Source organism: Sinorhizobium sp. P24N7, assembly GCF_042436655.1.
In the GTDB taxonomy this organism is placed as follows: domain Bacteria; phylum Pseudomonadota; class Alphaproteobacteria; order Rhizobiales; family Rhizobiaceae; genus Sinorhizobium; species Sinorhizobium meliloti_A.
Window position 1 is genome coordinate 112,281 of sequence record NZ_JBHMIW010000009.1, and the last position, 56,352, is coordinate 168,632.

Here is a 56,352-nt window from a genome sequence, read left to right on the forward strand (position 1 = left end):
CGTCGAGGGAGGCCACCTTGGCTACCGCCTCTTCCGCATGGGCCGATACGGCGCCAACCAGCGGCGTCAGTGCGCCTGCGATCGCGGCGCCGGCCAGCATGCTGCGACGTGTCATCTGGGATTGCTCAGACATGGAACCTCTCCTAGAGAAGACGGAGCGAATATCGCCCGGTCATGCTCATTCTAGGGTGGTGGCGGGCAGGCTCTTTGAGGTGGAGCAAACAGGCAAATTGCCCTGGTGCGACATTTTGGCCAGCAGCGCGACAACTCCGTACGGGGTTTCCGCCGGTACCCAGCTGCCATGTCTTTGCCAATTGTCAAAGAAGACATTGCTCAACTCCGGTAGTCAGAGGCGACCCAGACATTAGGAGTTAAATCATGAATGGATCAAAGGTGGCCAAGCGGGAAGGCTACGTGCCGCGGGGCCTCGCCCGCACGGGCCCGGTGCTCTTTTCATACGGATTCAGACCCTTCTTTCTCGGCGCCGCTGTTTGGGCGGTCGTCGCCATGACCCTCTGGGTTGCGGCCCTCGCGGGTCATCTCGAAGTCGCCGGCAGCTATGGGGCTCATGCCTGGCATGCGCACGAGATGCTGTTTGGCTTCGCCCCGGCTGTCCTTGCCGGATTCTTGCTGACCGCGGTACCGAACTGGACGGGCCGCCTCCCCGTCTCCGGCTGGCCGCTCGCCGGACTGTTCGCGCTTTGGCTGGCGGGACGCGCTGCGCTGCTTTCCCCGGATATGATCGGCATCCCGCCCGCCGCGGCTATAGACGGCCTCTTCCTCCCGGCGCTGCTCTTGATCTGCGCCCGCGAGGTAATCGCCGGCCGCAAGTGGAAGGATTTGAAGGTGTTGGGGGGTCTTCTCGCACTGTCGCTCGCCAACGCCTGCTTTCATTTCGCCGTGGTCACGGGAGACCATGTCCATATCGCGATGCGCCTCGGCATTTCCGCCTATGTGGTACTCGTCACCATCATCGGCGGTCGGATCTTGCCGAGTTTCACCCGCAACTGGCTGAATCGTGCCGGCCGGACCAAATTTCCGGTTCCCTATAACCACTTCGACACAGTCGCCATTCTCGCGGGCATCGCGGCGCTTGGCGCATGGACGCTTGTTCCCGACCATTCGTTCACGGCGGTGGCGGCTTTTGCCGGCGCACTGCTGCACACCGTCCGGCTCGCCCGCTGGCGCGGTTGGTGCACCTGGCCGGAAATGCTGCTCGTCATACTGCACGTCGCCTATGCCTTCGTTCCCCTGGGCTTCGCCGCGATCGGCATCGGCGCGCTCGGCTTCGTCGAAGAACGTTCGGTCATGCATTTGCTCACGGTGGGCGCCATCGCAGCAATGATGCTAGCAGTCATGACCCGTGCGAGCCGCGGCCACACGGGCTATCCGCTTACCGCATCGCGATTGACGACCGCCTCCTACGCCGCGGTCGTGACGTCGGCACTGTTGCGCCCGCTGGCGGAAATACTTCCCGTCGTTGCAGCGAGCCTCTATGCCGTCTCCGGAAGCGCGTGGATCCTGGCCTTTGCGCTGTTCTGCGTTGAGTATGGCCCGATCCTGGTGCGCAAGCGCCGGGTAGTGCAGTAGAGCGTTGGTTTCCAACCGCATCACAAAAGCGCCAGCTAGCCAGCGGGCGCTTTTGGAAGCGACCTCAGACCAAGCAGCGCGTCGATAAGCAAAGACCACCGAGAGCGGGGCACGGATCTGGGAACAGAGATTTCAGCCGAACTTCCGGGAATGCCGCTGACGTGGATCTCGCTCGTGGCAACCGTTGCGTGTGAGCCGTTATCGTGCTTCGTTCGGAAAGCGCCAACAACCGAAGTTTGCGGGGGTCACGTCCGCACTCGACATACGGCCGCCATCTCCAGTGAACGCGAAGAACGTCTCGGCGTCTATTGCAGACGGTCGCCTCAACGCAACAAAAGCATAGGCTAGGATCGACCACCTTTGCACGCCCGAGTGACCGCGGCCTCCCCACGCGAACGCTGCGGGATCCTGCTTCGCCTGCAACGCGGCAATCCCCTCCAACGTGTGCCAGACTAGCGACAAAACTCCGGACTGGCGGGGATCGCGCCTGTGATAGCCCGCCGGCACTCCGCTGCACAGCCGCGGCTGCCGTGTAGCGACCAGCGCCCTAGTCGCTCACCCACAGCTCATAAGCAAGAGCTAAATCTCGTCACCGGTAGCCGAATAAGGTATTCTCATTCGCCGAGGCGGCTGTGCCGCTGTCGTCGTCAACGCACGGCTGGAGACCGTACTGAATCGATCGCTTGGGGAGCACTGCTGGGGAGGTACCGTGAAGCAGTCGAGCCGCAGTATCAGACGTCAAGTGAAACTGCTCCGACGTGAGCTTGCCGAGGCGATCGAACAGCAGACGGCGACCGGCGAAATCCTGCGTGTCATCTCGCTCTCTCCCAACGACGTGCAGCCGGTATTCCAAGCGATAGCTCAAAACGCTGCGCGGCTTTGTGCGGCAGAATTCTGCTTCGTGTTTCGGTTCGACGGAGAACAGCTACACCCGGTAGCCTATCACGGAATTTCACAAGAAGGCATCGAAGCGGTACGAGCCAATTTTCCGCAACGACCCAGTAGTGGCAATGTCACTGGGCGAGCATTTCTCAGCGGCGCGATCGAGCAAATTCCCGACGTCTTCGCCGACCCTGATTACAAGATGCAAGCGCTCGCGAAAATAGTGGCCTACCAGAGCGCCATCGGCGTGCCCCTGATGTTGAACCGGCGTCCGCTCGGATCAATCGCCGTCACTCGACGGGCGGCCGGATGGTTCCCGGAACGCTATGTCGAGCTCCTGCGAACATTCGCCGATCAGGCGGTGATCGCCATCGAGAACGCCCGCCTCTTCGAAGAGGCGCAGGCGCGCCACCGAGAAACTACACAAGCACTGGAGCAGCAGACGGCTACAAGTGACATCCTGCGCGTCATTTCGACCTCGCCGACCAACGTGCAGCCCGTGTTCGACACCATTGCTCTAAGTGCTGCCAAACTTTGCGACGCGCAGTTCTGTCATGTGTTTCGCTATGATGGTGAGCTCCTGTATTTCGTGGCATACCACCGCCTGGAGGCCGAAGGCGTTGAAGCGGTGCGAGCAATGTTCCCAGCGCCACCGGATCGAGGCAGTGCCGCCGGCCGATCGATACTCAGCCGATCGGTGGAGCAGATAGAGGATCGGACTCTCGATCCGGAGTATCGAGCCCACAGAACCCTGAGCGTCCAAAGTGCGACCTACCGAAGCCTGGTGGCGGTGCCGATCATGCGCGAAGGGAAACCTATCGGAAGCATTGTTGTGGCACGGACGCAGCCAGGGATGTTTCCTGATCGTCAGGTCGAACTTCTCAAAACCTTCGCCGAGCAGGCCGCGATAGCGATCGAGAACGTTCGGCTGTTCACCAATCTGGAGAAGCGAAATCTAGAGCTGAAAGAGTCTCTGCAGCAGCAGACTGCGACAGCGGATGTCCTCAAGGTAATCAGCCGCTCTGCCTTCGATCTTCAGGCCGTGCTCGACACCCTGGTCGGATCTGCCGTGCGGCTTTGCGAGGCTTATGACGCGGCCATATTCCTGAAAGATGGAAATATGCTCCGTCTAAGGTCGCATCACGGACCAATCCCGATCGATTTCGGTTGCTGGCCAGTGTCTCCGACCTGGGTCACAGGGCGAGCCGTCCTGGACCGAAAGCCGATTCATGTTTCCGATCTGACCGCCGAGGCCGACGAGTTCCCGGACGGCCAAAATATGGCTGTTCGAATGGGACACCGCACCATCTTGGCAGCGCCTCTGCTGCGACAGCAGGAAGCAATCGGCGGGCTTATCATCCGAAGAACCGAGGTCAAGCCATTCACCGCAAGGCAGATTGGCCTTCTCCAGACCTTCGCCGACCAGGCGGTGATTGCGATCGAGAACGTGCGACTATTTGACGAAGTCAACGAGCGGACAGCCGAGCTCGCAGAGGCGCTGGAGCAGCAGACGGCGACGGCTGACGTCCTGAGGGTTATCAGCCGATCGGCATTCGACCTCCAAGTGGTGCTGGACACGCTTGTGGCGTCCGCCGCCCGTCTTTGCGAGGCTGACATGGCAACAATGACCCGACCGATGGGAGACGCGCATTATCCAGTGGCCAGTCATGGTTTATCGCACGAGTTCGAACAGTATCTTCGTGCTCTCCCGCTGGAGCCGGGGCGCGGCACGATCGTTGGGCGAACCCTGCTTGAGATGCGGCCTATTCAGGTAACCGACGTCCTTGATGATCCGGAATATGACCTGCACGAGGGGCAAAGGCTTGGTGGATTTCGTACGGTCCTCGGGGTGCCGCTCTTGCGCGACGGGAGCCCGATCGGCGTACTTGCATTGACTCGGTCGACGGTACGGCCATTCACCCGCAAGCAGGTCGAATTGGCGTCAATTTTCGCCGACCAGGCAGTAATAGCCATTGAGAACGTGCGGCTTTTTCAGGAGGTGCAGGAGAGTACCGAGGAGCTGTCACGCTCGCTCGATGAGCTGAGGACCGCGCAGGACAGGTTGGTCCAAACCGAAAAACTCGCCTCGCTTGGGCAACTGACCGCGGGCATCGCGCATGAAATTAAAAATCCTCTAAACTTCGTGAACAACTTTTCGGAGATCTCGATCGAACTGATCGAGGAGTTGAAACGGGCGCTTGAAGGTGCAGCCTTCGAGGGGAGCGCGCGGGCCGAGATCGATGAGCTCGCGGCCATGCTGAGGGGCAATCTCGGAAAGATCGTCGAACATGGCAAGCGTGCCGACTCAATCGTCAAGAATATGCTTCTGCACTCGCGCCAGGGAGTGGGAGAGCGGCGGGCAGTCAATGTAAATGCCCTCGTCGAGGAGAGCCTCAATCTCGCCTATCACGGCGCCCGTGCCGAGAAGCAGGGCTTCAACATAACGCTTGAGAAATCGCTCGATCCGGCGGCTGGTGAGGTCGATCTTTACCCACAAGAGATCACGCGCGTGCTTCTCAATCTGATAGCGAACGGCTTCTATGCGACGAGCCGCCGTGCAGCCTCCGATGCCGGCGAAGCGTATGAGCCCACGTTGGCCGCAACCACCAGGAACCGCGGCGATTGCGTGGAGATCATAATCCGTGACAACGGACCTGGGATCCCGGCCGGGGTACGGGAGCAAATGTTCAATCCCTTCTTCACGACCAAACCTGCTGGCGAGGGAACAGGGCTCGGCCTCTCCCTCAGCCACGACATTGTTGTCAAGCAGCACGGAGGCTCGATCGAAGTTGATACGGAACTCGGTCAATACACCGAGTTTCGCATCCGGTTGCCCCGAATAACTGCTCCGACTGGAAACCTGGAGGTCAAATCATGAGCCTTCTAATTCTGGTGGTAGATGACGAACCGGACATCGAGCCGCTTTTCCGACAGCAATTCCGCCGTGACCTGCGTGCTGGACGTTTCGCAATGGAATTTGCGCACTCGGCGGCGACTGCCCTCCAGCGGATTGCCGATGCCAGCGATGTCACGCTTATTCTCATCCTATCGGATATCAATATGCCGGGCATGAGCGGCTTCGAATTACTGCCGAAGGCGCGGAGCTTACGGCCTGATGTGCCGGTGATCATGATTACGGCCTATGGTGATCCTGAAACGAAGCGCAGAGCCCTTGAAGGTGGCGCCGAGGCGTTGTTTGCGAAGCCGATCGACTTCGTTGAACTCAGAGAAGAAATTGAGAACCGTTTAGGTAGCCTGCGATGAGCACCTGCATCCTCGTTGTCGACGATGAGCCGGATCTGGAGCTCCTTCTCGTCCAGAAGTTCCGCAAGCAGATCCGAGGCGGGACGCTGCGGTTTCTCTTCGCCCGCGACGGTATTGAGGCGTTGTCCGTACTGGCTGAACACCAGGACGTGGATTTGGTGCTGAGCGACATCAACATGCCGCGCATGGACGGGCTATCGCTACTGTCCAAGCTTCAGGAGAGGCGGGACGAACTCTCGACGATCGTTGTCTCAGCATACAGCGACATGGCCAACATCCGCACTGCTATGAACCGGGGTGCCTATGACTTTGTTACGAAGCCAATCGATTTTTGTGACCTCGAAGCGACGATTGCAAAGACGATTCACCACGTCGAGGCACTGCGCGAGGCTCAGCGCCGACAGGCGGCGGCCGAGCAGGCGCGCGCATCGCTGTCCCGCTACTTTTCTCCCAACTTGGCCGAACGCCTGGCCAGCGGTACGGACGCCGTCAGTCTCGGCGGCACGCGCCGGGAGGTCGCATCGCTTTTTACCGATTTGACCGGTTTTACTACCCTCGTGGAGACTATCGAACCGAAGCTGCTCGGCCAGCTTCTCAATGGCTACATCGCCGGTATGACCGATATTGTGTTCGCGCATGACGGCACGGTCGCCAAAATCATCGGTGATGCGCTCCACGTGCTGTTCGGGGCTCCGTCCGATCAGCCGGACCACGCCACGCGCGCAGTTGCCTGTTCACTCGAACTTGACTCCTTCGCCTGCTCGTTCTGCGAGCACTGGAGCGGAGAAGGAATAGCTCTCGGCCACACGCGGATTGGAGTGCATGCCGGCCCCGCCGTAGTGGGAAACTTCGGGGGAGGAAGGTTCTTCGACTACAGCGCGTATGGGGATACGATTAATGTTGCCGCGCGCCTGCAAGCAGCCAACAAGACGTTTGGTACCCGAGTGTGCGTGAGCGCGACCATTGCGGCCAACGCACAGGACTTCTGCGGGCGGCCTGTGGGCGATCTTGTGCTTCGGGGGCGAGCCGTGCCGATCCGCGCTTTCGAACCGCTCGAAGCCGAAAATTGTGGCGACGCAGATACACAGGCCTATCTGCACGCCTTCAAAAAGCTGGAGGCTGGTGATCCTGGTGCGGTCGCGTCGTTTGCAGCCCTCGTCGGCCGCAACGCGGAGGACCGGCTCGCGAGCTTTCACCTCAGGCGCCTGTTGAACGGCGAAATGAGCACGAGTATTACCGTTTAAACAGGTCAACTGCGATATAGCCGCGCCTATCACCGCGGATCTTACCGGGGCGTGATCTGGACCGGAAGGATCGACGCTGACGGGCGCCACCCCGCTTGACCTGGTCGCCGTGGCCGTGCGGCAGCGGAAAGTTCGCCATCGCCCTCGCCAAGGCTTCCGAGATCAGCGGAGAAGTCGAACAGACGCTGTGGGACGAGATGCACGATCTCACCTTCCTCTGCATCATTCAGTCGATGCCATCATCGACGTCGTCATTAGCACCCGCCTCTGCTTTCCAAACAGCAAGCCTATCGTCTCAGCCGGCCATCATATCCGGCGTCCAAGCCGGCTCGTAGGTCAGCCGAACTTCTGCATACTCAACACCCGGCACATACCAGACGCAGTTGCGCACTGCCTCCTTCAGATATTCGCTGGCCGGGCAGCCCTTCGTGGTTGTTGTCATCGTGACATGGGCGATGCCGCCATCCTCGACGAATACATCGTAGATAAGACCGAGATCGACTATATTGCGGCCAAGCTCAGGGTCGATGATCATTCGCAGCGCATCGCGGATCGAGTCGCAGATGGTGTCGTTCTTCGGTTCGCTCATCGCTTCAGCCCTTGTCACCGACTCGGATGAAGATGCGGAAGGTGGTTCGTGTTTCGTCGAAATTGCCCGCCCACTGGTGGCCCCGCTTGGAGAGCTCCGGGAAGAGGAAGATAGGCTCGCGGGAAAGTAGCGCAAACAACACCTCGCCCGACTGCAGCCGCTCTACAGCCGCGAGGATGCGGACCATAGGTTCCGGGGGATCGAGCTCGGTCAGGTCGAGGTTTTCTACGGGATCGGGCCAGGAGTCCGGGTTGTCAGCACCTGCAGACACCTCGACGGGGGCACCCGCTGCCTTCGGCGTGAACAAGACTTCCCAGTCACCGCCATGTATCTCCTGTGCCTCGTGGCTGAAGCCGCGGCCCTCCATCACTTTGAACAGCGGCTGCGGACGAAAGGGAGCAAGCAGCCGCAACGCCTGGCCCGGTCTCAACCCGTTCACCGCCTCCATGATCGCCTGGAACGGCTCGCCGCCGCTCTTCAATATAGGTCGGACGTCGAATTCTCTTGGTGCTGGGTTCTGGGTTACGATGGTCATCGGTCACTCCTGTGGTCGAGAGATTGGGAGAAAGAGATGCGGTCTCGGCGCGCCGGCGGGAAGGCGCAGGGGCGCTGCGACGGAGGAAAGCATGCGGGCGCGGACGAGCTCCACCATCAGGCCGACTGTCGCGCAGAGTTGCGCTAGCGTGGCGACGCGGAACGCCGCCGGACTTTCGGCAAAGAGCGAAAGAGTAGCCGCAATCACGGCCAAGTAATAGACGAAAAACCATAGGCTTGCGCGATTCTCCTCGACCAAGTCCTGAACACGCGGCACTGCGACCCGCCCGAGAACGGGGCCATAGCATTCGAGCCAGGTCAAAAACGGAACGATCTTGTAGAGCTGCGCGAGGCCGAGGCCGGTCAACCAGCCAAAGACGAAGAGATAGACGAGAGCCGCGGCGCCTTCGCCGGCCGCGGCCCGTGTGATTGGCAGGGCGAACATGATGACGGAAGCGAGAAGCGCAGCAAAGGCCGCATAGCTCGCACGGGTGTTGAGTTCCAGGACGTTGCGGCGGCGCTCGCGATAGAGGCGCAAGACGTCGGCGGAATAGAGGACGGCGGCGGAGACGGCCAGAAATGTTGCGACGCTCGTCGCCCCTTCCATCCCGTCGCTGTCGACAGCAATCAAGACGATGCTGGCTACGACGATCGCCAGGGCCGCGGCGCCCATCCACCAGACGGCCCTGCTTGTGGCCCGCGTGTCATCCGGCGAAAGCATGAACATCGACAGCAGCCGATAGCTGACGCCGATCGCGGTGAAGGTCAGCCAGCCTCCAAGGCCAAGCGCCGCGTGCAGCGGTACTCCCTTGAGGAGAAGCGCGATCGCCGCAGGACTCGTGACGGTGCCGCTTAACACGAGCGTGAAGGCGCCGCCGGCAAGGACCGCGGCGATCAGCGCGCCGAGACCCGTGGCGACGAAGCGGGCGGGAAGCGGCAGCGGTCGCGCCGCCAGGAGCGTAGCCGCAAGCATGATGATGACGAGACCGAAGCCCATTGCCAGTAGCAGCGCGCCCGACGGCAACATGACTGGCGATACTCCTTCCACACCGGCAAGTGCGGCAAAGCCGCCGACGAGCAGAAGAAGTCCGGGAATGAGCAGCGCCAAAGCCGGGAGTGCAAGCCGCCCGCCGCGAAGGGGCGCCGCAACCAGCACCGGCACGAACTGCAACAGCGCCCCCGCCATCAGCAGGCCGAGCCAGCCGATGGCGACGACGTGCACAACCGCCAAGGTGGCCGGGGCTTCGACGGCGGCGAACGGGTAGCCGTAGCCCGCGACCATCGCGCACTGGCCGACCACCAGAAAAACACAGGCGGCGGCGAAATAGGACATCGTCCATGGGGAAAGCGTAGCTCCTGGCATCTAAATCACCATGCGCGCTACCGGTCACTTTCGCCGCGGCCGGATCAATGATCCGACCCGCAGCAGCATTCGCAGCCGGAGCTGCTCTCGAGACGGGCGATCTCGACTCGCCAGACTTCAGGCCCCTCTTGCAGATAATCCCAGCCGAATTCGCCTGGGAAAGTCGTTTCTAACTGGTAGTGGAGCGGCCGGGGATCGTGGTCGCTGGTGATCAACATAGAGCTGCCTGCAGGAAGCGTTCCGAGCATTCCGAAGATGCGCGGGTGACGCTCGCGCGGCGGGACGGTGCGGACGTCAATGGATGGTTTCGGCTGTGTTTCCGTCATTGTCATGGAGTTCCCCTGTTAACCGCCCCTTGTGCATTCCGATGCGGCGGCGGCTGGAACCAGATCGGAACTTGCCGACCCTATCCCTGCGAGGGCAGTCACACTTTGACGGGGAGCAAACAGTCGGAGAATCGGTCTCGGACTGTCCTTGACCAGCCGCGACGGACGCCCCAATCGATGGACCGGTGATGCTTTCGATTGACGCGACCTTCCGGCGGGCTGCTAATGATTGAGGTCATGTTCACGCTGGAGGACGCCGTGCTGCTCAAAGGCGATCGCACGTTTATTGTGCGCGACATGGGAGGATTTGTCGTTCGCGTCAACATGCCGGGATGGCTGAAACCGAGGCCAACCGATCACGGTCACGGTCCGCTTGCAATGATCGTGGAATCGAGCCTTGATCCCGGAAGGCTCATCGCCATGCACGAGCACCGTAACGACGAAATCATTTCGTGGGTGCCTGACGGCGTCATGCGCCACGACGACAAGACAACCGGCCGTCTGGTAACGGACGGCAAGCATTTGATGGTGATGAACGCCGGACGCAGTTTCTGGCATTCTGAAGAGACGTTGTCATCCGATCCGCCCCTGCGCATGCTCCAGATCTTCGTCCGGCCGCGTGCAGTCGATCTCGATCCCAGGATACAACATGGGCCGATCCCCTCGCGGAGCCCAAACACCTGGCGACACCTGGTCGGCCCTGAAGGGGGCGACGCCCCATTCCACGTCCGTAATACAATCGACCTGTTTGACATCGCGCTCGAGCCAGGTGCGCGGCTAGTATTCCCGCAAATGCGAGGTCGCAACCTCTACTTCTATGTTTTCAGCGGCTTGCTGCTTGCGGAGGACCAGACGTTTGCCGAAGGCGAACAAGGTCTGCTGCTCTCCGATCGGGCGCTATTGCTAGAATCGAGGACCCGGAGCCTGGTCGTCGCATTCTTGATTGATCCTGACGCACCGATCACCCGGAAGGGGACGGTGGGCGACCACCGAAAAATACCACCAGCCATCCTCATCCGAGTGCTGAAGAAATGGAGACAACTGCGGGATTGGAGGCGGTCTTCGCAACTTGCCAGACTCGATACCGTTGGTTCTTCAATGCTGTATAGGCTCCGGCATACACACGAGAAAGAAGGGGCACGCTGAATTCGACCTCAGGTTTGCCTCGACCAACCCTTTCGTCAGGGCGCTGGTAAAGTGATTGAAAGAAGCCCGGATCCTAGCGATCCAGGCTTAATGATGTTCAAACTATATTTCTTGCAATAAGCACAAGCACGGCAATGCTTCTCCCTTGCCAAACAGCAGGCTCTATGGGCAATGCACTTGAGATTCTTCTGCGGCCGAGGTCAAACCTTAGTCTCTGAAGCCCCATCGACATCTTCTCCCCACTGGGACGTTTTCTACCTGCTCCCGACTTATTTGGCCGGGGAGCTTTGCCAGTTCCATGGAGTGATCGGCTTCCTAGCGTAGCTCGCCTGAAATCATCGGCGGCCGCGTCGACATGGTCGACACCACTAGGCCGTCGACATCCTTTGACTTTGCTCAAAGAGGAAGGTCCGGTTCGCGCCTAGAATGGCATCCGATCGCAATGCCAGCTCACCGGAAGGACTCTCCATGCAACCGGCTCTTGTCGCAAAATATGGCGAGGCACGCCTGCCCCGTTACACGAGTTATCCGACGGCGCCCCGCTTTTCGCCCGCTGTCGACGCCAGCACCTATGGCGACTGGCTCGCAGCCATTGCGCCGGGAAAGCCCACGTCGCTCTACCTGCACATTCCGTTCTGTCGATCGATGTGTTGGTACTGTGGCTGTCACACGACGATCACCCAGCGCGACCAGCCAATCCTGGATTATCTCGACATGCTTCGCGAGGAGGTCCGTCTAGTCTCGGCAAACACGTGTGCGCCGCTCAGCATCGACCACGTGCATTTCGGCGGGGGCACTCCGACAATCATGCAGCCGGAGGAGTTCCGGGCGCTTATATCGCTGCTGCGCAAGCATTTCGATTTCGCGAGCACCGCCGAGATCGCCGTGGAAATAGACCCGCGAACCCTTGAGCCGGAAATGGCGATGGCCCTCGGCGAAGCCGGTGTCCGTAGGGCGAGCCTCGGAGTGCAGAGCTTCGATCCGGTCGTGCAGAAGGCGATCAACCGGATCCAGAGCGAGGAGCAGACGATGGAGGCCGTTTCGCGCCTGCGTCAGTCCGGCGTCGATAGCATAAATTTCGATCTCATCTACGGCCTGCCGAACCAGACAATCGAATCTTGCATCGCGACCGCTGAGGCGGCGATCCGGATGGGACCCGAGCGCTTCGCCGTCTTCGGGTACGCTCATATCCCGTCGTTCAAGAAGCACCAGAAGCTGATCGACGAACAGGCGCTTGCTGATGCGGAAGGCCGCGTCGCTCAGGCCGAAGCCATAGCGGCGACGCTCGCCGCCGCCGGCTACCGCCGCATCGGTCTCGACCATTTCGCCCTTCCCGACGACGACCTAGCGATCGCGCAGGCAAGAGGTCAACTGCACCGCAATTTCCAGGGTTACACGACGGATTCCTGCGAAACGCTTATCGGCTTCGGCGCCTCGGCGATCGGGCGGATGAGGGACGGGTATGTGCAGAACGAGGTGCCGCCGGGACTTTACGCTCAGCGCATAGCCTCGGGTCGTCTTGCAACGGTGAAAGGCTACCGGATGACGCTGGAGGATCGGTTGCGGGCAAGCATCATAGAGCGGCTGATGTGCGACTTCGGCGTCGATGTTCCCGCCCTTGCCACTGCGCACGGCTTCGATCCGGAGTTGCTGCTCCACGGCAATAAGAGGCTCGCGATGCTGCAAAGCGACGGCATCCTTGATATCGCCGACGGCGTCATACGGCTGCGCGAGGGGGGACGCTTCCTTATCCGTGCCGCCGCTGCAGCCTTCGACGCCTATATCGATCAATCAGGACGGACGCATAGCAAGGCGGCGTGAAGGCCGCCTCAAGCTGAGAACAGAAAGGCCCGGCATGTACGCGCATGCCGGGCCTTCCGTCTCGCGGCCTGCCCCCGCCTATCTTACAAGGCCGCGATAAATCGCCGGCAGGGCCGCAGGCAGCCTGCCGATATTGCTGACGACGGCGTAGCCGTTCTGACCGAATATGACCGGCACATAGGATCTCGCCTCGCGATCCACTGTCACCCCGAACACGCTTATGCCCGAGCGGCGCGCTTCGCCGACGGCGCGGCGGCTGTCCTCGAGCGCGAAACGCCCCTCGTACTGGTCGACGTCGTTCGGCTTGCCGTCGGTCAGTACGATGAGGAGCTTGCGGCGGTTCGGCCGTTCGACAAGACGCGCTGCGGCGTGGCGGATGGCCGCGCCCATGCGGGTGTAGTAGCCGGGTTTCAGTGCCGCGATGCGCGCTTCGATCGTCGCGCTCATCGCCTCGTCGAAAGCCTTCACGGTCTCGATGCGCACCCAATCCCGCCGCCGGGACGTGAAGGTGAGGATTTCATGGGCGTCGCCACAGGCGGAAAGCCCATGCGCCAGGATCTGAAGCGCTTGCTTCTCGACATCGAGCACGCGAAGATCGTCGAACCAGGCGTCGGTCGAGAGCGACACGTCCACGAGGATCGTCACCGCAAGGTCGTGCGTCTGCGGACGGCTCATCATGTGGATGCGGTCGCTGCCCTGCCCCCCGGCCCTCAGGTCTGTGCGAGCCCGCACAACCGCGTCGAGGTCGAGATCTGCGCCATCGATCTGCGCCCTCAGCATCTCGTGACGCGGTCGCAACACCTCGAACTGACGTCGCACACGCCGGATCAGGTTCTTCGTCGTCGGATCCGCCTCTCCCGGCAGGTTTTCTGCCGAGGCGGGCACGGCAAGCACCCGGCAATGGTCCTTGAGGTAGCCGCCGCTGCGATAGTCCCATTCGGGATAGGTGAGTTCCGCCATAAGCGGCGTGCGGTCCAGCGCTTCCGGGGGCAGGTCGAGGTCGAAACGAAAGCGCGCGGCCGGGCGTCCCTTGCGTTCGCCGAGTGTCATGTCGTCGAGTTCGTCCGCGGCGCTAGCGTCGTGGTCATCGGTGTCGTCCGCCGGACGGTCGACATTGACCATTTCCGTCATGGCGAGGATCTTTTCGAAGCGGTTGAGGATGAACGGGCTCCGCTCGGACTGGCGCTGTGCCTCGCGTGTCGCCACATGGCGCGTCGTCTCCGGCCCTCCCGCTCTGTCGCCACCGCGAGCGGGCTCGTCTTCGCCGTTTCGCCTCTCCGTTTCTTCGCGCAGGATCGCGTCGGGCCAGAGCGGCACCGGAAGCATCGGCAGATAACCGGGTGGCGCGTGCTTGGGAATGATGAGCGGCGGCACGTCGTCGTCGAGGCCGGCACCGGCCCTGAGCATGTAGAGTATCCGGTTTTCGACGTGCTGCTCGACGGAAGGAAGCGAGCGCCGCTGCCGGACCTTGAGCACCGCCCTGCAGAGGCGACGATAGCGTTGCCGCATTGCGGGATAGGTGGCGAGCACCGACCTTACTGTCACACCGGCACGTGAAAGGAGTGCCAGATCGCGCGACAGCGGGTCTGCGGCGCCGACAGGCTTGAGCGGCATGGCGGCCATCATCGCCGCCAGCCAGAAATACAGGTCGCGGTTGAGACGCCGCGAGGGAAAGAGATCGACCTCGGCCGGCAGCATCAGCGTCGCATGGTCGCGCGCCGGCTGGACGAGCTTCTCCTCGCCAAGGCCTATGCGCTGGCGGAAACGCAGCCGGTGCGCGGAGGTCCGGCCGCGGGCTGGCGCGATCTGCACCGCCCGCTCGCCGCCAAGACCGCGGAAGTACACGGCGAGCACGGCCTGGACGTCCTCGAGCCGGACCGCCTCGTGCGGAAAGCGCGGCCAGGTGCGCGTGTTGCCGATCAAGCGATGCCAGGCGCGGCCGACCGTTTCTTCGAGTTCGAGGAAGTCCAGCATTTTCTTATCCTTGGCGGACCACCGCGTCTGCGATCTCGATCAGTGCGGCCTTGACGTCCGGCTCGTCGGTGAGCGGTTCGATCATCGTCGCCAGGACGGCGTCGCGCAGCGGCACTCCGTTGTCGACAAGACTGGCGCAATAGACGAGCAGGCGCGTCGAGACACCCTCCTCAAGATCATGCCCTTTTAGACTCCGTAGTCGATGCGCGAGATCGACAAGCGGCGCGACCCGGCTCTCGTCGAGCCCGCTCTCCTTGCAAACGACAGCAGTCTCGCTCGCCCTCGGCAGGAAGTCGAACTCGATGGCGACGAAGCGCTGGCGCGTGCTCGGCTTGAGGGTCTTGAGCAGGTTCTGGTAGCCCGGATTGTAGGAGACCACCAGCATGAAGCCGGGCGGAGCCTCCAGGAGCTCACCGGTGCGTTCGAGCGGCAGGATGCGCCGGTCGTCGGTGAGCGGATGCAGCACCACCGCGACATCCTTGCGGGCCTCGACGATCTCGTCGAGGTAGCAGATGCCGCCCTCGCGCACGGCCCTGGTCAGGGGACCATCTACCCAGACGGTGTCGCCTCCTTTGAGGAGATAGCGGCCGGTCAGGTCCGCGGCGGCGAGATCGTCATGGCACGAAACGGTCGAAAGCGGCAGGCCGAGCTTCGCCGCCATATGGGCTACGAAGCGTGTCTTTCCGCAACCGGTCGGGCCTTTCAGCAGAAGCGGAAGCTGGCGCGTCCAGGCGCTTTGGAAGAGCTCGCATTCCCGACCTGAAGGGGAATAGGCCGGGATGGCCGGATCCGGCATGGGCTGAGCCTTGAGGGCGATGTTCATGGTAATCTCCGAGTTTCGAACTTCAGGCGAGGCGGCCGGCCACGTGGGCCGGCCGCTTCCCTTCATTCCGCCGGTTGGACGGCTTGGTTGAGGGCCGGGCTAGCGCTCCTGCCGGGAACAAGGACTGCCCAGAAGAACATCAGCGCCGAGATGAGTACGACGACGCCCGAGCCGAGGCGGATCCAGTAGAAGAGAGCCAGTTGCTCCTGCACGGCCATGAAGCTCTCGCCGAGGACGCGCTGCAGGTGGACCTGGACGACACCGGCGAAGGTGAGCGCGAAGGTCATGACGGACATGGCGCTGCACATGGCCCAGAAGCTCGCAATCGACAGCCACTGGTTGTAGGGCGCCCGTCCCTTGATCTCCGGAATGGCATAGGCCATCACGGCGAGGTTGAGCATCACATAGGCGCCGAAGAAGGCGAGATGCCCGTGCGCAGCGGTGACTTGGGTGCCATGGGTGTAATAGTTGACCGACGAAAGCGTGTGCAGGAAGCCCCAGACGCCGGCGCCGAAGAAGGCCATCACCGAGCAGCCGATCGACCACAGGAGCGCGGCCTTGTTCGGATGCTTGCGGCCGGCCTTCCAGGTCATGACGAAGGTGAAGGCCACCATGGTGAAGAAAGGGGCGACCTCGAGCGTGGAGAAGAGCGAGCCGATCCACTGCCAGTAGCCCGGTGCGCCGATCCAGTAATAATGGTGGCCGGTACCGAGGATGCCGGAGAAGAGCGCCAGGCCGACGATGACATAGAGCCACTTTTCGACGACCTCGCGGTCGATGCCGTTGAGCTTGATCATCAGGAAGGCCAGAACCGAGGCCATGATCAGTTCCCAGACGCCTTCGACCCACAGATGGACGACGTACCACCAGTACATCTTGTCGAGCGCGAGATTGACCGGATTGTAGAAGGCGAAGAGGAAGAAGATCGCCACGCCCCAGAGGCCGAAGATCAGGATGTTCGTAACCGTGGTCTTGCGACCCTTCAGTACGGTGAGGGTGATGTTGAAGAGAAACATCAGGGCCACGACGACGATGCCGACCTTGATCGCGACGGGCTGCTCAAGAAATTCGCGGCCTTCGTGGATATGGAGGAGATACCCGACGACCGCAACGGCCGCGGCCACCAGGAAGATCCAGAACTGTGCGACCGCGATCTTGGGGCTATAGAGCTCCGTCTCCGCCTCTTCCGGGAGCAGGTAATAGGTGGCGCCCATGAACCCCATCAGCAGCCAGACGATCAGCGCGTTGGTGTGCACCATGCGGACGATGTTGAACGGCAGCAGTTCGGAGAGCGTGTTGGGAAGCACGTAGATGGTGCCGGCGAGCACACCGAAGAGGATCTGGGCGAGAAACAGGCCGAGCGCACCGTAGAAATACAGCATCGCGACCTTTTGGGTTTGATATTTCATGTCATTTCTCCTTGTCCCGTCGTCTCAGCCGGCCTCGTTCGGGGGCCACTTCTGCGTCTTGATGCGGCTCGTCCATTCGAGGAAATCGGCAAGGTCGTTCAGTTCCTGCTCGGTGAGATCGAACTGCGGCATCTGCCGCCGCCCCTCGGCGCCGGAGGGCTGCGCCGCCATCCAGGATTTGAGCGTCTCGCGCGCGCCTTCCGGGTCGGACTCGCCGCCCCACCTCTTCCAGACATTGCCGAGCTCCGGCGCGAAATAGGCGCCTTCGCCGAGGAGAGTGTGGCAGTTGATGCAGGAGTTCTTCTCCCAGACGTGCTTGCCGCGCGCCACGGAGTCGGTCAGCGTCGACTCGTCGGTGGATACGGTTCTCATGTAGTAGTGGCTGTGGGCCGTCAGGCCGACAAAGATCGCGAAGAAGAAGATGGAGCCGCCGTAGAAGACGTTGCGTGCCCCTGTCTTGGTAAGGCGTTCTGCCATCCCGTGGTCCTTTCAATTCCCGCAGGCCGCATTGCGCGGGCCGGCCTGAGCAATTCCCGCCGGTCGGCCGCGGATCCCCCCGCCCACCGGTAAACGTGATCTCTTCTAAGGTCTGCGCGCCGGCGTTCTTTGCGTTTCGGCAAACAAGTGACGAAGAGCCCTTCAACCGAAGGGCGAGACGGTCGCGATGAGCGCTTTTGCCGCAGCCGCGAGCGCAAAGAAGAACGGCCAGGCGATAAGGCCGACCTGCAAGACCCGCGGTCCCGAACGCAAGCCTAGAAAGTCCAGCACGACGAGACGGGCTTTCAACAACGCGAGCGTCAGCAAGGCGAGCGTGACCACCAGCGGAGCTGCGGGATCCTGGGCCTTGAGGGAGAGCAGCATGCCGGCGAGAACCATCAGGACAAGGACCATCCAGGTCCTCTGCAACTGTCGGGGGTCGTGGTCGGTCATGGTGCTCAAACCAGATAGAGAATGGGGAACATGACGATCCAGACGAGATCGATCACATGCCAGAGGGTGGTAACGAGGTCGACATTGGCGCGGCGCGGCTTCCAGGCGACGACGAGCAGCACGATGGCGACGAAGCCGACATGGACGAGATGAAAGCCGGTCAGGAGGAAATAGAGTTCAAAGAATGAGTGAAACGCGACCTCGCCAGCAAAACGGATCTCCGTGCCGTACTCGTAGATCTTTATGGCAACGAAGGCGAAGCCGAGAAGCGCCGCCAGCACAAGTGCCCGGCGCCGCCTGGCGACTGACGCGCCCTTTCCTGCCGCAACCGCCGCCTGCCAGCCGCTCGTCAGCAGGACGAGCGTGTTGAAGGCGGCTATAGCCGGTTTGAGGTGCAGCCGTGCGACGGCGAAATCGTCGGCAGCAATCAGCGAGGCGACCAGGAAGGCGGCGATAAGGATCCCGAAGGCGGCGAGTTCGCTCCAGATCAGGACCCAGAGGATGAACGTATCGGCTTCCTCTTCGTCGGCCGCGCCGGCCGTCATCGCGTTTTCCATGCCCCATCTCCGCATCGGTTGCCGAAGCGGAATAGGAGAAAGGAGCGTCCGGTTCTTTGCTCTCGATCAAAGACCGGTCCAGCCGACCCGCTATGTTCCGACGAAAAGGAGATCACCATGTCTGATGCGCAGATCGGCCTCTCGGTAGCCACCCCGATCATCATCATCTTCGCGCTCGTGCTCTATCGCATGGGTGTCCTGCAACGGACTGGAACGGCCGCCGCCGTGCTGGCGTCGCTCGCCTGCGCCGCCGTGCTGTTCATTGAACGCTGAATGCGGGAGAAACAACGTGGCTATCTCATCTCCGCTCCATCGTCTTGAGGCGAAGTATGGCGAGTTGCTCGCGCTTTGCGATGCGGTCGAGTCCATCATCGATTCGCTTGGGGGCCCCATGGACCGGGACCTCTGCATAGCGACCGCGGCAAAGATCCGATCATTGAGCCTTGGACAAACGTCCAATGAGCCGCAGCCTTCGCCGCTTGATGTACGTACGACCCGTGCGGGTCGAGCAGTCGCCCTAGACGATAGCCACGTCGCAGACACGCTCCGATCGGCCGCATCAGATCGATGCGCAGTTTCTTGGGAGACAGTCGCTTTGATGCTACACGCTTTCCTCGAGGGGCTCCGCCACCATGTTGCAGCGGAACAGGCAATCATCGCCGCGATAAAGCGGTCGAATACAGCGCACTGAGGAAGACGACTATGGCCGAGTTCCTTCTGGCACTGTTTGTCTTTCTCATCCTTCACTCGGTTCCGGCGATCCCCGCCATCCGCGAGCGGCTGTTGATCCTGCTCGGCAGGGCGGCCTATTTCTCGATCTATTCGCTCGCTTCCATACTCGCACTCGCTTGGGTGCTCTACGCAGCGCTTGATGTCGACTATATCCCGCTCTGGCAGCCTGCCGCCTGGCAGGCCTGGGTGACCTTGATTGCCGCTCCAGTCGGCGTGTTTCTCGTGCTTGCCGGTCTCTTCAGTATCAATCCGCTATCGGTCTCGATCCGCCAAGGACAGAGAGTGGGCTCAATCGTCTCGGTTACTCGCCATCCGGTTCTCTGGGGGTTCGCCATCTGGGCGATCGGCCATCTCGTCGCCAACGGCGACGTGCGCTCGCTGCTCCTCTTCGGCGGCTTTGCGCTTTTTGCTCTCGGCACCATACCTATGATCGAAAAGCGCGCCCGGCGCCGACTTGGAGATCAATGGCAGCACCAGTCTGCGAAGACCTCCATTCTTCCGTTCGCCGCCCTCTTCTCAGGGCGCACCCTTTTGTCCGGCGACACGCCAATCGCCATCGCCACCGCGGCAACGGCACTATTGACCCTGTGGCTGCTTGCCGGAGGCCATGCCGCCCTGTTCTATGCCGACCCTCTCCTCCTCGCGACGGCACAATAGTTAGCCATGCCTCAGTCCATCTCAGTGGCCTCCCGACCCGAACTTCGGACGTAGCAGATTCAACCGTCTTGCTTGGCTTCATGCCGCTCGCCACCAGCGGTAATGCGGCGCTTGCCCACCCGGAGCCCTATCTCGCCGCAGTGTGCTGACGGTGGGACTGCGGATCCCATTCGGTTGCAAGTGGCTCCCTCGGCAGGCCGACCAGATCGATCGCGCGCGCTGCAAGATGGTCGATGATCTCTTCGACGCTTTGCGGCCGTTGATAGAAGGCCGGCACCGGCGGCATCACGACCGCTCCCATTTCGGTAACTGCCATCATGTTGCGCAGGTGACCGAGATGCAGCGGCGTCTCGCGCGTCATCAGCACGAGCCTTCGCCGCTCCTTGAGGTGCACGTCCGCCGCTCGCACGATGAGATTGTCCGCAAGACCGGCAGCGATTGCCGCCAGAGTCCGCATCGAACAGGGAACGACAATCATACCGGCAGTCCTAAACGAGCCGCTAGCCGTTGCCGCTCCGATGTCCCGGATCTGATAGCTACGATCGGCGATCGTCAGCAATTGATGCAGCGCGTGCGGGCCGACCTCGTGGAGCAGCGTGCGCCTTGCGGAATCCGAGACGATCAGATGCGTCTCGACGGAAGGGATTTCCGCAAGGCGCTGGACGACCCGGAGCGCCAGCGCGGCACCCGATGCACCCGAGACGCCGACCACGACCCGTTTCTTACTCATGGCGTTGCTCCCAGGCCCAGTTCAGTCCAAACTTGATCGACCTTCCCGACAACTTCCGCCGGCATCTCAAGCACGCGTCCCCATTCGCGGGTTGTCTCCGGCTCGAGCTTGCGCGTCGCGTCGAGCCCGAGCTTGCCACCGAGCCCCGGCTTCGGAGACGCGAAATCGAGGTAGTCGATCGGCGTGTCGTGGAGGATGGTCACATCGCGGCTGGCGTCGAACCGGGTCGACAGCGCCCAGATGACGTCGCTCCAGTTCCTGACGTGGATATCGGGGTCGACCGCGACGATGAGCTTCGTATAGTTGAACTGCGGCAGCATCGACCAGAGCCCCATCATGATACGCTTCGCCTGACCGGGGTAGCGCTTGTCGATGGAGACGACCATCGCACGATACGAGCAGGCCTCCGGAGGCAGGTAAAGATCGACGATCTCCGGGAACTGCCGCTTCACCAGCGGCAGGAAAAGCTCCATCATAGCCTCGCCGAGCTTCGACGGCTCGTCGGGCGGGCGGCCGGTAAAGGTCGAGAGATAGAATGGCCTGCGGCGCATTGTGATCGCCGACAACGACATCACCGGAAAACGTTCGACGGAGTTGTAGTATCCGGTGTGATCGCCATAGGGACCCTCCTCGGCGGTGTCGTCTGCCGCGACGACCCCCTCGAGGACGATCTCGGCATTGGCCGGAACAGACAGCGGCACCGTGACCGCCGCCGCGACCGCTGGCCGCTCCGCCTTCAGCAGCCCGGCGAAGGCAAGCTCGCTCATGCCTTCCGGCAGCGGCATCACCGCGGCGAGGATCGTTGCCGGGTCGGCGCCGATGGCGACCGCCACCGGCATGGCTTCGCCGCGCTGTTGCCACATGCGATGGTGTCGAGCGCCGCCGCGATGCGCGAGCCAGCGCAGGATGAGCCGGTTCGGTCCGAGCACCTGCATGCGATAGATGCCGACATTGACGTCGCTCGGATCGTCCGGCGCACGGGTGATCACCAGTGGCCAGGTGACGAGCGGCGCCGGCTCTCCCGGCCAGCACCATTGGATCGGCAGCCGCGAAAGGTCGGCCTCCGCGCCGCGCCACACCGTTTCCTGCGCCGGCGGTCGCGCGACGCTTCGCGGCCGCATCGCAAACGCGGTCTTCAGCAGGGGCAGCTTTCCCCAGGCGTCCGACAGCGATCGCGGCGATCTCGGTTCCCGCAGTTCCGCCAGCATTTCCGCAAGGCCCGGAAGACTCCCTGCGGGCAGCCCGAAACCCCACTCTATCCGCTCGATCGTGCCGAACAGATTGGCGAGCAGCGGAATGTCGCAAATGCGGCCAGAAGCGTCGACCGGCTTCTCGAACAGCAGGGCTGGCCCGCCCGCGAGGAGGACGCGCCGGTGGATCTCGGTGACCTCATGCACGAGCGAAACGGGCCGCGCTATACGGCGCAAGCGGCCGCGCCGCTCGAGCATGGCGGCGAAGTCCTGGAGGTCGGAAAAGCGGCGGATGACTTGATCGCTGCGATACATGCGAGGTGTCTCGCCCGCGAAAACCCTTCTGTCTTTGCTCCAGCGCAAATTGCCCACTGAGGTTGCCGCTAGGTTCTCCGCAGAAGTAGCCGAGTCGTCATTTGCAAAGGCAAGAGATATGGAATTTCAACGCCCGCTGGCCGCACCACTTGCCGTCGTGCCTATCGCTTTGATCGACGGGGCCGTGAAGTTGATGTTCAAAAGCTTGCTCGAAAGGCATCCCGCGCTCTTCGACCGCCTCGGGGAGCACAGGGGGAAGCGCTATGCCTTTTGTCCGCTCGACGTGCCGCTCGTCTTTGTGGTGGAGCCGTCACGCGCGGCGGTGTCGGTAACGCGCAAGCCAACCGATTGCGCTGCAGACGCTGTCGTGGAGGGCCCCCTATTCCTGCTACTGGCGCTTCTGGAAGGCCGCTGCGACGCAGACGCCCTGTTCTTCTCGCGGGCGCTCACCGTCGGCGGAGACATGGAGGCGATGCTGGCCCTCCGCAACGCACTCGACGGCTGCGAGATCGACCTGCCGCGCGACCTTGGCGCTTCCGCCGGGCCGCTCGGACCGCTGGTCAGCCGCACCGCGGCAGCAATCCGCCGCCGCGCGCTTTCCGGGGAGAATGCCGCATGGAACTGATCTGCCCGGCGGGGACGCCCGCCGCTTTCCGCGAAGCCGTCGATGCCGGTGCTGAAGCCGTCTATTGCGGCTTCCGCGACGAAACCAATGCGCGGAATTTCCCCGGCCTCAACTTCTCGCGTGAGGAACTCGGCGAAACCATCGCTTATGCCCATCGGAGAGGCGCTCAGACCTTCGTCGCGCTCAACACCTTCATGCGCGCCGGACATGAAGGCTTGTGGTACCAGGCAGCGGCGGACGCGGTCCGGCTCGGCGCAGACGCGCTCATCCTTGCGGACTTCGGCCTAATGGCCCATGTCGCGGAGACCTATCCCAAGCAGCGGCTGCACGTGTCGGTGCAGGCATCCGCGTCCAATCCGGATGCGGTGAATTTCCTGGTGGGGGCCTTCGGCGCAAAGCGGGTCGTGCTCCCGCGCACGCTGACGATCTCCGACATCGCGCGGCTCGCCCGCCAGATCCGCTGCGAGATCGAGGTCTTCGTCTTCGGCGGGCTCTGCGTTATGGCGGAAGGTCGCTGCTCGCTGTCATCCTACGGCACCGGCAAGTCGCCCAACATGAACGGCGTGTGCTCCCCCGCAAGCCACGTGCGCTATCGGCAGGACCGGGGTGATCTCGTCTCCGAGCTTGGCGCCTACACCATCAACCGCTTTCCCCGTGACGAGGCGGCCGGCTATCCGACGCTCTGCAAGGGGAGGTTCGACATTGCGAATGCCCGCGGCTACGCCTTCGAGGATCCGGTCTCGCTCGACGTCATGGAACAGATCGACGCCCTGCGGGAGGCGGGCGTCAGTGCACTCAAGATCGAAGGGCGGCAGCGAGGCAAGGCCTATGTCGCCGAAGTCGTTGCAACCCTACGCAAGGCACTCGATGCTCGCCCGGAAGAGCGCCGTACGCTTCTGGCCCGCCTCAGGCTGTTGAGCGAGGGGCAGCGGACGACGTCCGGCGCCTACGAAAAACGCTGGAGGTAAACAGGCATGAATCCCGGCAAACCCACGCTGACGCTCGGTCCGGTCCTCTATCTCTGGGAGGGGGAAAAATGGCGGGACTTCTACTTTCGCATCGCAGACGAGGCTCCGGTGACCCACGTCGTCATCGGAGAGACCGTCTGCTCGAAGCGGCTGCACTTTACCGATCCCCATTTCCCGCCGGTGATCGAGCGGCTCCTGGCGGCGGGAAAACGCATCGTCTTTTCCACCCTCGCCCTCGTGACGCTCGAGCGCGAGAGCCAGTATGTGCGCAGTCTGGTTGCCGACAGCCCCTACCCCGTCGAGGCGAACGATCTCTCCGCTCTGGCCCTGCTCGAAGGCGAGCCGCACTGGATCGGGCCGCTTGTCAACGTCTACAACGCTGCGACGGCCCGTGTGCTTGCGAGGCGGGGCGCAAGGAGCATATGCCTGCCCCCCGAACTTCCGGCAAGTTCAATCGACGAGATCGTTTCGCAAACGCCCGGCGTCGCCTTCGAAGTGCTCGCCTTCGGCCGCATGCCACTTGCAATTTCGGCCCGCTGCGCTCATGCCCGCGCCAAGGGGCACATCAAGGACAACTGCCAGTTCGTCTGCAAGGACGATCCTGACGGACTGGCCGTGAACACGCTCGACGGGCAGTCCTTTCTGGCACTCAACGGCGTGCAGACGGTTTCCTTCACCTGTCAGGCGCTCCTAGCCGATCTGTCGGACCTCATCGGTTCCGGAGTGAGGCGCTTTCGCCTTTCGCCACAGGATTGCGACATGGTGGCGGTCGCCCGTCTCTACGACGAGGTCCTGCAGGGCCGCGTGGATGCTGAAGACGGTCTCGTCCGGCTGCGGCAGATCTATCCCGCCGCCCCGTTCTCCAACGGGTTTCACCACGGACAGGAAGGCGCCGCCTGGGTCGCCCGCGCACGCAACATTGCACACGGAGCAAACGCATGAAAGCGAACGATTCCGCATTGGAAATCGCCTCGACCTTCGCACAAGCAAACGAGGAGATCAGAAGCGCAGTCGGGCGCATGCGTGGCGCGGTCCTGAGCAGCGCCATCGATTGTGAATGCCGCGACCGAGTGGACGGGGCGCTGCGCGACCTGGAAAGACTTGAACGGAACCGAATCGCGCAGCGCCTGCTGGCCGCTGCCGATGAGCAACGGCGAAGGATCGAGGCGCTGCTCGTGCTGCTTGCTGATTTCGACTCGAACGAACCCGCGGCGCTGGACGACGGCATGATTGTTGAAGCCGGCCTGCTCTTCGGCGACATCGCCGCGACCGCAGAACTGGGTTCAAGTCTGTTGAGACAATCGCGCCAGCTTCGGTTTGTAAGCGACATGGTGAAGGAGGTTTCTGAAAGCGCCAGTTGCGCGTCTGCTGGCATCGATGAGTAAAGCCACTCAGTATAATGAAGGGATGGACTGTATGAACGCCTTGAAGCGAACCCCGTGGCGAGAAGCGGCACTGGACATCGTCATGTCTCAGACCATCGCTCTTGGGGAGATGAGTTCTCTTTTCGAAGCGCTCCAGGAGGAGCAAAAGCACGCCGGCGGTACAGATCGGCGTGTTCTTCGTGACACGTGCCGTCCTCTCCTTATCCGACCCTGACGGCCGGTAAGAAAATGACGCCGCGATAGCCGACTGTTGGGAGCGCAAGCTTTGATAATTGGTCTGCTCTTCGGGGAACTCGCTGAATCCAATAAATAAGCTTTGCGCCCTCCCCAGTTACATACATGGCGTGAGAGTGAATTAGATTGACATCGGCCTTCCCAGGCGCTCCCGCGCGACTCACCTCGCTGCCGCTTAGACCAAGAGTGAGACTACCGTCTGTCTACCGGATAGGTCGCCAGGCGGTAGTCTCGTCGACACCGCGGTCTGTAATCGAAGACTCAACCGTTCAGATCGAGAACGATACGGCCGTCTATCTTGCCTTCTTCCATCCGCTCGAAGATGGCGTTGATGTTCTCGATCTTGTCCCATGAGAAGTGGGCCGCGACCTTGCCCTCGCCGGCAAATTCTAATGCCTCCTCGAGATCCTGGCGGGTGCCGACGATCGAACCGCGCACCGTGATACGCTTCAGCACCGTGTCGAACACCGGCAGGCAGATCTGGCCGGGCGGCAGACCGACCAGTGCCATCGTACCTTTCGAACGCAGCATGCTGTAGGCCTGTTCCATGGCCTTAGGCGAGACTGCCGTGACCAGCGCGCCGTGCAGGCCGCCTGTTCGCCTCTGCACCTCTTTGACGACGTCGGGCTCCCGCGCGTCGACAACAAGATCGGCGCCAAGGTTCTCGGCAAGGGCGAGCTTGTCGGAGAATATGTCGGCTGCGGCGACATGCATGCCCATGGCCTTGGCGTACTGGACGGCCATGTGGCCGAGGCCGCCGATGCCGGAGATGAGAACCCATTCTCCGGGTCTGACCTCCGTCTCCTTTAGGCCTTTGTAGACTGTCACGCCGGCACAGAGCACCGGAGCGGCCGGTCCGAATTCCAAGGTCGTGGGCAGCTGCCCGACGTAATCGGGATCAGCTAGGCCATATTGGGCAAAAGTGCCGTCGACCGAGTAGCCGGTATTCTGCTGGCTGCCGCAGAGCGTCTCCCATCCGGTGCGGCACGGCGTGCAGCAGCCGCAGGCGGTGTGCAACCACGGCACGCCGACCCGGTCCCCTTCCTTCAGGCGCGTGACGCCGGCGCCGAGCTTGGCAACGTAGCCGACGCCCTCGTGACCGGGAATGAAAGGCGGACTGGGTCTCACCGGCCAGTCGCCCTTGGCGGCATGCAGGTCGGTGTGGCACACGCCCGTGGCCTCGTATTTGATCAGGACCTGTCCGGGTCCTGGCTGCGGAACCGGAACTTCCTCAATCACAAGCGGCTTGCCGAACTCTCGGACCACAGCGGCTGTCATCGTCATGTCGATATCCTCCAAAGCTCGATGTTGGCGCCGGCGGAGCCGGCATTGCGCACCTCCTTCGAGCAGCGCTAACGAGCAAGAGCTTAGCCGCTGGGCGAGCCGCCGTTCCTTGACGGGTATCAAAGAAGGGCATTTCCACGAGGAAGCTGTCTCAGAAGCGAGACGGTGGCCCGCACAAACCAGGGCCGCTCGACCTGGCTGGCAACCCTGACTTGGATGCGGTGGCAGAGGGACAGCACGGGCACATTCGCCTTAACGATTTTGGATGAACCTACTTTGCCAGCGGCGGGGTATCTGGAACGCTGCGGCAGTAAGCAACAGGGCAGCAAGCGACGGCACCCATAGAGCGAGATCCCCTGCTTCTCGCACCAGGACCGCGCCCATGATGGCTCCTGCAAACATGCCGAGCCACGGCACGATCTGAATGATCCACTGCGTGTTGCGGACGCCCATCGCCCACCGCCCGAGTCCACGGCCGAAGCGCGAGAGTGCCCCCGTGACGTACGTCAAACCAACCGGCAGACCTTCGATCTGCTCGACAGAGGCGTTGACCGCTCCCATGGCGAAAATGAGCAAAACGAAACGGAGTTCTGGTTGGCCTTCTTGCAACGCGGCGCATGCGAGGAGAACCGATACAAACAACAAGGCGGCTTGCGGTCTAAGCCGGATCGATACGATCACGCCCGCGGCGTTCCCGAATACGAAGCTGACCAGCCCTCCGATGAGAAGCAACCCTTGAGCGGCATCGCCTTGGACGAGGGCGACGGACGCACGAGTCGTGTTGCCGCTCATGAAGGACACGAAGTCTCCGATGGACATGAGTCCTATGGCGTCGGTCATGCCCGCCAGGAACGATATTGCAGCGACAAGCGCAAGACCAACAGAACTCCGCCGCCGTTTTATGATCCGCCTCCGCCGCTGCACCGTCATTGGTTTCTTCCCAAATTGAAACGCAGGAACGAAAGCAAACTGCGCCCTCTGTGGCAAGCACTCCAACTCCGCTGAAACCACTTCCCAGAGAATACGGAAGAGAGGTGCTTCTCAAGGCGTGGATTGCGCGACCGGCTATCGGCGCGCAACCTCACCAGGTCCCGCTTTATCATGACTCGGTGGCGAACGCGCGAGCATCGTTGCATTCAGGGAGTTGAGAACTCTTCGGCACGTGTGAAAAGGCAATCTACGGAATTCTTGGGGCGATGGGATTTGGTTTGGTGCCGGTTTCCGTCGGCAAAGGTTGCAACTGACCCTCTGCTCCCGCCTGTTCTATTAATGGCAACGACAGCATTCTGCAGGTGGCGATGGATAGCGGCTTCGGTTCGGCGAGCGCCTTCAACAAGGCTTTCCGGCAGATCGCCGGCATGCCGCTTTCGGATTTCCGGCGCGACGTTCGCGCCGCGGCTAGGTGAGCGTCACGAACGTCAGCATGCCTTGCCTGCGCCTCTCCTGTCCCGCAGTCGACTGTTTCCAGGCGTTGGTTGCCTTCCCTCCACAACCGGTATCGCCCTCATCCTTGGCGGTATAGCGCTTTCACAAAGGCAAGGGAAATGCGGGTCTCCGCGACGAGGAATTTCGGCGCATCGCAGCCGTCGCACCCCGCTTCTCGGCGGTCGCTCTCCCATCCATCGGAGACGTCCAGGTCTCCTTCGCCCAATAGCGGTCCCTCAGCAGAGGCAGGGGGCGCTCGAAGTCGGATCTCGGCCCCTGGGAGCTATCCCAAAGGCGTTTCGCCTTGGGGCATACGACGGGATTTGGCGCTTCCGCGGGGAGCATTGTCTCAGATTCGCAGGCGCGATCTCAGAAAAGAGAATGCCGAATTCTTGGTCAACTTGGTGCATGAGCGTAATATTACGCCAAGGTCAACGGAATGCGATTCGACGGCATTCGAAAGGGAGGACCAACATGGCTTCTGTCGCGCGGGTCGCCATAGGGGCGACCAGCACGAAGTGCTGGGATGCGCTGCAAATACGGATTTCCATAGAGCTGCAGTGAGCGTTTCCGGTAGATTTGTGTGGTGTGCGGACCTATCCTGCAACTTGAGGAACGAATGCAGGGAGGAACATCATGCCAAAGAAAGACGTAAGCTTTTCTCGACGCACATTTCTCGGCGGCAGCGCCCTGGCGCTTGCCAGCGGCACGATTGCCATGCCGTTCGTGCGGACCGCGCGCGCCCAGGCGCCGACTTTCAAGGCCGGCGTCATCACGTCTCTGTCGGGCGAGAATATTTCGGGCGGCAATTTGACCAAGAACGGATACGAGCTCTGGGCCGAGGCCGCCAACGAGAAGGGCGGTGTCGAGGTCGGCGGTGAGCGTTTCATGGTCGAGATGTTCTATGGCGACGACCAGAGCAATCCGGCCACCGGCGCCGACGCCGCCGAACGGCTGATCGTGCAGAACGAGGTCGATTTCCTGCTCGGCCCCTACACCAGTGGCTCGACAATCGCCGTTCAGCCGATCTGCCAGAAATACCAGGTTCCGATGATTTCGGGTTCGGCCGAGTCGCCCAATGTCTGGTTGGCAAAGCCGGAATTCAATTTCGGCATCATCCCTTCCGTCGACACGACCTCCGGCCGGTCGCTGGGCGTGCTGGTGGCGCTATCAAACCCGAAGGCGAAGACGATCGCGGTGATCGGGGTCAACGAACCCTTTTCGAAGGAGACCGGCGAAGGCTTCCAGCGCGGCGCCAAGGAAGCGGGTCTCGAAGTCGTCGCCTACGAGCTCGTTCCTGCTTCCGGCGATCTCACCCCCGTAATGTCCAAGATCGCCGCCCTCAACCCTGACATCGTCGCGGTGGGCGGGCATGAAGAGCCGCTAATAAATGTGATCAAGACGTCGAAATCGCTGAATTATCGGCCAAAAGCCCTAATCATGCATTACGGCGTGACCAATCCGGCCTTCGCCAAAGCGCTCGGCGCCGATGCGAACGGCACCTCCGGCGTCGCCGTATGGCTGCCTACGGTGCCCTACAAGGACGACCTGTTCGGCACCGCACAGGACTATGTCGCGCGGGCCCAGGCAAAGTTCGGCCATGAGCCCGACTACACGGAAGCCGCCTGCTCGGCCAGCGGCCTCGTCTTCGCCGATGCCGCCAAGCGACTGGGCAAGAAGCCTTCGCTCACCCCCGAGGACCGCGTCGCCCTCAAGGACGCCATCGCCGACACCGACATCACGACTTTCTACGGACCGATCAAGTTCGAGAAGGAAGGTGACCACTACCACGACAACATCCAGCCGGTGCCAGTCGTGATCCAGATCCAGGATGGAAAGACCGTCGCTGTCGGCCCGAAGGAAGCGGCCGCGGCCGAGTTCATCTACCCGTTGCCAGGCTGGAAATAATCGCGATTTGAGGCGGGCGGAGGCGCTATCCGCCGTCGCCCCCTCACATGCTATGCCAGCGGGCAGCATGATGACGGCCGGCTCTTCCAAAGGCCAGATTGGGCTTTATACTGCGGGCGTCAATTCGCACCCGCGCCAAAAGCATGTTGCCGACTTCTCGGACTGACGGACAGGTTTGCCATTGGATCTTTTTCTTCAAACCCTGCTCAACGGCCTGCTGATAGGCGGCGTCATCGCCACGTTTTCGATCGCCTTCCAACTGACCTTCGGCGTGCTCCATGTCATCGACTTTGCGGTCGGCGCGTGGGTCGTGCTCGGCGGCTACTTCGCCTACTACATGGCGGCCTTTCTCGGCATAGACGGGTTCCTCGCCATGCCGATGGCCTTCGTCCTGTTCGGCGCGATCGGGTATCTCATGGGACCGATGATCTACAATGTTCGAAACAGCCGCACGGCGCGTCCCGAACTGATGGCGCTCGCGCTGACCTTCGGCATCTTCACCTTGCTGCGCGGCGGAATGCTGACCGTCTGGGGTTTCAATACGCATAGCGTACCGACGGCGCTCAGCGGTCACAGCATCATGATCGGCCCGGTCACGGTGCCCCTGATCCGGGTGGCGGCGGCGGTGTTCGCGGTGCTCATCGCCGGCGGGCTGTTTTTCTTTCTCTTTCGCACGCGCTACGGGCTGGCGATCCGGGCGACGGCCGAAAACCGCCAGAACGCCGCCTTGATGGGGGTCAACATCCGGCGTCTCAGCGCCAATGTTTACGGGCTCTACGCGGGGATCACGGCGATATCGGGCGTTCTGATGGGAGCCATCTATTCGGTCAATCCGGAGATCGGCCTGCGCTATACGCTGTTCGCCTTCTTCGTCGCCGTGCTGGCAGGGCTGGGCTCGGTGGGCGGCGCGCTTGTGGCGGCCCTGCTTCTGGGCGTCATCGAAGCCTTTGTCGCGACTTATGGCGGATCCAGCTACTCGCATCTCGCGATCTTCGCAACGCTCTTCCTTGTCCTGCTGGTTTCCCCGCGCGGCATCCTCCGGCGCGGACTGTGAGATGGCCCAGACCATGAAAAAGCGTTGGGTCGGCCTGCTTCTCCTCGTCGTCATCCTCGTCGTGCTGGCGTTGCTGCCGGTGCTGGTGAACAATTACTGGCTGCGTATCGCCACCGGCGCGCTGATGTGGGCGGGGCTCGCCTGTTCCTGGAACATGCTAGGCGGCTATGCCGGCTACATCAATTTCGGCCATTCGGCCTTCTTCGGCATCGGCGCCTACGCAACCGCCATCCTGATGGGGGCGCATTTCCCTGTGCCGTTCCTCCCCACCATTCCCATCGGCATGATCGTCACAGCCCTGTTCGCGGTCGTCATCGGCGCACCGACATTGCGGCTGCGCGGCGCTTATTTCGCCATCGCCACCTGGGCCTTCGCCGAAGTGCTCATGCAGTTCGCCACCGTCGTCGATTTCACCGGCGGAACCGGCGGTATCGGCCTGCCTCCCTTCCTCAACGAGCGCTTCTTCTATTTCGCTATGTTCGCGGCCGCCGTCCTAACCTATTTCCTCACCTGGTTGCTGTTTGAGCGCTCCCGCTTCGGCTTGAAGGTCAAGGCCTTACGGGATCACGAACCGGCGGCCGAAGCCATGGGCATCAACACCTCGCTGGTCAAGTTGCAGACCTTCGTGCTCAGCGCCGTCGTCGCCTCCGTCTTCGGCAGTATCTTCGCCTACTGGGTGACCTTCATCAATCCAAAGAGCGTGTTCGGCGGCGACATCACCGACCAGATGGTCGTCATGGTCTTGCTCGGCGGGCTCGGCAGCCTGTGGGGGCCGGCCGTCGGCGGCGTCGCGCTGTTCTTCGTCAACCGGCTTGTCTGGATGTACTATGGCGATACCGCGTTCTATATCACTATTCTCGGTGCCGCCATCATCCTGGTGGTGCTGTTCCTGCCCAACGGCATCGCCGGCCTGTTTGCGCGGCGAAGTGGGAAATCAGGCAGCGTGCTCGACACGGTGCTCGGACGCATTCTCGGCTCTCGCCAGGGAGGACGCTCGTGAGCATGACCGCGCAAGCGCCAAGCGACCAGCCCATCCTCTTCGTGCGCGACGTGCACAAGCATTTCGGCGGCATCCAGGCAGCCGCCGGCGTCGACCTGGAGGTCGGACGCGGTGAGATCGCCGGCCTCATCGGCCCCAACGGCTCGGGCAAATCGACCCTGTTCAACCTCGTGGCCGGCATGGAGACGCCCGATCGGGGGCAGATCCTGTTCGACGGCCATGAGATCGGCGGCAAAAAGGCCTATACGATCGCCCGCCTCGGCCTCGCGCGCACCTTTCAGATCCCGGCGTTGTTCGAGAACATGACGGTCATCGAGAACCTTCTGGCAGCGGCTGCCGAGGGTCATTGGGATGGCGCGCAACAGCGGGCGGACGAGACGCTGGAGCTGCTGCATCTCGAACAGGTCGCCAACAACCGCGCGTCCGACTTGTCCGGCGGCCAGCAGAAGCTGCTCGAATTCGGCCGCGTGACCATGCGCCAGGCGTCCCTCATCCTGCTCGACGAGGTGACGGCCGGCGTCCACCCCAACATCCGCAAGATCATCTTGGAAGCGATCGCCAGGCTGCGCGAGCAGGGAACAAGCTTCTTCGTCATCGAGCATGACATGGAAATGGTGCGCAATGTCTGCGATCGCATCATCGTCATGGATTCCGGGCGGGTGGTGACTAGCGGCGCATTCGAGGACGTCGTGCAAAATTCCGAAGTCATGCAGACCTATCTAGGGCGTCCGACATGAACACGTTGGTCGCAGACAGCGTCGTTGCGGGTTACGGCAAGCAGGAGATCGTCCATGGCGTCTCGCTCGTCGCGGAAGCCGGCAAGATCACCTGCATCTTCGGCCCCAATGGCTGCGGCAAGTCGACCTTGCTGAAAGCGATCGCCGGCGCGCTGCCGGTATGGGGCGGCGCAATCGGGCTTGGCGGCGAAACGATCAGCAATTTGCCGGTCCATGAAGTCGTGCGCCAGGGCCTGGTGCTGATGCCGCAGGGCGGCGGCGTGTTTCCACGGCTGACGGTGATAGAAAATCTGCGCATGGGCGGCTACGCCATTGCCGACCGGAAGCTCGTGGACAGGCGCATCGAGGCTCTGGTCGACCAATATCCATCGCTGGCGCGGCGGCGCAAGACCACGGCCGGAGCCCTTTCGGGCGGCGAACAGGCGATGCTGGCACTGGCGCGCGCGCTGGTGTCGGAACCGCGTTTCATCCTGCTCGACGAACCGTCCGCCGGCCTATCGCCGGCCATGGTGAGCGAGACGCTGGAGCGCATCAAGGTGCTGACCGCGCGCGGCATCGGAATTCTCATGGTCGAGCAGAACATTCGCGAAGCCATGCCGATTGCCGACCGGCTCTATATCCTGGCCGCCGGAGAAAAGCGCTTCGAAGGCACGCCCGGAGATGTCCGCAACGACCGACAGATCATGGACATCTATATGGGCGGTGCCTGATGCCGCTTGGCACTTTATAGGTACTGCAAACTGTGTCGTGAATTGTCACCGAGCCGCTGTCACAGTCTCGCGATAGCCTACCGGGGCTGTGGCCAGGCCCTGGTGGCGCACGCGAGTTCGACGCCGGCGCCCTACCGTGGCGGATGTCCAGGAAAGCCGAGCATGGCAAGCGAGCGCAGCGCTTCTCGAAGTAGCGGTCGCAACTAGCGCGGGCGCAAGTAGACGCGCCAAAATCTCACCGCAGCGCGGCAGTACCCGGTTGCAATTGGTCTTGCTCTGGCGGTCGCCCGTCCGGCAGCGGCACAGCCTCTGAAGTGGTAGACCTTCGACTTCACCGAGAAAAAGAGATAGCATTTCGACGGACGAGATCTCCATCACCTTCGAATTTCGCGGCACCGACCGGACGATCTTCGGCGCCATCGACGGCTTCGACGCCGATCTTCTCGCCCCAGGGCAAGTACAACATCATCGTCACGCCCGAAGGGCCGAAGGACAGTGCGACAATGCGCAGGAAGCAGCGCGTCTTCTTAAGCAACGGCCCGACAAAAAACTGGGCGGCGACAGGCACTGCCACAGGCGATCCTTTGGCGCAACAGTTGGAGTCCACAACTGCACGGCCGGTCTCGTGGGACCGGCCGTGCAGTTGCAAGATCTCAGATCGACACTGCGTCAGGCACACGCCCGGAAGCTTCGACCTTTTCCGCTTCCGCCGCAGCGGATACTGCCACCGGTCGACGCTCCCTTCTTTCTTCAAGCTCATCGAGAAGGGCATGCCATAGCGAAACGCAAAGCCCGACCATCACCAGCAGGAACGGTGCAGCCGCGATTATCGACGCGGTCTGGAGGCCCTGAAGCCCGCCCATGACGAGGAGTACCGCGGCCGAAGCACCGGCAAGCGCGCCCCAAAGGACGACAACGCCGGGCTTGGGGTCAAGTGCCCCGCGTGATGAAAGCATTCCCATCACGACCGCGCCTGCATCCGCGCCAGAGACGAAGAAGATCGCGACCAGAAAAATGGCGATCAACGATGTCAACCAGGCGAATGGATACTGCGCCAGAAGCGCAAAGAGCGAGACTGCCGCGCCCTGGTTGTTGACAGCATCGACGATGCCGCCGGCGCCGAAGAGTTCGGAATGGAGCGCAGTGCCACCCATGATCGTGAACCAGATGAAGGTGACGCCGCTCGGGATCAGCAGCACGCCGATGATGAATTCGCGGATCGTGCGACCGCGCGAGATGCGGGCGATGAACACGCCGACGAAGGGCGCCCAGGAGACCCACCAGGCCCAGTAGAAGATGGTCCAGCTGCCGAGCCACTTGCCGTCACTGAAGGCCGCCGTGCGGAACGACATGGTCACCAGGTCGCTCAAATAGAAGCCCAGCGACTCCGCGAAGGTGTTGAAGATGAAAATTGTCGGTCCGATGCACACCAGGAAGACCAACAGCACCATCGCGATGATCATGTTCATGTTGGAGAGGAACTGGATCCCCTTGCCCACGCCGGATACCGCCGAAAGAATGAACAGCACGGTCATGACGCCGATGATGGTCAGCGCGATGCCGTTGGAAACGCCCGTGCCCCAGAGGAAGTTCATGCCGCTGTTGATCTGCTGCGCGCCGAGGCCGAGCGAGGTAGCGGTTCCGAACAGTGTCGCGATTAGCGCAAGCACGTCGATTGCCTTGCCGATCGGCCCGCTTGCGGCCTCGCCGAGGATCGGCGTGAAGGCAGCGGAAATCAGGTTCGACTTTCCCTTGCGGAAGGTGAAATAGGCGATGGCGAGGCCAACCACCGCGTAGATGGCCCAGGGGTGAAGCGCCCAGTGGAAGTAGGAATACTTCATCGCGACGAGGGCCGATTCGAGACTCCTCGGGGCGGCCTGCCCATGCGGCGGGCTGTCGAAATGATAGATGGGTTCGGCAACGCCCAGAACATCAGGCCGATGCCCATGCCGACGCTGAACATCATGCAGATCCACGAGGCGGTACGGAATTCCGGCCGCTCGTCATCCTGTCCGAGCCGGATCTTGCCGAAGCGGCTCACGGCCAGGAAGAGTGCGAAGATCAGGAAGCCGGCCGAAGAAACGACGAAGCCCCAGCCGAAGCCGTCGATAATGCTGTTGAGAACCACCTTGGAGATAGAGGACAGGCTTTCAGGAAACACCGTCCCCCAGCCGACGAATCCGAGGATGATGAAGATGGCCGGCCAGAATACGGCCGGATCGATCCGACTAGGTCGTGATTGCTGCATTTTTTCCTCCTCCTAGTTATTCCCTCGGCGGACCGGTGCTACCGCGCGGCCCATCCTCATGCGACCCAATCCGGCGGATCGCGGCCGTCGAGGCGTGGTATTCTCGACCACCTTCATCCCCATCGCTGTCCGCGTCTGTTTTGTCGCGCTCCCGACGGGCTTTCCCAATCAGGCAGCCTTGCCCATGGCGGACAGCACGTCCGCCACCGTGTCGCCGAAGGACGACGGGGTCGGAACGATCGCGACACCCGCACTCTTCAGGATTTCGACCTTTTCCTGCGCCGATTCGCCGAAGGCGGAGATGATCGCGCCAGCATGGCCCATGCGGCGGCCCTTCGGCGCCGAAAGGCCTGCGATATAGGCGATCAGCGGCTTCTTCATGTGGTCGCGCGCCCATAGCGCGGCTTCAGCCTCCTGCGGGCCGCCGATCTCGCCGATCATCAAGACCGCATCGGTGTTTGGATCTTGCTCGAAGAGCTCCAGCATGTCCTTGAAGGACGAGCCGTTGACCGGGTCGCCGCCGATACCAACCGAGGTCGACACGCCGATGCCGAGTGCCTTCATTTGGCTTGCGGCCTCATAGCCGAGCGTGCCCGAGCGGCCGACGATGCCGATGCGGCCGGACAGATAGATCGATCCGGGCATAATCCCCATCAGCGCCTCGCCGGGCGTGATCATGCCGGCGCAATTCGGCCCGATCAGCGTCATGCGGTCCTCATAGCGGTAGCGCCGCATGTATCGCTTGACCCTGATCATGTCCTGGGACGGGATCCCGTCTGTGATGCAGACGCAGAGCCTGATGCCGGCGTCGGCCGCTTCCATGATCGAGTCGGCCGCAAAGGGCGGCGGTACGAAGACGATTGAGGCATCCGCGCCGGTTTCCTGCACAGCGCCCTTCACCGTGTTGAAGACCGGCATGCCGAGATGGGTCTGGCCACCCTTGCCCGGGGTGACGCCGCCGACCACGTTGGTGCCGTAGCGCTTCATATCTTCGGCGTGGAAGCTGCCGATCTTGCCGGTGAAGCCCTGGACGATGACGCGGGTATTCTTGTCGAGCAGAATGGACATGTCTGGCCTCCTCAAGCAGCCTTGCCGGCAGTGAACGAACGCCATGCGGCGACTGCCTTGTCGGCAGCTTCGGCCAGCGTTTCCGCGACGATGATGTTTTCGCCGGATTCGGCGAGGATGCGCCGGCCCTCTTCCATGTTGGTGCCGGAGAGGCGGACGACGAGTGGAACCGGCACGCCGACTTCGCGCAAAGCCTTGATCACGCCTTCGGCCACCCAGTCGCAGCGGTTGATGCCGGCGAAGATGTTGACGAGGACCGTCTCGACTTGTCTGTCGTGCAACACGGCACGGAAGGATTTCGCCACGCGATCGGGCGAGGCGCCGCCGCCGATGTCGAGAAAATTCGCGGGCTCACCGCCGGCGATCTTGATCATGTCCATGGTCGCCATCGCCAGGCCCGCACCGTTGATGATGCAGCCGATATTGCCGTCGAGACCGACATAGGAGAGCCCACGGTCGGACGCGTAGGTTTCGCGCGGATCCTCTTGGCTCTTGTCGCGCATCTCGGAGATATGCGGCCGGCGAAACAGCGCGTTCTCGTCGAAGCTCATTTTCGCGTCGAGCGCCACGAGGTCACCCCGACGGGTCACGACCAGCGGATTGATCTCCAGCATCGAGGCGTCATAGTCGACGAAGGCGCGATAGCAGCCGAGCAGGGTCTGCGTGGCGCGGCCGATCAGGGCATTGTCGATGCCGAGCCCGAATGCGATCTCGCGGGCCTGGAAGTCCTGCATGCCGACACCGGGATCGACGGTCGCGCGGATGATCGAGTCCGGCTCGGCCTCGGCGATCTCCTCGATCTCCATGCCGCCCGAAGACGAGGCGACGATCATGATGCGCTCGGATTTTCGGTCGAGCACGAAGCCGATATAGATCTCGCGTGCGATATCCATCGCCTCCTCGACATAGAGGCGGCTGACCAGTTTTCCCTGCGGGCCGGTCTGGTGCGTCACAAGCGTGCGGCCGAGCATGGAATCGGCGGCCTCGACGATCTCGTGGTCCGACGAGCAGAGCTTAACACCGCCCGCCTTGCCGCGCGCACCGGAGTGGACCTGCGCCTTCACCACCCATCGGTCACCGCCGATCTCCCTGGCACGATAAGCCGCCTGCTCGGGACTATAGGCAAGGCCGCCGCGCGGGATATGGATCTGGTAGCGGGCGAGAAGTTCCTTGGCCTGATATTCGTGAATGTCCATCTCTGTCTCCCTCAGCGGCTGGCGATGATTGCTTCGTGGGTGGCGAGCACGTTGCGGGCCATGCGCTCGGATGCCGCGTCGATCATTTTGCCCTCGAGCGATGCGGCACCCTTGCCTTGGCTCTCGGCGAGCTTCAGCGCCTCAATGATGCGGCGGGCGCGGTCGACCTCGTTTTCCGGTGGAGAGAAGATATCGTTGGCGAGTGCGATCTGGCTCGGATGGATCGCCCACTTGCCTTCGATGCCGAGGGCTGCGGCACGGCGCGCAGCCGCCTTGTAGCCGTCGGGATCGGAGAAATCTCCGAAGGGGCCATCGATGGCGCGCAAACCATAGGCTCGGCAGGCGACCGTCATGCGCGAAAGGCCGAAATGCCACTGGTCGCCGGGATAATCCGGGTTGAGCCCGCCGATATTGACCGTACGGGCCTTCAGGCTCGCGGCGTAGTCGGCGACACCGAAATGCAGCGCTTCGAGGCGTCCGCCGAAGGATGCGATGGATTCGACATTGGCCATGCCGAGCGCGGTCTCGATCAGCGCCTCGAGGCCGACGCGGGTCTTGTAGCCCTTGGCGATCTCGATCTGGTTGACCATGGCTTCGACCATGTAGAGGTCGGCGGGCACGCCGACCTTCGGCACCAGCAGGGTGTCGATCCGGTCCCCGGCCTGCTCCATCAGGTCGACGACGTCGCGGTACATGTAATGCGTGTCCAGCCCGTTGATGCGTACCGAAATGGTCTTCCCGCGGCCGCGCCAGTCGATCTCGTTCAGCGCCGCGATGATATTGGCGCGGGCCCGCTCCTTGTCCGGCGGCGCCACCGCATCCTCGATGTCGAGGAAGATGTAGTCGGCGTCGGTATTGACGGCCTTCCCGATCATTTCAGGGTTCGAGCCCGGTACTGCGAGTTCGCTGCGCTGCAGCCGCAGGCGGCGGAGATGGTTTATCGTGTGGCTCATGATTTCCTCTCCTTCCCGGTTTTCAGGCTGCCTTGGCTGACGACGCGGCGGCGGCAGAACGGAATTGGCTGATCGCCGCACCCACGCCCGCGCCCGCTTCGATCTTCACGCCGCAATCGAGCAGCGTCAGTTCGGCGGCGGAAAGCGCGCCCAGGACCATGACGTCGTTCAGCGAGCCGAGATGGCCAATGCGGAAGACCTTGCCGGCTACCTTGCTGAGCCCACTGCCAAGCGAGGTGTTGTAGGCTTGGTAGGCGTGGCGGATGACCTCAACCCCATCGATGCCCTCCGGCAGACGGATCGCCGAGACGGTGTCGGAATGCCACTTCGGTTCGGTCGCGCAGAGCTTGAGCCCCCAGGCGGAGACCGCGGCGCGGACGCCGTTGGCGAGGTGATGATGGCGGACGAAGATAGTCTCCAGGCCTTCTTCGAAAATCACGTCCAGCGCGGCCCTGAGGCCGCGCAGCAGCTGCGTCGGCGGCGTGTAGGGAAAGTAGCCGGTGTCGTTGGTCTTGATCATGTCCTCGAAGGAGAAGTAGCAGCGCATGTGGCGCGCGGTCTTGGCCGCCTCGAGCGCCTTCTGGCTGACAGACAGGAAGCCGAGGCCGGCGGGCATCATGAAGCCCTTCTGCGAACCGGAGACAGCACAGTCGACGCCCCATTCGTCCTGGCGGAAATCGATCGAGCCGATCGAGGAGACGCCATCGACGAAGAGCAGTGCCGGATGGCCGCAGGCGTCGAGCGCGGCGCGCACCGCGGCGACATCCGAGGTGACGCCGGTCGCGGTTTCGTTATGCGTTACGAAGACGGCCTTGATCCGGTGCGCCTTGTCGGCGGCGAGCCAACTCGGCGTAGAGCTCGACCGGCACGCCTGTTCCCCACTCCCGGTCGAGGCAATCGACCTCGAAACCGAGGCGTTCGGCCATGTCGACCCAGAGATGCGAGAACTGGCCGAAGCGGCTCATCAGTACCCTGTCGCCGGGGGAGAGCACATTGGTCATTGCCGCTTCCCAGGCGCCGGTGCCGGACGACGGATAGATGAAAACGCGACCGGTCTGGTTCTTGAAGACCTTCTTGATGTCGGCAAAGAGCGGCAGCGTGAGCTCCGGAAAGCGTGGAGAGCGCATGTCCTCCATCGGCAGGTTCATCGCCTGGCGAACCTGCTCGGGAATGTTGGTGGGGCCCGGAATGAAGAGATGATTGTAGCCTGACATCGTTCCTCCAATGGCTGCGTCCGCGGACGGCGTTTCCTCGGCACCAAAGCTGCCTTTCGGGGCATGCCCGCACAACACTCGCTCAGGCAGAAAAGAATGCCGGACGGGCAGCGCGAGCGCGCCCCTGACGGGTGGTCGCCTGGAGGAGATGGGTAGGGGAAGACTACCCGCAGGTAGTCACTCCTGATTGCGCCGGCGCTCCTTGGCGTAAAGGGCGACCGCCATGGCGCGATTGCGCACCTCGAGCTTGTCGTACAGATTTTTGAGGTGGTATTTCACGGTATTCTCGGAAATGCCTGTTCTGGCGGCGATTTGAATATTGGTCCAACCATTGGCCAGCATGCCGAGCAGCTCGCTTTCCCGAGAGGTGAGCTGTTGGAACGGCGTGTTCGAGATTTTCGAGAGCACCGTATAGGGAATGCAGATCCGACCCTGCATTACGGCGGTGAGCGTCGCGAACAGGATTTCAGGATCTTCGAACTGGTAGCAGAGACCGTTGACACCAAGCCGGATCGTCTCGTTGACGACCGAAGGATTGCTGGTGTCGGCGAAGAGAACGATCCGGGGGTCGAGCCCGAGCCGGCCGAGATCGGCGAGCACCTCGGGCGCCTCGGCATCGTCGAGCTGCCAACTGAGCAGCACGCAGTCCGTCTCGACTGAGGCAAGCTTCTCGCAAAGTTCGGCCGATGTCCGCGCCGTATCAACCATGGAAAACCTGGCATTTTCGGAAAAAGTCCACGAAGAGCGGCAATCACCAACGGGTTGCGCTCCGCGACCAAAACTCGGCCTCCACCGTCCTGCGACATGTGCCTCCCTGCGTCTTATGCCGTGACATGCGCCCATGAGCGATGGCATGGACACTACCATCAGACGTCGCGCACATTTCACCGTCGAGCGACGAAACGTGTCCTAAAACGCCTTCTTCCGAGGCTAATGTGCACAGGATTCCGCACATTCCGGCTTCGGAGTGGCCAGCAGAAGCACGAGTAGACATCGATCACGCGAGCACGCCGCGACCGGAAGCCAACCCGGTCACCCCACTGTGGCGCAACTTGCTCGTTCAAATGAGCAAGGAAAAGGGCCGCTATCCATCCGAATAGTCGCTTCTCGAAGTACTCTCAACCTGCTTGAAGGTTGAGCGCTGCGGGGGGCTCTTGGGAGAGAGGCTATGTCTAGCTGGAACTCTGGCCGCATTATCGGTCAGGAAGCCTCCATTGAAGCCAAAGGAGGTCTGGGCCGTTCGAACCCGCCTGCAGATGTCGGGTGCGGTACGCGACCTGGCACTGTTCAATCTCGCGATTGACAGCAAATTGCGAGCTTGTGATCTCGTCGCGATCTCCGTTGCCGATGTTGCAATTTCCGGAAGGGTTCGCGAGCGGGCAATCATCGTGCAACGAAAAGCAGGCCGACCAGTGCAGTTCGAACTGCCGACCAAACGTGGGATGCTGTCGGTGCCTGGATTGGACATGGCCGGCTCAGTGAAAGGGATTATCTGTTTCCCAGTGCACGCAAGCCGCATCTTTCGACGCGGCAGTATGGCCGTATCGTCGAGCGGGGGGTGTCGAGCATCGGGCTTGATCCGAAGCGTTTCGGCACGCATTCGATGAGGAGGACGAAAGCGGCTCATATATACAAGAAGACAGGGAACCTGCGCGCCGTCCAGCTCTTGCTCGGCCACAAAAAGCTGGAGAGCACCGTACAATACCTCGGGATAGAGGTCGACGACGCCTTAGCCATTTCTGAGCAAGTGGAACTGTAGCACTCAAGGGCGGCGCTTCGCTTCGAATCGCCGCTCGCTGGTCTGCTGAGGCGAAAGTTCGACCCTAAGCCGACTGTCGGATCCTGAGGCGGCTAGGTCCGCATCGGGCTGGTCAGCGGGCATGGTCGGACCTTCCGAGGGCCTTTAGGATGAACCGAATTTGCTCACGCGGGCCTGCTTCGGTATCTTCTCCGTGCCGAAGGTGGTGCTCGATCAGAACCGGATGGAAGAACGGCATGAATGCGGTCTTTACTGCGCGCGCCGCTTTCGGCGGGATCTTCGATCTCGAACTCGCCCGTTTCGATGCCCTCGCGGATGATTGTCTCGAAGATCGTCACCATCTGCTCAGCATGCGCCTTGGTGACCGGCCGGTTCTCCTGCATGGCCGCTACAATCAGGTCGTGCATGCGCTTGTCGTTGAGCAGTTTCGTCTTGTTGTGGTGGTGAACGGCGGTCAGCAGTTCCTCGAGTTTCACCGAGGGCGGCGCGCTCCTGCGTGCGATGGTAAGGGCGACCTCGGCGGTGCCGTTCAAGACTTGCCTGCAGATGGATTCCTTGATTGCATCCCTCGAGGGAAAGAAACGGTAGACGTTCGCCCGGCTCATGGCGAGTTCGGAGGCAATGTCGGCTACCGAAGTCTTATGATGGCCTATGCGGCGGAAGTGCTCCTCCGCCACCTCCAGGATGCGCGCCCGCATGCGCTCGGTATCTGCCCCCGGTCGGTTCGGATAATCTATAGATGTCCCCAGATTGGATGAACGAAACGTTCCGGCCGTGTCGCCTCTGCGAGCGGTAGAGTCGCGAGGCTGGCCCAGCTCGCGTTCGGGCAAGCCCATCGAGCCCGCGACAGACGCTACTCGGCAGCCATTGCTATTCGCAATTCCGGCTCCCCAGTCGGCTCCTCATGGATGTCATCTGCAGTCGGCCTGATCCTGAACCACGCCGCGTACAGTGCCGGAAGGAAGAGCAGGATCATCACCGTGCCGACTGCCGTGCCGCCGATCAGCGTATAGGCCATCGATCCCCAAAACACCGAATGGGTAAGCGGAATGAAGGCAAGGACGGCGGCAAGTGCGGTCAGGATAACCGGGCGTGTCCGCTGTACCGTCGCCTCGATAACGGCGTGATAGTCGTCGAGGCCCGCCTTTTGGTTCTCTTTGATCTGTTCGGTCAGAATCAAGGTGTTGCGCATCAGGATTCCCGCCAGTCCTATCAATCCGAGAATGGCATTGAAGCCGAAAGGCTGATTGAAGAGGAGCAACACCGGAACCACCCCGGCAAGACCGAGCGGCGCCGTCAACATGACCATGGTCATCGTTGAGAGGCTGCGAACCTGGAGGATGATGACGATCAACATGGCGGCAATCATGGCCGGGAAGATTTTGACCAGCGCGACATTGGCCTTGAGCGATTCCTCGATGTTTCCACCCATCTCGATGCGATATCCGACGGGGAGCGAGGCGATCAACGGCTGAAGTGCTTTCATGATCTGCTGTGAGACCTCCGGGGGCTGCGTCGCCTCGTTGATGTCCGCTCGGATCGTGATGACCGGCGTTCGATCGCGACGCTTCATGATCGGTTCCTCAAACCGGATTTCGGAATGGCCGATCTGATCGAGCGGAACCTGACGGCCGTCCCTGCTCATCAGCGAGAAGTCGGCGAGCCTCGCCGGATCGAGACGGCTCTGGCCAGCACTGCGTGCGACGACGGGCACGTTGCGGATGTTCTCGCGAACCTGCGTCACCGGAATGCCACTCAGCAGCAACTGCATCTGCTGGGCTGCCTCAGCCGGCGAAAGGCCAATCAGATTGAGCCGGTCCTGGTCGGGGACAAAGCGAAGCACGGGCGTACGATTGCCCCAGTCGCGGTTTGCCTGACGGACGTCCGGTACACCTTTCATGATTTCGAGGGCTTTCTCGGAGATCTGGTACAATTGCGCAGGATCCGGCCCCATGATGCGGAACTCGACCGGAAACGGCGTATACGGACCAAACACAAGCTGGGTGACACGGACGTAGGCTTCGGGAACCAGCCCGTCTGAAACGGCAGCCCGAAGGCGCAGCTTCAAAGCCTCGCGCGCGTGAGAGTCAGGGGTGAGCACAACGATCTTGCCGAAAGCCGGGTCCGGCAATTCCGGTGCCATCGCAAAGAAGAAGCGGGGAGCGCCCTGCCCGACATAGCTGGTGACGATCTTTGCCTTGGGCTGGTTTTGCAGCCAGCTTTCGACTTTCTCGACCGCGGCTGTCGTCGTCTCGATGCTCGTACCTTCGGGCATGCGAACTTCGACCAGCACCTCGGGACGATCTGACGTCGGGAAGAACTGCTGTTTCACCCCTCCCATTCCAACAACCGAAAGAGCCATGACGACGCCGACGACCGCGCACGTGACGAACTTGTGGCGCACGGCAAACTTGATGACCCCCCGCAGGCGCCGGTAATTCGGCGTGTCGTAGATAGCGTGGTGGCCGCCCTCGACTGGTTTGATCGCCGGCAGCATCTTGACGCCGAGGTAGGGCGTGAAGATCACCGCGACGATCCAGGAAACGATGAGCGCGAAGCCCACGACCCAGAAGATGTTGCCGGCGTATTCGCCGGCGGTTGATCTGGCGAAACCAACGGGCATTAGTCCGATGATGGTCACGAGTGTACCGGAGAGCATCGGCGCTGCCGTATGGCTCCAGGCATAGGCGGCCGCCTTGATGCGGTCCATGCCCTCTTCCATCTTCACCACCATCACCTCAATGGCGATGATGGCGTCGTCGACGAGAAGGCCGAGCGCCAGGATAAGAGCGCCGAGTGTGATGCGATCGAAGAACCGGCCGGTTTCCAGCATGATGAGGAAGACGACGGCAAGCGTCAGCGGAACGGCCAGTGCCACGACGATCCCGACACGCCAACCGAGGCTGAGCAGGCTCACGAGCAATACAACCCCGAGCGCCATCGCAAACTTCAGCATGAACTCGCCGACCGCGGCGTCGATGTTGACGGCCTGGTCGCTGACCTTGGCGAGCGTCATACCGAGCGGCAGCGTCTGTGCGATCGCGGCAGATCTTTCTTCGAGCGCCTTTCCGAGTTCCAGACCGTTCCAGCCCTGCTGCATCACCGCGCCCAACATGATGGCGGGCTCGCCTTCATGGCGGATGATGTAGGTCTCGGGGTCTTGATAGCCGCGCCGCACCTCCGCGAAATCAGAGAGTTTCAACGTGCGTCCGGCAGCGACGATCGGGGTGTCTGCAATTGCCTGCACACTATTGTAGGCGCCATCGAACCGGATAAAGACCTGCGGCCCGCGTGTATCAATCGAGCCTGCCGGCGTCACGGTGTTTTGCCTTTGCAAAGCCGCAGCGATGTCCTGTGCTGGAATGCCAAGGGTCGCGAGCTTGGCAAACGAGAACTCGACAAAGATCTGTTCCGGTCGCTCCCCCAAAATGTTGATCTTTTTGACGCCCGGAACGTGCAGAAGATCCTGGCGGATCACCTCTGCCTGCCGCACAAGCTCGCGCATGGGCATGCCCTTGGCCTTTAGCGCATAAAGCGCGAAGCTCACGTCCGAATATTCATCGTTTACGAAGGGGCCGACGACGCCAGAAGGCAGGTTGCGGGCTTCGTCCCCCAACTTCTTGCGCGCCTGATAGAACTCCTCTTCGACAGCCGTCGCCGGCGTGCTGTCTTTCAGCGTCACGGTCAGGTACGCGTAGCCCGGCCTTGTCGTCGTCTCGACGCGATCGTACCAGGTCAGTTCCTGGATGCGCTTTTCGAGCGGCTCCGCGACAAGATCCTGCATTTCCCGCGCCGTAGCGCCTGGCCATACGGTAGTGACCGTCAGGGTCTTGATGGTGAAAGAGGGATCCTCCGCGCGCCCAAGATTGATGAACGCGTAGACGCCGGCAGCGGCCAGCAGAACAATGAAGAACAAGGTGACGGCTCGCTCGCGAACCGCGAGCGCGGAAAGATTGAAGCTCATCGGTTGGACACCTCCGCCTTGAGCTCGGTCCTGACGGACGCGCCATCATTGAGGAGATGCGCCCCGAGGGCGACGACCTGCTCCCCCGACTCGATCCCGGTGACAAATGCTGTTTCTTCACCAAGCCGTTTGATCTGGATCGGAACAAAGCGCACCGTGGAAGAAGCTTGATCGACAACCCAAACCCCCGTCCGGCTGCCGTCATTCAACACGGCGCCGACCGGCACCGCGACCTCCGACTTCCCTTCGCCGTTTAGGATGCTGATCGTAACCGTCGCACCAAGCGGCGCCGAGGCGGCGTCGCCATCGAGCACGTAGCGCGCTTCGTATGTGCGGGTCTGAGGATCAGCGGCATCGGAAATCTGCCGCAGACGCGCTCTTCCGCGCCGTCCATCACTTCCATAGACACTTGCTTCGGCGTCCGATCCGATCGCGGGACGAACGGTTTCGGGTAGCGCGACCAGGGCCTCGCGCGGGCCTGCATGCGCGAGTTGGACTACCGTCTGTCCCGCCGCGATGACCTGTCCGGGTTCGCCGAGCGTCGCGACCACCGTTCCGTCCGCATCCGCCACAACAATCGAGTACGTCGCTTCATTCTCTGCCACTTTGGCTTCCGCTTCCGCGACGGCGAGTTGCGCCGCGGCGGTGTCGCGCGCCGCCTTGGCCTGCTCGTAACGCTGGGGAGTAGCAGCGACTCCGCCTTTGACAAGAGCGGCATAGCGCCTCTCGTCCGCGCTTGCCTGAACGAGGACCGCGCGGGCCGCCGCGACCGCATTGCGCTTGGCAGTCAGCGCAAGACGCAAATCGGTTTCGTCGATGCGCATCAGAGCTTGACCCGCCTTGACCTGCTGACCGACGTCGATCATTCGCTCAACGATCTTGCCAGGTACGCGAAAGCCAAGATTGCTCTGCACTCGGGCGGCGATCGTACCTGTAAAGGCCCGCTCGGCGCTTACCGGTCTGGTGGCTTCAGCCATTCTTACAAGCGGTGACGCGAGGCGGGGATCGGCGGCCTCCGCATGCCGTGCTGGCGTTTCGAAAACGAAGGCGAACGCCGCGCCCCCGGCGGCAGCCACAAGGCCGATCGATGTGAGAAGAAATTTGCGGTTCATGTCCGATGACCCTTGTTGGCGGGTGCCGCCTCTATTTGGATTGCGATCTAAATCTAAACGTGGTATAGATGTCAAGTGAAATCTAATTGCGAGGTCGATTATGAGAGTTAGTCGCGCACAGGCGGAAGCAAATCGCGAAGCAGTCATCGATGTGGCGAGCCGGCTTTTTCGTAAGCACGGTTTTGATGGCATCGGGCTCAAGGATCTGATGAAGGGAGCCGGCCTGACCCAAGGTGGATTCTACAAGCAGTTCGAATCCAAGGATGATCTGGCGGCGCAGGCGTCCAGGCGGGCGCTGGAGAGCGCCTTTCGTCGATGGTCCGCTGCTGCCGCGGCCAATCCGCAGGATCCCTTTGGCGCGGTGGTCGCATTCTATCTCAGCATTGCACATCGAGAAGAGAAGATGGACGGCTGCCCTGTCGTTGCGCTCGGCTCGGATGCTGCCAGGCAAGGCGTCGACGTAAAAGCGTCGTTCGAAGCCGGGATCAGGGAATACCTTGAAATGCTCGGTAATTGGATTGGCGCGACCGACAGCGAGGAGGCGGACGGCAAAGCCATGGCCATTCTGTCGACGATGGTCGGTGCGGTGCTCCTCTCGCGCGCTGTCAATGACGAGCAGATGTCGAAGCGGTTCCTGGAGGCGGCCGCCGAGAGCGTGCTGATGTCGTCTGCGGGGGATACAGAACCGGGAGCTCGCCAATGACGATGCGTCCGGCCGAAGCGCACAGCGCAACTGCCGACCAGGAGCTCTGCTCCGGGCTGGAGCTCATTGCGAAACTGGCGGACGGGAGCATCCGCCGACCACCGATGGCGGAAATACTCCCGTTCAGCTTGCTCCCTCCGGAAGAAGGCAAGGTCGGGCTGCTGGCACGCCCGAGCCGCGCTTTTCTAACCTGACGAATACGGTTCACGGCGGCTGGATCATGATGATGCTCGACGCCGTCATGGCGCTTGCCGCCCAGACGACGCTCTCGGTCGGCGAAACCTGCCCGTCGCACGAAACCACCGCCAAGTTTGTCCCCGATCTTCGCCGACTCCGGCGAAATGCGTGTGACCGGCCACGTGGTGTCCGGCGGCCGGACCGTCATCACGCTGGAAGGCTGCATCGAGGACGCTGAAGGTCGGATCTACGCGCATGGCACGTCGACCTGCCTTGTCGTGGGCAGGAAGCCGTGATGTGCCGGACCGCCGGTCCGGAAGGTTCGCCACAACGGCTCACCTGCTTTTGTTGAGCGGTAGAGATACTGGCAGGCCGCTAACACTGTTCGAATAGGGCACGAGCACTACTGTAACCGCGGCCTGGACGATCGCACCATGCCTTGGATGGTGCTGTTGTTCGGCCTTCTCGTCATCCCTTTCGGCGTTGTCAGCGCATCGAGCAATGTGTCGGGGAATGATCCGGTCACCACTCTGTCCTTCCGTCAAGATTAACCGCGGCGGCTGACGGGATACATGTCTCCGTGATTTTCATCGAGAACGGCGGTAAAATACAACAAATAAAACGGAGGACACGAGCATGCGTCGTCCTGACCCGAATGCGCGCAGCCGCAGCGAAGCCGTTGGCCGCGATACGCTTCTCACCCTGTGCGTTGCGCTCCCCATAGCGATACTGGTCTTCATCATTCTGCACATTTAGCCATCGGGCCTGATCCGGACTGGCTATGTTTTCTTCAGAAACTCTGTCCGCAGCAGCAGATTTCGTGTCCGGGCGAAATGCAAGGCTCGGGAAACGCGGACCGGACCACCCTTAACAATGACTAGGTCGCACGGCCCGATGGACGAGGGCGCGGTCCCGGTGGGTCCGTAAACGCCGCAGGCACGACAACCGAGGCCATCCACCAAGGGCACCGGACGGCCGCTCTTGCTACCTAACGGCTGCAGGAAAGGCAGGTGCGCCTTGAACGGAATCTTCTCATGCTTTGCTCCATTTCGTGCGGCGCCGCGAGGCGCCGCGGGAACGGAATTCGAGGTTAGAGAGCCTGCTCCGGGAAAGGACTCGTCCCTCCCCGGCAAGCCTCGAAATCCTGGCGAAAGTCTCCGTGCACATGACAACCACCTGGCCTATGGACCTATCGTTTACAGCCGACGAAATTTCGCCGGAAAGTCGGGCCCAGTCTCAGAGCATCGTGAAAGCGACGATCATCAAGCCAAAGATGCCCACCGCGATGATCGCTTTCGTTGTCCTATCCATCGTTGCCTCCAGCAGGCCACCGGACGGCGCGATGCCTCGCTGGCCTTGACGCACGGCAGCCATTCAGGCCGCTTTTCAATACTAGGCCGACGGGCTGCGAGACAGTTGCCGGAGATTCCGCCTGTACCTGTCCCGACGGCCGGAAGAGTCCTTCGACAATCCGCGGGATGTCATTTCTCGTTATACCAATGTCCTCGAGCAGCCTGTCGTCGAGGTTTTGAAGCGCGGCGGCCGCCCGCCTGCGCTGCCGGCGTTGCAGCGCACGTAGAAAAAATCCCGTGACAGTTATCCTGGGACTGCGCAGCGTCGGATCCTGGCGGACTTCGGTTGGTGAGTGTTCGTGTGCGGACATTGTTGCCCTCCATGAGCAGTATTGATCGGCCCGGTCGCGTGGTCCGCAGAAGCGACGCGGCGAACGGGCGTTCGGGAAGCATCAGCGGCCTGCAGACGCGGCGGCGCCCCGCTTGAGCGCCGCACGCGCGTAGCCGCGTGCCAGACTGTCTATGTGAGAGGGGATCCCCGAGGCGGCGAACGCTTGCGTTCGAGCCGCTCGGGGTTACGGTCGCGTCAGAAGAGACGCTGAGAGGACCAGGTATTTCTTGTGTCGACGTGAAGTAGTCATGACTTCGATATGGTCACTTGAGGTATAGGATTCCATCGCTCGAGATGCGGCCTTTGGACGCTGGTCAGACAATTGCAATTCGCGCGAATCCGCAGCTCGAGCCGACACGGCGCTCGCGGGCCGGACTTGCTTGACGGGCGCTAGCCGTCACTCTCTGGCGCAGACGGCGGCGGCTCGTCACCGCCGGTTCCAACCCCGCCCGGCCGGTCGTTTCCTTGCGGAGGCCGCATGACTGATCGTGCCGGAATGCCCTTGATCCCTTCGGTCCGGTCCCGATAGAGGGCCGCGCGGGAGGATGAGGGTGACTGGCGCGTTAATGGCGATGAAGACGCCGATCAGGATCTCGCGCCACAGACCTCGAACCCAACGCAGAAAAACAGACGATCGACGCGAGCGCGATGGCTCCGGTTCCCCAGCTTGTGCCGAGGGTCGGTGCATGCACGCGCTCGAAAAAGGCGCCGAACCGCAGGGTTCCGATGGCTCCGATCAGCGTCAGCCCGGCGCCGAGAAGCACGAGGAAAGCCGTTAGCAACGGCGCCCACGCGGGCAAAATCTCGGCATGCGTCATTCGATCATCTCGCGCGCATAAGGAACTTTGCCAGCGCGACGCTCGAGACGAACCCCAGGACTCCGATGATCAAGGCGGCCTCGAAATAGATCGGGCTTGCGGTGCGGATGCCGATCGTCGCTAGCTGAACGCGCGGTCCTGCGTTCGGTCGCATCTTGCGCTGAAGTCGGTTGCCAGGATGATATGGCTTGGAATCAATCGGCCCACTGCAGGTCCTGCATTTCCGGACACGGGCCTCCTCATCCTTGGAGGACATCCTGACTGCGATCCCAACGGGATCCTTGGCATAACGTCGAGGTGATCACCATTGGGGTACCTGGAAACGCAAGAGCTTGAAAATCAATCCGGATCACGTTGATCTTCTGTAAGCTACCCTTTTCTGTGTCCACGGCAATTGCCCGACCCGCTCTCAAGCCGAGCAGCCCTAACCCCAAAAGCGACCCTACCGAGACAGTGTAATTAGGAAAGTCCAGGCTCTCATTGCGGACCAGATTAGCTGTTCTCGGGACACCTGCATCAACGCAGAAGGTCACGCGACTGTTTATCGTCACGACGTCATCGGGGACATTCCTGAAGGCGCAAGTTTCAGCCTGTACCAGCTTTCTCTCAAGCAATCGGCTATAAGCAGTGTCGCGAGGCCCCCGATCAAGTATTTCCCTAAGGATTGCATGATCGTTTGGCGTTAGATAGCATTGAAGCCGATTGCTCATGTCATAACTCCCCGGAGCAGATCCGCCCCGGCAAAATCAACTGGATCTCCGTTCGATTTCCCTGGCCGCCAGTATGGCGCCAGGGCTCACGCTCCTGAAACGGAGCTACCGCCTTCAGCCAGAAAACGATGGAGTCGTCGCGAATGTCGGACGAAATCCGGGTCTTCTGCAGCCAGCAGACGATAGACAGCCGATGCGTTATCCGCGCTGCGTCGCTTCCCTAGACGAACGCTGGTCACACTCAACGCAAGGCTTTCTGGACATGGCGTTTCCGTTCGGGCCAGGATTTTTTTCACTGCAACTCGCGTAACTTGCCTCATCACCAATCCTCTCCGGTTCGCTCGAAGACGAGCCACGCGGTGCCCTTTTCTGCGATCCTCGACCTGCGGGCCTCCTGAACTCGCTCCGCTTGTCGCTCGGTAAAGGGTCCCATTGGCTGAGTTTTCTGTTCGCCGCAGCGGACCTGGCAATACCATTTGTTGCCATCGTGTGAGAAAATTTCGACCGAGGTGGGGTGCGGCTCATGCTTGGCGATCTCGTCTATGAAAATGATTGACCTCGAGTAATGCCTGGCGGGCGTGTGCACGCCGGGAGGCGGGTTGCGGTCGGGCGACGTTGACATAGTTCAACTCCTCTTCATCGCTGTGGCGTGCGAGCGTTCGGCGCCCGCCTCGTCATCAGAAGGCCGTTTCGTGCTCCATCGCCACCTCGGTCATCAGATTTTCGATGTCGCGGGATATCGAGGCGGCAGCCAGTACGCGTCCGTCGCGCTTGAATCGCAGCAGACAGTCCCTGCCCGAGATGTCGCCTTCGACCATGATCTCGTCCCATCGCTCCGCATGGCCGACATAATTGATCCTGACGTCGTAGTGCTGGCTCCAGAAGAACGGCACGGCTGCAAACTTCTCGCTCCGGCCGAGCATATTCAGCGCCGCGGTCTGCCCTTGCCTCTCGGCCACCACCCAATGTTCGACGCGGATGTTCTCTCGGCTATGGGGATCCGGCCAGCGCGCGATGTCACCGGCCGCGAAGATCCCCGGTTCGCTGGTTTCCAGAAAACCATTCACGACGACGCCGCGGTCCGTTGCCAACCCTGCCGTTTCGGCGAGCTCCGTGCGTGGCCGCACGCCGATGCCGGCGACCACGAGGTCCGCGGCCAGCGTTTCGCCACTGCGCACTTTCACCTCGCTTCCATTAATGCTGCTAGCAGTCTCCTCGAGGTGGAAAACGACGCCATTCTTTTCATGAAGGGTCCGGATGAAGTCGCCCGTCTGCGGACCCAGGAACCGCCCCATCGGGTGCTTGTCGGGGGCGACGACATGGACTTCGATACCGCGAGCGCGCAGGGCCGCGGCGACTTCGAGACCGATAAAGCTCGCTCCAAGCACGACCACCCGGCGGGCCGTCGCGGCCCGCTCGATTATGGCGCGGCAGTCGGCGAGCGAGCGCAACGTATGAACATGGGGCTGGTCGGCACCCGGAATCGTCAGGCGAACCGGCTCTGCACCGGTCGCAAGCAGCAACCTGTCATAGGGGATCGAGCCTCCGCCAGCGAGGATGACCTCGCGGTTCTGCGGCTCGATGCGAACCGCTTTCGTAGCGAGACGCAGGTCGATCTGGTTCTTGGAGTAATAGCTCTCCCCCCGTAGCGGAACCCAGCTCTCCGGCGCCTTGCCGGCAAGGTAGTCCTTGGAAAGGTTCGGCCGGTCGACAGGCGGCGCTTCGTCGTCGCTGAGCATGAGAATGCTGCCGGCATACTGCTCACGCCGCAGCATTTCAGCGGCGGAAAAGCTGGCCGCTCCGCCACCGACGATGACGATCTTCTCGGGCATTGCTTCGACAGGACGCTCGCTTGTTGCCGCCTCTGCACGCTTGCGCTTGCCAACGACGAAGATATGGCCGTCGCGCTGTTCCACCCACCAACATGCCAGCGGCCTGAAGGCGGGCGCGCGCAGGGCCTCCCCGGTCCTCAAGCTGAAACATGCGTGATGCCATGGGCATCGGACGCTGTCGCCATCAACCAGTCCGTCGCCGAGCGGGCCATTGTAGTGAGTACAATGCGCGTCGACGGCGAAGATCTCGGCCCCGCGGCGCACAAGCAACACCTGCGCATCGCCGCAATGGCCGACGAGCTTGCTGCCGTCGGGAAGATCGGCAAGCCTGATACCGCGCGCCAGATCAGGCCCACTCATGCTTGTGTGTCCAGGAGCCATTCGTATCTCCTTTCGGTATCGAGATGGGGTTTCGCCGTGACTGCTGATAGCGCCTTTGCAGGTCGGGTCTTTTGATCTCACACGGCAGCTTGTTACCGCTGCGCCTATGAAGCAAACGAATTTAGTCGCCTGTTTTGTGCAGTTTTTCTGCTGGACCGGTCAGGACAAACGGCAACAGGATAACTAACGAATGGCTTGACCCGTCCTGCCCCAGTCGGCAAGGAAGGAAGCCAGCCCCTGTTCCGTGAGTGGGTGGTTGGCCAGCTTCCTAAGCACTCCCGGTGGCACCGTCGCGATATCGGCGCCCGCCATTGCAGCCTGCGTGACATGCCGCGGCGTGCGAATTGAGGAAGCCAGAACTTGCGTATTGAAGGATTTGTCGTTGTCGTAGATCGCCCGAATTTCCCGGACGACGTCTATGCCATCGAGGCCGATATCTTCGAGCCTGCCGACGAAAGGGGAAATATAGGCCGCACCGGCTTTTGCCGCGAGTAATGCCTGGTTGGCTGAAAAGCAGAGGGTAACATTGACCTTCAGCCCGCGTTCGCAGAGTGCCCGGCAAGCCCTGAACCCATCCCAGGTGGAGGGCACCTTGATGGCCACATTCGCAGCTATGCTGGCCAAGCGCTCCCCCTCGGTGACCATGCCGTCGAAATCAGTCGCGGTGACCTCCGCTGAGACGGGGCCCTCGATCGCCTCGCAGATCTCCTTGACAACCTCCCGGATCGGTCGACCGGTCTTTGCGACCAACGAGGGGTTCGTGGTCACTCCGTCTACAACACCTACCGCGGCTAGCCCGCGGATTTCGGCAATCTCGGCGGTGTCGACAAAGAACTTCATCACTTTTCTCCTGTCATAGTCGCGTGATCCGTGGGCAACGCCGTCTTCAAGTCGATTGGGCCGTAGCAGATGTGATTGCGCGCCCTATCTCCGTGATGGCAGGGCAGGAGCGACGTGCATGAGCGCCAAAATCTCCGAGAAGAACGTCAAACTGAAGCGTGCCTATGAGAGTCCGACGGACGGTGACGGCAAGCGTGTCCTGGTTGACCGGCTGTGGCCGCGCGGAGTGAGCAAGACCGATGCGGCAATTGACTATTGGGCGAAGGAACTGGCGCCAAGCACCGAGCTGCGGAAATGGTTCGCTCACGATCCCTCCCGATGGGAGGAATTCCGCCGGCGGTATGCCGAGGAGATCAAGGAGCATCGCGAGGAATTTGATCGGTTGCGCAACCTGGCGCTCAACGGTCCGATCACACTTGTCTACGCGGCGCGCGACGAGAAGCACAACGATGCTGTTGTCATCAAGGAGATCTTGCTGGCACATCGATAAAATGCCTACCGAGAGGTGTCGTGGTCGCCGAGGATCGACTTGGCCGTCGGTCATGGCTGTGCGGTTAGTACGTGTTGTCTGCCAAGCCAACCGGCTTGTCCGGCAACACCTCGGCGCAGTGCTCACTGCCTGCCTAGCCACGCCGAGCTCATGAGACTGGTTACGAATTCCGCGCTCGCCTGGCGCTTCCACCCACTCTTACGGACGAGCTAATATATAGCAAACGAATTTGATTGACATTTAAGAGCAACGTTTATGCTATATCAAAATGGATATTGAGCTCGCCCGTACTTTCCTGGAAATAGTTTCAACGGGAAGTTTTATTCGCGCCGCGGAGCGCTTGAATGTTGCTCAGACCACGGTCAGCGCGCGGATTCGCCACCTCGAACAACTGCTTGGCCGGCCGCTGTTCGTTCGGAACAAGGGTGGCGCGTCTCTTACCCCGGCGGGCGAGCAGTTCCTGCGCCACGCGCCGACTTTCGTCCAGTTATGGCAGCGCACTCGTCAACAGGTCAAAGTGCCGGCAGGGCGCCGAGCAGTGCTGACGGTCGGCAGCGAAGTCACGCTTGCGCAACCACTCCTGCTGAACTGGGTCAGATGGATTCGTCAATCCCTTCCGGATATCTCGCTTCGCGTCCATGTCGACGTGCCCCAGGATTTGAATAATCAGGTCGCCTCGGGGATGGTCGATGTGGCGATCATGTATGCGCCCCAAATTCGCCCCGGCCTCCAGATCGATTTGCTGATGGAAGAAAAGCTCGTGCTTATGACAACCGATCCGGAAGCGAAGCGCCTTGAGGAGACGAGTTACGTTTACATGGATTGGGGGCCGGATTTCGGGCGACAACACGACATGAATTTCCCGGATGTCGCACCGGACCTCGCCTTCGATCTCGGTCCGCTGGCACTTAGCTATGTCCTTGCGAGCGGCGGCTCAGGTTACTTCAGGATGAGCGCGGTGGAGCCCCATTTAGCGGCGGGTGAGCTCCATCTCGTACCCGACATGCCGCAATTCTCCTATCCGATTTACTCGGTGAGGTCGGCAAATGCCGACGAGAGTGTTGTGGGACCGGCGCTTGCCGGCTTGCGCGCGATCTCCGAAGGCAACATCGAGGCCTAAGCGGCCGCGTCGGTCGATGGAAATAGCAGATCGACTGTGGTTCCGGTGCCTCGCTCGCTGGCAATTCGGAGATGACCCCCGACCATCTGCATGAAGGCGCGCACCTGCGCTAATCCCATTCCGGTGCCGTTCTCGCCCTTGGTCGTGAAGAACGGGTCCAGCACCTTTTGCAGAACGTCCGGTAGTATGCCGCAGCCGTGGTCGTCGACGCGAAGCCGGGCATAGGTTCCCGGCGCCGGCAGGCCAGGCGCACTGTCGGGCTCAACCAGCCGCTCCGTTCCGATGCAAATCTCGCCGCCGCCTGGCATGGCATCGCGAGCGTTGAGGACAAGATTGAGAACCGCGGCGTCGAAAAGCGTTGGTTCGATCTGGCAGCTTGGTACGTCGCAACCCAGCTCGAACCTGACGCGGACGTCGGGTCCCGCACCATATCTAAGGAATGGCGCGGCAGCGCTGACGCACGCGTTCAGGTCGCGCACTCTGAGGTCGAGTTCCCTATGGTCTGCAAAAGCGAGCAACTGCGTAATCAATGCGACACCCCGGTCGACGCCTTCCTGCGCCGCGGCAATATAGGCGCGCACGCTCTCCGGCTGGTCGGCTCTTCGTGCGGCGAGCCTCAGGCCGGAGTCAACGATCGCCAGGATGTTTCTGAGATCATGGGCAATACCGCCGGTCATC

General features: G+C 61.8%; 49 protein-coding genes and 8 pseudogenes (2 of these 57 running past the window's edge). 24 read left to right on the forward strand and 33 right to left on the reverse strand.

The window, feature by feature from the left end; translation table 11 throughout:
• Positions 1 to 133, reverse strand: partial view of a copper-containing nitrite reductase gene (gene nirK / locus ACFHWW_RS17370; RefSeq protein WP_379939550.1) — the 5' end (the start) only. Its footprint begins 998 nt before the window's first position; the window shows 133 of its 1,131 coding nt (coding positions 1-133); its start codon is at positions 131 to 133; the stop codon falls past the left edge of the window.
• 245 nt (positions 134 to 378) lie between these two features.
• Here nirK and ACFHWW_RS17375 point away from each other — a divergent pair, with 245 nt between their 5' ends.
• From ACFHWW_RS17375 to ACFHWW_RS17390, 4 genes are all read left to right on the forward strand, one after another.
• Complete coding sequence (locus tag ACFHWW_RS17375; protein WP_379939552.1) at positions 379 to 1,590, forward strand: NnrS family protein; 1,212 nt, start codon at positions 379 to 381, stop codon at positions 1,588 to 1,590.
• Positions 1,591 to 2,299: 709 nt separating this feature from the next.
• Positions 2,300 to 5,350: a GAF domain-containing protein gene (locus tag ACFHWW_RS17380; RefSeq protein ID WP_379939554.1), complete on the forward strand. Its 3,051-nt coding sequence runs from the start codon at positions 2,300 to 2,302 to the stop codon at positions 5,348 to 5,350.
• Positions 5,347 to 5,736: a response regulator gene (locus ACFHWW_RS17385; RefSeq protein ID WP_379939556.1), complete on the forward strand. Its 390-nt coding sequence runs from the start codon at positions 5,347 to 5,349 to the stop codon at positions 5,734 to 5,736. The genes ACFHWW_RS17380 and ACFHWW_RS17385 overlap by 4 nt, the downstream gene beginning before the upstream one ends.
• Positions 5,733 to 6,980, forward strand: a complete 1,248-nt coding sequence (locus ACFHWW_RS17390) for an adenylate/guanylate cyclase domain-containing protein (RefSeq protein ID WP_379939558.1) — start codon at positions 5,733 to 5,735, stop codon at positions 6,978 to 6,980. Before ACFHWW_RS17385 ends, ACFHWW_RS17390 begins: the two co-directional genes overlap by 4 nt.
• A 295-nt stretch (positions 6,981 to 7,275) precedes the next feature.
• Here ACFHWW_RS17390 and ACFHWW_RS17395 read toward each other — a convergent pair whose 3' ends face one another.
• The 4 genes from ACFHWW_RS17395 to ACFHWW_RS17410 are packed head-to-tail and all read right to left on the reverse strand — an operon-like array spanning position 7,276 to position 9,792.
• Entirely contained in the window at positions 7,276 to 7,569 is a 294-nt protein-coding gene (locus tag ACFHWW_RS17395) for a metal-sulfur cluster assembly factor (RefSeq protein ID WP_379939560.1), read from the reverse strand.
• 4 nt (positions 7,570 to 7,573) lie between these two features.
• Positions 7,574 to 8,098, reverse strand: a complete 525-nt coding sequence (locus ACFHWW_RS17400) for a DUF2249 domain-containing protein (protein ID WP_379939845.1) — start codon at positions 8,096 to 8,098, stop codon at positions 7,574 to 7,576.
• Positions 8,099 to 8,107: 9 nt separating this feature from the next.
• A complete protein-coding gene (locus ACFHWW_RS17405) occupies positions 8,108 to 9,466 on the reverse strand; it encodes a hypothetical protein (RefSeq protein ID WP_379939562.1) in 1,359 nt (452 codons plus the stop codon).
• 44 nt (positions 9,467 to 9,510) lie between these two features.
• Entirely contained in the window at positions 9,511 to 9,792 is a 282-nt protein-coding gene (locus tag ACFHWW_RS17410) for a DUF2249 domain-containing protein (RefSeq protein WP_379939847.1), read from the reverse strand.
• Between the two features lie 258 nt (positions 9,793 to 10,050).
• Here ACFHWW_RS17410 and ACFHWW_RS17415 point away from each other — a divergent pair, with 258 nt between their 5' ends.
• Together ACFHWW_RS17415 and hemN are read left to right on the forward strand one after the other, a co-directional pair.
• On the forward strand, positions 10,051 to 10,938 hold the full coding sequence (locus tag ACFHWW_RS17415) for a pirin family protein (RefSeq protein ID WP_379939849.1): 888 nt from the start codon (positions 10,051 to 10,053) through the stop codon (positions 10,936 to 10,938).
• Positions 10,939 to 11,406: 468 nt separating this feature from the next.
• Entirely contained in the window at positions 11,407 to 12,759 is a 1,353-nt protein-coding gene (hemN, locus tag ACFHWW_RS17420) for an oxygen-independent coproporphyrinogen III oxidase (RefSeq protein ID WP_379939564.1), read from the forward strand.
• A 78-nt stretch (positions 12,760 to 12,837) separates the two neighbouring features.
• Here the strand turns inward: hemN and ACFHWW_RS17425 are convergent, their stop codons facing one another.
• From ACFHWW_RS17425 to ACFHWW_RS17450, 6 genes are all read right to left on the reverse strand, one after another.
• The gene (locus ACFHWW_RS17425) at positions 12,838 to 14,733 is read right to left on the reverse strand and encodes a nitric oxide reductase activation protein NorD (protein WP_379939566.1); all 1,896 of its coding nucleotides are present in this window, start codon (positions 14,731 to 14,733) and stop codon (positions 12,838 to 12,840) included.
• Positions 14,734 to 14,737: 4 nt separating this feature from the next.
• Positions 14,738 to 15,556, reverse strand: a complete 819-nt coding sequence (locus ACFHWW_RS17430; protein ID WP_379939568.1) for a CbbQ/NirQ/NorQ/GpvN family protein — start codon at positions 15,554 to 15,556, stop codon at positions 14,738 to 14,740.
• 62 nt (positions 15,557 to 15,618) lie between these two features.
• On the reverse strand, positions 15,619 to 16,965 hold the full coding sequence (locus ACFHWW_RS17435) for a cbb3-type cytochrome c oxidase subunit I (RefSeq protein ID WP_379939570.1): 1,347 nt from the start codon (positions 16,963 to 16,965) through the stop codon (positions 15,619 to 15,621).
• Between the two features lie 24 nt (positions 16,966 to 16,989).
• Positions 16,990 to 17,442: a cytochrome c gene (locus tag ACFHWW_RS17440; RefSeq protein ID WP_102763141.1), complete on the reverse strand. Its 453-nt coding sequence runs from the start codon at positions 17,440 to 17,442 to the stop codon at positions 16,990 to 16,992.
• 162 nt (positions 17,443 to 17,604) lie between these two features.
• The gene (locus tag ACFHWW_RS17445; RefSeq protein ID WP_379939572.1) at positions 17,605 to 17,895 is read right to left on the reverse strand and encodes a cytochrome C oxidase subunit IV family protein; all 291 of its coding nucleotides are present in this window, start codon (positions 17,893 to 17,895) and stop codon (positions 17,605 to 17,607) included.
• A gap of 5 nt (positions 17,896 to 17,900) precedes the next feature.
• Complete coding sequence (locus tag ACFHWW_RS17450) at positions 17,901 to 18,452, reverse strand: cytochrome c oxidase subunit 3 (RefSeq protein WP_102763143.1); 552 nt, start codon at positions 18,450 to 18,452, stop codon at positions 17,901 to 17,903.
• Positions 18,453 to 18,569: 117 nt separating this feature from the next.
• Between ACFHWW_RS17450 and ACFHWW_RS17455 the strand changes: the two genes are divergently transcribed.
• Together ACFHWW_RS17455 and ACFHWW_RS17460 are read left to right on the forward strand one after the other, a co-directional pair.
• Positions 18,570 to 18,725 carry a hypothetical protein gene (locus tag ACFHWW_RS17455; protein ID WP_011970971.1) on the forward strand — a complete coding sequence of 52 codons (156 nt, stop codon included), beginning with the start codon at positions 18,570 to 18,572 and terminating at the stop codon, positions 18,723 to 18,725.
• A gap of 429 nt (positions 18,726 to 19,154) precedes the next feature.
• Complete coding sequence (locus ACFHWW_RS17460; protein ID WP_379939575.1) at positions 19,155 to 19,841, forward strand: NnrU family protein; 687 nt, start codon at positions 19,155 to 19,157, stop codon at positions 19,839 to 19,841.
• A 127-nt stretch (positions 19,842 to 19,968) separates the two neighbouring features.
• Here ACFHWW_RS17460 and ACFHWW_RS17465 read toward each other — a convergent pair whose 3' ends face one another.
• A complete protein-coding gene (locus ACFHWW_RS17465) occupies positions 19,969 to 20,571 on the reverse strand; it encodes a UbiX family flavin prenyltransferase (RefSeq protein ID WP_379939577.1) in 603 nt (200 codons plus the stop codon).
• Positions 20,568 to 22,076: a UbiD family decarboxylase gene (locus ACFHWW_RS17470; protein ID WP_379939579.1), complete on the reverse strand. Its 1,509-nt coding sequence runs from the start codon at positions 22,074 to 22,076 to the stop codon at positions 20,568 to 20,570. Before ACFHWW_RS17470 ends, ACFHWW_RS17465 begins: the two co-directional genes overlap by 4 nt.
• Before the next feature lie 118 nt (positions 22,077 to 22,194).
• Here ACFHWW_RS17470 and ACFHWW_RS17475 point away from each other — a divergent pair, with 118 nt between their 5' ends.
• The 4 genes from ACFHWW_RS17475 to ACFHWW_RS17490 are packed head-to-tail and all read left to right on the forward strand — an operon-like array spanning position 22,195 to position 25,054.
• Entirely contained in the window at positions 22,195 to 22,701 is a 507-nt protein-coding gene (locus ACFHWW_RS17475; protein ID WP_379939581.1) for an SCP2 domain-containing protein, read from the forward strand.
• Positions 22,692 to 23,669 carry a peptidase U32 family protein gene (locus tag ACFHWW_RS17480; protein WP_379939583.1) on the forward strand — a complete coding sequence of 326 codons (978 nt, stop codon included), beginning with the start codon at positions 22,692 to 22,694 and terminating at the stop codon, positions 23,667 to 23,669. Before ACFHWW_RS17475 ends, ACFHWW_RS17480 begins: the two co-directional genes overlap by 10 nt.
• A 6-nt stretch (positions 23,670 to 23,675) precedes the next feature.
• Positions 23,676 to 24,611 carry a U32 family peptidase gene (locus tag ACFHWW_RS17485; RefSeq protein ID WP_379939585.1) on the forward strand — a complete coding sequence of 312 codons (936 nt, stop codon included), beginning with the start codon at positions 23,676 to 23,678 and terminating at the stop codon, positions 24,609 to 24,611.
• The gene (locus ACFHWW_RS17490) at positions 24,608 to 25,054 is read left to right on the forward strand and encodes a hypothetical protein (protein WP_379939587.1); all 447 of its coding nucleotides are present in this window, start codon (positions 24,608 to 24,610) and stop codon (positions 25,052 to 25,054) included. Before ACFHWW_RS17485 ends, ACFHWW_RS17490 begins: the two co-directional genes overlap by 4 nt.
• 495 nt (positions 25,055 to 25,549) lie before the next feature.
• Here ACFHWW_RS17490 and adhP read toward each other — a convergent pair whose 3' ends face one another.
• Together adhP and ACFHWW_RS17500 are read right to left on the reverse strand one after the other, a co-directional pair.
• Positions 25,550 to 26,572, reverse strand: coding sequence for an alcohol dehydrogenase AdhP (adhP, locus tag ACFHWW_RS17495; RefSeq protein WP_379939589.1), 1,023 nt, complete (start codon positions 26,570 to 26,572; stop codon positions 25,550 to 25,552).
• A gap of 252 nt (positions 26,573 to 26,824) precedes the next feature.
• Complete coding sequence (locus ACFHWW_RS17500) at positions 26,825 to 27,502, reverse strand: YoaK family protein (RefSeq protein ID WP_324765239.1); 678 nt, start codon at positions 27,500 to 27,502, stop codon at positions 26,825 to 26,827.
• 338 nt (positions 27,503 to 27,840) lie between these two features.
• Between ACFHWW_RS17500 and ACFHWW_RS17505 the strand changes: the two are divergent.
• From ACFHWW_RS17505 to ACFHWW_RS17530, 6 genes and pseudogenes are all read left to right on the forward strand, one after another.
• Positions 27,841 to 27,978 (forward strand): annotated as a pseudogene (locus ACFHWW_RS17505) (helix-turn-helix domain-containing protein); the annotation flags it as partial.
• Between the two features lie 655 nt (positions 27,979 to 28,633).
• Positions 28,634 to 29,905, forward strand: a complete 1,272-nt coding sequence (locus ACFHWW_RS17510; protein WP_379939592.1) for an amino acid ABC transporter substrate-binding protein — start codon at positions 28,634 to 28,636, stop codon at positions 29,903 to 29,905.
• A gap of 181 nt (positions 29,906 to 30,086) precedes the next feature.
• On the forward strand, positions 30,087 to 30,959 hold the full coding sequence (locus ACFHWW_RS17515) for a branched-chain amino acid ABC transporter permease (RefSeq protein WP_379939594.1): 873 nt from the start codon (positions 30,087 to 30,089) through the stop codon (positions 30,957 to 30,959).
• Positions 30,960 to 30,972: 13 nt separating this feature from the next.
• Positions 30,973 to 31,959 carry a branched-chain amino acid ABC transporter permease gene (locus ACFHWW_RS17520; protein WP_379939596.1) on the forward strand — a complete coding sequence of 329 codons (987 nt, stop codon included), beginning with the start codon at positions 30,973 to 30,975 and terminating at the stop codon, positions 31,957 to 31,959.
• 2 nt (positions 31,960 to 31,961) lie between these two features.
• Positions 31,962 to 32,696, forward strand: a complete 735-nt coding sequence (locus ACFHWW_RS17525) for an ABC transporter ATP-binding protein (protein ID WP_379939851.1) — start codon at positions 31,962 to 31,964, stop codon at positions 32,694 to 32,696.
• Entirely contained in the window at positions 32,693 to 33,406 is a 714-nt protein-coding gene (locus ACFHWW_RS17530) for an ABC transporter ATP-binding protein (protein ID WP_379939598.1), read from the forward strand. Before ACFHWW_RS17525 ends, ACFHWW_RS17530 begins: the two co-directional genes overlap by 4 nt.
• 331 nt (positions 33,407 to 33,737) lie before the next feature.
• On the opposite strand, the gene ACFHWW_RS17535 is transcribed toward ACFHWW_RS17530, so the two are convergent.
• The 8 genes and pseudogenes from ACFHWW_RS17535 to ACFHWW_RS17570 form a co-directional block, all read right to left on the reverse strand.
• Positions 33,738 to 33,974 carry a hypothetical protein gene (locus tag ACFHWW_RS17535; RefSeq protein WP_379939600.1) on the reverse strand — a complete coding sequence of 79 codons (237 nt, stop codon included), beginning with the start codon at positions 33,972 to 33,974 and terminating at the stop codon, positions 33,738 to 33,740.
• 85 nt (positions 33,975 to 34,059) lie between these two features.
• Positions 34,060 to 35,654: pseudogene (locus ACFHWW_RS17540) on the reverse strand (BCCT family transporter).
• 56 nt (positions 35,655 to 35,710) lie between these two features.
• A pseudogene (locus ACFHWW_RS17545) lies at positions 35,711 to 35,810 on the reverse strand (D-glycerate dehydrogenase); the annotation flags it as partial.
• Between the two features lie 12 nt (positions 35,811 to 35,822).
• A complete protein-coding gene (gene sucD / locus ACFHWW_RS17550; protein WP_102763156.1) occupies positions 35,823 to 36,722 on the reverse strand; it encodes a succinate--CoA ligase subunit alpha in 900 nt (299 codons plus the stop codon).
• A gap of 11 nt (positions 36,723 to 36,733) precedes the next feature.
• On the reverse strand, positions 36,734 to 37,918 hold the full coding sequence (locus tag ACFHWW_RS17555; protein WP_379939602.1) for a malate--CoA ligase subunit beta: 1,185 nt from the start codon (positions 37,916 to 37,918) through the stop codon (positions 36,734 to 36,736).
• Positions 37,919 to 37,929: 11 nt separating this feature from the next.
• Positions 37,930 to 38,871, reverse strand: a complete 942-nt coding sequence (locus ACFHWW_RS17560) for an HpcH/HpaI aldolase/citrate lyase family protein (RefSeq protein WP_379939604.1) — start codon at positions 38,869 to 38,871, stop codon at positions 37,930 to 37,932.
• Between the two features lie 22 nt (positions 38,872 to 38,893).
• Positions 38,894 to 40,085: pseudogene (locus tag ACFHWW_RS17565) on the reverse strand (aminotransferase class V-fold PLP-dependent enzyme).
• Positions 40,086 to 40,262: 177 nt separating this feature from the next.
• A pseudogene (locus ACFHWW_RS17570) lies at positions 40,263 to 40,891 on the reverse strand (LuxR C-terminal-related transcriptional regulator).
• A 362-nt stretch (positions 40,892 to 41,253) separates the two neighbouring features.
• Between ACFHWW_RS17570 and ACFHWW_RS17575 the strand changes: the two are divergent.
• Positions 41,254 to 41,844: pseudogene (locus ACFHWW_RS17575) on the forward strand (tyrosine-type recombinase/integrase).
• 164 nt (positions 41,845 to 42,008) lie between these two features.
• Here ACFHWW_RS17575 and ACFHWW_RS17580 read toward each other — a convergent pair.
• From ACFHWW_RS17580 to ACFHWW_RS17590, 3 genes are all read right to left on the reverse strand, one after another.
• Positions 42,009 to 42,542: a TetR/AcrR family transcriptional regulator gene (locus ACFHWW_RS17580; RefSeq protein WP_379939606.1), complete on the reverse strand. Its 534-nt coding sequence runs from the start codon at positions 42,540 to 42,542 to the stop codon at positions 42,009 to 42,011.
• 155 nt (positions 42,543 to 42,697) lie between these two features.
• A complete protein-coding gene (locus ACFHWW_RS17585; RefSeq protein ID WP_379939608.1) occupies positions 42,698 to 45,808 on the reverse strand; it encodes an efflux RND transporter permease subunit in 3,111 nt (1,036 codons plus the stop codon).
• The gene (locus tag ACFHWW_RS17590; protein WP_379939610.1) at positions 45,805 to 46,920 is read right to left on the reverse strand and encodes an efflux RND transporter periplasmic adaptor subunit; all 1,116 of its coding nucleotides are present in this window, start codon (positions 46,918 to 46,920) and stop codon (positions 45,805 to 45,807) included. The genes ACFHWW_RS17585 and ACFHWW_RS17590 overlap by 4 nt, the downstream gene beginning before the upstream one ends.
• 100 nt (positions 46,921 to 47,020) lie before the next feature.
• On the opposite strand from ACFHWW_RS17590, the gene ACFHWW_RS17595 reads away from it, so the two are divergent.
• From ACFHWW_RS17595 to ACFHWW_RS17605, 3 genes are all read left to right on the forward strand, one after another.
• Positions 47,021 to 47,623, forward strand: a complete 603-nt coding sequence (locus tag ACFHWW_RS17595) for a TetR/AcrR family transcriptional regulator (RefSeq protein ID WP_379939612.1) — start codon at positions 47,021 to 47,023, stop codon at positions 47,621 to 47,623.
• Positions 47,620 to 47,817, forward strand: a complete 198-nt coding sequence (locus tag ACFHWW_RS17600; protein WP_379939614.1) for a hypothetical protein — start codon at positions 47,620 to 47,622, stop codon at positions 47,815 to 47,817. Before ACFHWW_RS17595 ends, ACFHWW_RS17600 begins: the two co-directional genes overlap by 4 nt.
• 117 nt (positions 47,818 to 47,934) lie before the next feature.
• Positions 47,935 to 48,096, forward strand: a complete 162-nt coding sequence (locus ACFHWW_RS17605) for a hypothetical protein (protein ID WP_379939867.1) — start codon at positions 47,935 to 47,937, stop codon at positions 48,094 to 48,096.
• A gap of 1,007 nt (positions 48,097 to 49,103) precedes the next feature.
• Here the strand turns inward: ACFHWW_RS17605 and ACFHWW_RS17610 are convergent.
• From ACFHWW_RS17610 to fsa, 6 genes and pseudogenes are all read right to left on the reverse strand, one after another.
• The gene (locus ACFHWW_RS17610) at positions 49,104 to 49,463 is read right to left on the reverse strand and encodes a DUF1127 domain-containing protein (protein ID WP_379939616.1); all 360 of its coding nucleotides are present in this window, start codon (positions 49,461 to 49,463) and stop codon (positions 49,104 to 49,106) included.
• A 410-nt stretch (positions 49,464 to 49,873) separates the two neighbouring features.
• Positions 49,874 to 50,301: pseudogene (gene mnhG / locus ACFHWW_RS17615) on the reverse strand (monovalent cation/H(+) antiporter subunit G).
• A 4-nt stretch (positions 50,302 to 50,305) separates the two neighbouring features.
• Positions 50,306 to 50,425: pseudogene (locus ACFHWW_RS17620) on the reverse strand (monovalent cation/H+ antiporter complex subunit F); the annotation flags it as partial.
• 115 nt (positions 50,426 to 50,540) lie between these two features.
• Positions 50,541 to 51,011 (reverse strand): GreA/GreB family elongation factor, encoded by a 471-nt coding sequence (locus ACFHWW_RS17625; protein WP_379939618.1) that lies wholly within the window; start codon positions 51,009 to 51,011, stop codon positions 50,541 to 50,543.
• A gap of 677 nt (positions 51,012 to 51,688) precedes the next feature.
• Positions 51,689 to 53,224 (reverse strand): FAD-dependent oxidoreductase, encoded by a 1,536-nt coding sequence (locus ACFHWW_RS17630; protein ID WP_379939620.1) that lies wholly within the window; start codon positions 53,222 to 53,224, stop codon positions 51,689 to 51,691.
• 183 nt (positions 53,225 to 53,407) lie between these two features.
• Positions 53,408 to 54,064, reverse strand: a complete 657-nt coding sequence (fsa, locus tag ACFHWW_RS17635) for a fructose-6-phosphate aldolase (protein ID WP_379939622.1) — start codon at positions 54,062 to 54,064, stop codon at positions 53,408 to 53,410.
• A 118-nt stretch (positions 54,065 to 54,182) separates the two neighbouring features.
• Between fsa and ACFHWW_RS17640 the strand changes: the two genes are divergently transcribed.
• Together ACFHWW_RS17640 and ACFHWW_RS17645 are read left to right on the forward strand one after the other, a co-directional pair.
• The gene (locus tag ACFHWW_RS17640) at positions 54,183 to 54,554 is read left to right on the forward strand and encodes a DUF488 domain-containing protein (RefSeq protein ID WP_379939624.1); all 372 of its coding nucleotides are present in this window, start codon (positions 54,183 to 54,185) and stop codon (positions 54,552 to 54,554) included.
• Positions 54,555 to 54,822: 268 nt separating this feature from the next.
• Positions 54,823 to 55,674 (forward strand): LysR family transcriptional regulator, encoded by an 852-nt coding sequence (locus ACFHWW_RS17645; RefSeq protein ID WP_379939626.1) that lies wholly within the window; start codon positions 54,823 to 54,825, stop codon positions 55,672 to 55,674.
• On the opposite strand, the gene ACFHWW_RS17650 is transcribed toward ACFHWW_RS17645, so the two are convergent.
• Positions 55,671 to 56,352, reverse strand: the 3' portion of a protein-coding gene (locus ACFHWW_RS17650; protein ID WP_338280703.1) for an ATP-binding protein. It continues 113 nt past the right edge of the window; only the last 682 of its 795 coding nucleotides appear in the window; the start codon falls outside the window, past its right edge — the gene reads right to left on this strand; the stop codon is at positions 55,671 to 55,673. The genes ACFHWW_RS17645 and ACFHWW_RS17650 overlap by 4 nt on opposite strands.

Coding starts and splice junctions, on each gene's coding strand:
- ACFHWW_RS17375 (WP_379939552.1), top strand. CDS start 379: ATGAATGGATCAAAGGTGGCCAAGCGGGAAGGCTACGTGCCGCGGGGC.
- ACFHWW_RS17385 (WP_379939556.1), top strand. CDS start 5,347: ATGAGCCTTCTAATTCTGGTGGTAGATGACGAACCGGACATCGAGCCG.
- ACFHWW_RS17390 (WP_379939558.1), top strand. CDS start 5,733: ATGAGCACCTGCATCCTCGTTGTCGACGATGAGCCGGATCTGGAGCTC.
- ACFHWW_RS17395 (WP_379939560.1), bottom strand. CDS start 7,569: ATGAGCGAACCGAAGAACGACACCATCTGCGACTCGATCCGCGATGCG.
- ACFHWW_RS17405 (WP_379939562.1), bottom strand. CDS start 9,466: ATGCCAGGAGCTACGCTTTCCCCATGGACGATGTCCTATTTCGCCGCC.
- ACFHWW_RS17410 (WP_379939847.1), bottom strand. CDS start 9,792: ATGACGGAAACACAGCCGAAACCATCCATTGACGTCCGCACCGTCCCG.
- hemN (WP_379939564.1), top strand. CDS start 11,407: ATGCAACCGGCTCTTGTCGCAAAATATGGCGAGGCACGCCTGCCCCGT.
- ACFHWW_RS17425 (WP_379939566.1), bottom strand. CDS start 14,733: ATGCTGGACTTCCTCGAACTCGAAGAAACGGTCGGCCGCGCCTGGCAT.
- ACFHWW_RS17430 (WP_379939568.1), bottom strand. CDS start 15,556: ATGAACATCGCCCTCAAGGCTCAGCCCATGCCGGATCCGGCCATCCCG.
- ACFHWW_RS17435 (WP_379939570.1), bottom strand. CDS start 16,965: ATGAAATATCAAACCCAAAAGGTCGCGATGCTGTATTTCTACGGTGCG.
- ACFHWW_RS17440 (WP_102763141.1), bottom strand. CDS start 17,442: ATGGCAGAACGCCTTACCAAGACAGGGGCACGCAACGTCTTCTACGGC.
- ACFHWW_RS17445 (WP_379939572.1), bottom strand. CDS start 17,895: ATGACCGACCACGACCCCCGACAGTTGCAGAGGACCTGGATGGTCCTT.
- ACFHWW_RS17450 (WP_102763143.1), bottom strand. CDS start 18,452: ATGGAAAACGCGATGACGGCCGGCGCGGCCGACGAAGAGGAAGCCGAT.
- ACFHWW_RS17455 (WP_011970971.1), top strand. CDS start 18,570: ATGTCTGATGCGCAGATCGGCCTCTCGGTAGCCACCCCGATCATCATC.
- ACFHWW_RS17460 (WP_379939575.1), top strand. CDS start 19,155: ATGGCCGAGTTCCTTCTGGCACTGTTTGTCTTTCTCATCCTTCACTCG.
- ACFHWW_RS17465 (WP_379939577.1), bottom strand. CDS start 20,571: ATGAGTAAGAAACGGGTCGTGGTCGGCGTCTCGGGTGCATCGGGTGCC.
- ACFHWW_RS17470 (WP_379939579.1), bottom strand. CDS start 22,076: ATGTATCGCAGCGATCAAGTCATCCGCCGCTTTTCCGACCTCCAGGAC.
- ACFHWW_RS17475 (WP_379939581.1), top strand. CDS start 22,195: ATGGAATTTCAACGCCCGCTGGCCGCACCACTTGCCGTCGTGCCTATC.
- ACFHWW_RS17480 (WP_379939583.1), top strand. CDS start 22,692: ATGGAACTGATCTGCCCGGCGGGGACGCCCGCCGCTTTCCGCGAAGCC.
- ACFHWW_RS17485 (WP_379939585.1), top strand. CDS start 23,676: ATGAATCCCGGCAAACCCACGCTGACGCTCGGTCCGGTCCTCTATCTC.
- ACFHWW_RS17490 (WP_379939587.1), top strand. CDS start 24,608: ATGAAAGCGAACGATTCCGCATTGGAAATCGCCTCGACCTTCGCACAA.
- adhP (WP_379939589.1), bottom strand. CDS start 26,572: ATGACGATGACAGCCGCTGTGGTCCGAGAGTTCGGCAAGCCGCTTGTG.
- ACFHWW_RS17500 (WP_324765239.1), bottom strand. CDS start 27,502: ATGACGGTGCAGCGGCGGAGGCGGATCATAAAACGGCGGCGGAGTTCT.
- ACFHWW_RS17510 (WP_379939592.1), top strand. CDS start 28,634: ATGCCAAAGAAAGACGTAAGCTTTTCTCGACGCACATTTCTCGGCGGC.
- ACFHWW_RS17520 (WP_379939596.1), top strand. CDS start 30,973: ATGAAAAAGCGTTGGGTCGGCCTGCTTCTCCTCGTCGTCATCCTCGTC.
- ACFHWW_RS17525 (WP_379939851.1), top strand. CDS start 31,962: ATGACCGCGCAAGCGCCAAGCGACCAGCCCATCCTCTTCGTGCGCGAC.
- ACFHWW_RS17530 (WP_379939598.1), top strand. CDS start 32,693: ATGAACACGTTGGTCGCAGACAGCGTCGTTGCGGGTTACGGCAAGCAG.
- sucD (WP_102763156.1), bottom strand. CDS start 36,722: ATGTCCATTCTGCTCGACAAGAATACCCGCGTCATCGTCCAGGGCTTC.
- ACFHWW_RS17555 (WP_379939602.1), bottom strand. CDS start 37,918: ATGGACATTCACGAATATCAGGCCAAGGAACTTCTCGCCCGCTACCAG.
- ACFHWW_RS17560 (WP_379939604.1), bottom strand. CDS start 38,871: ATGAGCCACACGATAAACCATCTCCGCCGCCTGCGGCTGCAGCGCAGC.
- ACFHWW_RS17580 (WP_379939606.1), bottom strand. CDS start 42,542: ATGCGGGCGCGCATCCTGGAGGTGGCGGAGGAGCACTTCCGCCGCATA.
- ACFHWW_RS17585 (WP_379939608.1), bottom strand. CDS start 45,808: ATGAGCTTCAATCTTTCCGCGCTCGCGGTTCGCGAGCGAGCCGTCACC.
- ACFHWW_RS17590 (WP_379939610.1), bottom strand. CDS start 46,920: ATGAACCGCAAATTTCTTCTCACATCGATCGGCCTTGTGGCTGCCGCC.
- ACFHWW_RS17595 (WP_379939612.1), top strand. CDS start 47,021: ATGAGAGTTAGTCGCGCACAGGCGGAAGCAAATCGCGAAGCAGTCATC.
- ACFHWW_RS17600 (WP_379939614.1), top strand. CDS start 47,620: ATGACGATGCGTCCGGCCGAAGCGCACAGCGCAACTGCCGACCAGGAG.
- ACFHWW_RS17610 (WP_379939616.1), bottom strand. CDS start 49,463: ATGTCCGCACACGAACACTCACCAACCGAAGTCCGCCAGGATCCGACG.
- ACFHWW_RS17625 (WP_379939618.1), bottom strand. CDS start 51,011: ATGAGCAATCGGCTTCAATGCTATCTAACGCCAAACGATCATGCAATC.
- ACFHWW_RS17630 (WP_379939620.1), bottom strand. CDS start 53,224: ATGGCTCCTGGACACACAAGCATGAGTGGGCCTGATCTGGCGCGCGGT.
- fsa (WP_379939622.1), bottom strand. CDS start 54,064: ATGAAGTTCTTTGTCGACACCGCCGAGATTGCCGAAATCCGCGGGCTA.
- ACFHWW_RS17640 (WP_379939624.1), top strand. CDS start 54,183: ATGAGCGCCAAAATCTCCGAGAAGAACGTCAAACTGAAGCGTGCCTAT.
- ACFHWW_RS17645 (WP_379939626.1), top strand. CDS start 54,823: ATGGATATTGAGCTCGCCCGTACTTTCCTGGAAATAGTTTCAACGGGA.